Below are 57,671 nucleotides of genomic sequence, written 5' to 3'. Positions count from 1 at the left end.
TACGGTCTCCCAGCATGCTATCGCTGCCGACTCGAATAAAGTACGTGGCTTCAGGATGATAGATGCACAGATCATCCAGGCTCAATACCCGTTCAATATAGTTTTCGGCGGGCGAGGGGAAACCAGCCTGTACATAGTCCATCAAAAAGGGGATGGCATATTTGCGCTGGACCCGGACGCGAAACACATCATGAACAGCAATACGGTCTTCAGATACGATCATAGCGGTGTTGGAAATTAAGCAAGAAACCGCTATAATACAGTTTTGTTATATATAATACAAATAACGACTATTTCACATCCTATTGGCTACGCTCTTTTCGTTATAGAATTCTATGATAGAGAGAGAAATTGCCTTGAATGCCTATGCCGTTGGTCGGCTAGTTTTTGTAGATACGGTTACGTTTCCAATCAATATTCCGTTGGTCTTTGTGGAGTTGTCTCCCCGGCTGGTGTCCATTCTGCCGGCCGAATATCACGCCTTGCAAGTGATCCGGGAAAGCTTCAGCGTAGCGACTGTACTCGCCCGCTATGAACGCTATGTCGAGAAATTAAAGCGGCACGGGCATCCCGAAGCGATAGAGGTCGCTGAGGAAATGCTGCGAACGGCTAAAATACAGGCCACTAAACTTTAAGTGTTATTACAATGTGGTTGGCTATCCTCGTGTAGAATGACTAGCGGAACACTACGCGCCGAATTACTCTTGCACCCAAACCTCAGCGTTTCCATCAATTGAGATGTAGTTGCTTGAGGCCATGGAGCTGTTGATTTAACTCATCGAGTTGGTTGGCCTGCCGTTGAATCATTACCCAGTGCTCTTTGAGGAGTTGTTCCTGCTCTTGTTGCAATTGGATGTGAAATAATCGCTCTGCCTCCAGCCGCTCGAGTTGCTCGGTATATGCCTTCTTTTCGAGTTGTCGCTCCCGGCGAAGCACCGTATTTCTGGCGGCTAAATAGGCTACGATATTCACTAATAGGAAGGCCATCCACTTCTCAGGGGAAGGCATATGGCTCAGAAAGTAGGTCAAAAACTCGTGCATGGCTGATCCATCGTGAAAAGGTTGTCAAAACGTAGTTTGTAGGTTATCTATCAATTGCTATGACACCCAGTTATCAATTTTAAACGTACTTCTTGTTTGTTCTCAGACCTCCCGAAGATAGAGGGTTGTAATACCTTGTCGGAGTTGAATCGGAAAGGTTTTTAGCTCCCGGTCAATTAATTTGTGATCATGAGGCACCGCTTCATTGATGTACTCGGGATCAATGAAAATGATGTTGAGCCGTTCATGCACCTCGTGGCCAACTCGCTCGGTGTGCTTGAGTAAGTGTTCGCTACTAGTCGTAGTCTTCATGGTGGCCAGATCATCAAAATAGCGGTAGGTGCAATACCAATAGTAATATTTGTGGTGATAATTGGAAAAGCAGGCCTGGTAAGCATCGGGTTGCTCCCTCACGGTACGCAGCAATTCGTCGGTTTCTCTGAGTTCTTTCAACTGACTCACGCTGAGCTGCTCCATCAGAGATCGGTTTAGCAACTCATCGCGGTAATTTTTGATGTGCTGCACCACATCCCCATGAGTAACACTTCGTTCAATAGAGTACTTATGCTTGTAAAAAAAGGAAAGGGAAATGGCTGGCTTGTCATAATTGACGAGTTTCAGGTTTTTCAGAGGTTTACCAGGCCGGTTGTAGGCCTGATACTGCTTCATATATTGCATGGGAATAAAGTAGTACTCTAATTGGGGATCAGTCGGGGGCGGATTGCTAATTTGGTTGATTCCGGGAGATAGGGTAACAGCCTGGGTTTTCAGGACGGTGCGCAGGCCATCGAGTGGCGCTTCGTCATTGCGTTTGGCGGGTTTTCTAGGCATCAGTATAAGCTGGAAATGTGGATGCTTTATTTACTATAAAAGTAAATAAATGATTCGTATATACAAATAGCTAATCCGATTTCTTTTATTTTAGATTTTTCTACTTTCTTTTTATTTCCACAAAAACCGAACAATCCATTATTTATAGATAGTTATATTCTTTTTTTTTCTATCGAATGGATATGATAGACAATAGGAGGGGCCTAACCAGTTGATGATTAGCTTTTTATCACGCCTTATTCTTACAAATCCGCTACTTCACCTTACAAATCCACTGCTTTACCTTACAAATTCGCTAACAAATCTTACAAATCCACTGCATTTATCCTGACAAATCCGCTACTTTTCCCTGACAAATCCGCTCTATTTGAGCTGTTTATCCTTACAAATCTACTACTACCCTTACAAATCCGCTCCAAATGGTGAAGCTCAGAGATCAACTGGTCAGATGCCTATAGATTTACTTACTATTCGACTCATAATCAGCATTTTATTAGCAAAACTTTCAGTTCATTTGCTCCATTCCCTTACAAATTTGCTCTGTTCGGGATACCCAAGTTTGTTAGTAATTTCAGGGCCATAACTCATCACAACAGGCGACAATTTCAGCATTTATACCGGGCAAAAATTTGTATTTTATTTATTTAATAGCCATTAAACTAATTTTCAAATTAAACTAGTATATGCATGCCAGAATATCATTTGCTATCCTTACAAATCCGCTACTATTTATAGCCACCTATCCTTACAAATCCGCTACGAATTGATCAAGAATTACAGGCGAAAAATGCCTTTACGCACCCATACAGCTTCATTCTGGAAACTAGACCACGATGCCTTTAGCTATTGAGGGCTATCCTTTACGAAAGAGAATTAATTAAAATGAAGTTGTAAAATAAAATGAAAATGCATCGCTAAACTAAATTTCATTAAGCTTCTAAATGCTCAGCAAAAATGTTATCCTTACATGGCTTGCCTTCTTGTAATCTTACTTCGTTAGCTTACATTTGCTTATTAGTCAGTACGAAAGACCTTGTTTTTAACTGCTTCTAACCTTGTAGACTATGTCTGAGCCAACGCAACCTTCTAATCTCCCCGACCGACCCTCAAGAAATACGGCCCGGAAAGGACGGCATCAACAAGTGACTCAAGAGAATAATCAGCTAGCCATTGATTTCTACAGTGAGACCGTCAAAAAGTCAAACACGAAAAGTCTATCTTTTGGGTTGCATTCGGCTCATACCAATGAACTTATTGTCAAATCAATTGTACGTGAGCCTATGCGCCTGTTACATGCGCTTATGCATCTGACTGTCTTGGAACGTAGACTGTACTGGTTGGTATTGAATCAGATTCGAAACATTCAGTATCGAAACCCAGATCAGGTTAAGCCATATGGCGCGTTGACCTTTTATTTTCATTCGTCAGACATTATTGCCAATGACGTGAAATGGAGCGTGACCTACATCAAGGACATGATAAAATTGCTGGGTAAACGCGCCGTTGACTGGGAGACGGAGGAAGGCGTCTATACGCATTTAACTGTATTTCCTACCGCTCAATACATACGGGGCAAAGGCGTCATCATGTTGCAACTCCATCCACTGCTAATTCCAGGATTTCTTGAGCTAGGCAATAACTTTGCGCAATTTGAACTGTATGCAGCCCTAAAACTAACCAGCGAATACGCGCAGTTATTGTATTCGTATCTATCCCGGCATGCCTGGCGGGGAAAGTGGGTGATTGATCTGAATGCATTTAAAGAAATTATGGGTGCCACTAGTAAATCCTACGAAGAATTCTCTAACATCCGAATTCGAATTTTAGAGCCTGCAATGGAGCAAATCAGCAAATTCACGGATTTGGATGTATCATATGTCACATTGGGAGTCGGCCGAAAAGTCAGTTCACTCGAATTCACGATTGCCTTTAAAGAAGTCAATTCGCTCGAAGCCAGTCAGGAAATCGAAGAAACGGCCAAGCACAAGTTGAAGGAAGCCTTAGAGACGGTAAGTAATTATACCTCGGAAGAAAAGCAGATTTTTGCGCACGCCAGTCTGCGAGATTATTACAGCCAGTTTACGGCCGATGAAAAGCACCAAATCCTGAATACGCCAGAATACTTAAACCGTTTTTGTATTGCCGAATGCTACATAAGCTCGGGCCAGGTGAGCCGCGATAAGCATGATGCGTATATGCGTAAGAGTGTCTTCTTTCCGACAGGTGCGAACCAGTTACCAGCTCCGAATGGCACCAAAAAAGGTAAGAATTAATGACCTTGTTACTATGGTCAGCTGGCGATTGAGTCGATGTATTTTATGAAGTTTACCTAAATCATGGATATAATGAAAGTACATTCACCAGAACCAAGTTCAGAGTTGCAACCCGAAGAAATACTTGATGAGCCTTACGCACAAATCGTGTCGACTAAAGAATTTGTGGAAGCCGTAGAAAAGGAGAATACTGAGGATGCGGAAACAGAATAAGTAGGAACCGTTTGATTAGAATTTTTGGAGGCCACTTAGTCAAGATGTTAATTGGCTAACTTGTTCAAATGTATCTTATTAGCGCATCTGATGAAACCCTCTGAAGAAACCTTTCTATTTAAACAGCTCTGTCAATTTGTTGCCTTTACTTTAGGTAAATCTGAACGCTATTATGAATTTCCCGACGTAGCCAGGAAACGAATTGTTTCTTTTTTGGCCGCTTGTCTGATGGTTATCATCTTAGCCGGTGCCTGGGGAATGATGTATTTAGTAGCCAATGTGTTGCCAGACAACTTAGTAGGTACTACCCTATACACTAGCGCACTATATGCAATGGTTTGCGCTAATTTCTGGGTTGCCTGGCTGGTGCTTACCCGGTTATCAATAATGTTCAATTATCTGCCGAATAGCTACGGGCCTCTGCTGATCAGTGGTGTCATGCTGATGTGGCTGATGTTATCGGTCAGCGATCGTTCCAACGTCGACCTGAAGCAACATGAACGATACGTATTAATCCTCGCCTGGGCATTAACCTGTTTGCGTCCTGCCTTATTTGCCCGCCTACCTACGCAAAAATGAGGGTATATTGGGCTTAACCAAACAGGCGGCCGGCCGAAGCGGCAAATTTACGACCGGTTGTGATTTGATCCCAGAGTCTAACTCACTGAAAGATACAAGCGGACTGTCTTATTTAGAAAATACACCGACAATTAGTTGATCGGTATTCGAGTAGGAGAGGGGTATGCATGTTGCTAGAATAATACTATCGTAGCTGTCCATTGAGAAAATGTATACTTCAAATGTACAATTGTGTCTCCCCTAGCTCAACTGTATATCAACAGGTTGACGATACAGCAGAATGATCCTAACTTGAAAAAACTCTACTAAGTAAAACGGAGTTGAGGATCAAAATACAACCCGAAAAATGGATACCGAAAAAGCGCCCCTAAATCAGCCAATTAAACCAGCACCCACTGAACTCCCTAAGCCACCTCGAACAAAGCGACCACGGATAAAAAAAACGAATTAATAAAATGTATGCTTACATGGTACTCGAAGCTAGGCATTTCTGCTTTTAGAAAAAAGCGTCAGTCACTTACTAGCTTTACATAGGCCCTATAGTCATTAACTATGCCTGATCCTTATACACTCAAAGATCTTATTCCCATAGGCATTGACCTAGGTACCGATGGGACTATGGATAGTTACTACAAACTTCCAGCTCCTATCCTATGGGTCTTTCGGATTCCTCATCCAGATGATGAAGATACATTTACGCGTGTGGAGACGATTGTTACGAAAGTAGCTGTAAGCCTGATTCCAGCATCTGCCGAAAATAAGTCTACGGCCTTTGTGGCACCCCTAGACGAGGACGACGAACCAGATATTAACGGGGCTGTAGCCTTTGAAGGGGTCAGTTCGTATGAAGGCGTTTTAGCCAAATTGGGATTTACGCCTGCTTTGTCAGCTAACTAACCTATCAACTTATACATAGCTTAAACAAAGGGAGGTTTTCGTGGACGATTTTTAAATCGGTAGGTCTCGACGCAAGCTATTCATTGATAGTAGATTATGAGTTCAATAGATAGCTTAAGCTAGCCTTTAGTTGGACTAAAGCTTGTGTGGCCCGACCGAAAATAGAGTGATAGTGCGGGTACCATTGAACAACAAGGGCAAATTATCGATTAAAATAGGACGCTTTGATGATGCAGTAGAGAGGTATTTAGAAATGCCCAAGGCTATTGAAATGTAAAAAACCGTTTGGTTACTGGGCAGCAATTTTATATCTGCTACAGAAGCCATGTTCATTTTTAAAGTTGGAAGAGTACCCGTAGTCATACTTCTGTGAGTTTTGGGCTTATTGCATGATCTTGGGTAAGCAAGACCACTCTTTCACTAGAGCCGAATATATCAGTCCTTGATGATAGTGGCATTCGTATTTTTGAGCGCAAATTATTTGCTAGTAGTTCAGAGTAGATACAATCGAAGGGTATTTTTACCGTTTTTTGCCACCTCGCGCCCAAATGTAAAAGTCGCAGCAGGCCGTTTAGCCAACATGAGTATTCAACCTTAGGTACGGATAGTAATGTAACTTGATCAGCGTGAGAACAGTCAGCCGCAGTAATGAAAGTCCCCTACCCAGTGCAAAGGTACAGCTTGCCAGTACGGAAACGACCGTTCAGTCTATCTTATGATCTTTAATCCATACTTAAAATTAAAGGTTTATAGGAATTTCTATAGGACTGCCTTTAGACTTTGCATTTGTTGTTTTTAAAAACTGGCCACCAATGAGAATTACTTGAGCTTAATGCCTAAAATGATAAGAACAACACCGATAACTTGTAAACTGATTCCAAGTATTCTCAACCCCCCTTTTGAAAAAAAGATAAACAAAAAACCGGTTACCAAGAATAGCATGGCCGCATTTAAAAATTTTCTCTTAGCCGTAGGCTGCTGGAGTGAACCGTTTGATTGTTTCGGTTTTAACTGATCAAACAGAGCTTGTTGACTAACCCTGGTAAGAGGCTGTGGGGCACTCATATTTTGAGTTAATCCATCTGCTAAATTAGTCGTTGAAGGGGCTTTTAGTCTTTTATTTTTATTGATTGTTGAAGCAGTAAGGGGATAATTAGTGTGACTGCCCGTATCTGAAAGCGATCTGTCAACAAGCGTTGGTTCAGAAAATCTGGTTACGAAACTAGATGAATCAGTTGGTAATCTCGTTACTAGTGCCGCGCTTAGATTAGTACGATACGTATAATAAGCTGTATTAGAACGCTGAATAAGCGCAACAGGACGGCTACAGGATGAGCTGAAACTAGTAATGAACCACGACCAACTGAGTACTATTAACAATCGATTCATCTGTATATAGTACCGTAAAGTATTATTTTTTGGCGTTACCGGTATGTCCATCGATAGCTGTATAAAGGTGAAAAACCAGCACTTTCCCATTGTGAAGGTTTTCGAAATGATCTGAGAACTTGCTAAACAAGACATAAACTATTCTGATGTTTATGTCTTGTTCAGAGCCCTTTGTTAATAGTGATCAGCCCGATAAGTGTACTTCTCAAACATCAGGTTAACGGCCTGTTTGATTTTGTTATGATCACGGTCAAATCCATTGCTATTCGTCAGCCCGGATGCCAGCCCGCGCCAGACAACCTGGCCCGTTTTTTTGTCGACCAGATTAAGAATGATTGAGCCTGCTTTTACATCGAACGTTGTCTGGTCTTCGGGCCCCCGCACTTCGTTGCTGCCAAAGTAGGTTGTGCCATAGCCGGCATACCCCTTGATGGTCGTCGGTTTATCAAAAACGCGGAAGTTAACCAGCAGGTCGGGTGATTGCCGATTGAAGGTATACCCTCTGCCATCCAGCGCAAAGGCCACGGCATTACGAACTCGTTCCTTGAGTTGGAGGTCATTCAGGAAATAAAAGCCAGGATCAAGTTTATTGTCCACCTGTGAGGTCCAGGCGTAGGTTTTGTACTTACTGAAATCGGTATTCAGTTTTTTGTCCGCATCGATAGTTATGCTTTGACCCCAGGTCAGGCTGGCAGTGAGTAGCAAGGCTACTGAAATAAGGATCGTTTTCATATTAGTTGAGTTTATTTTGTTTGACACCACAAAAGAAAGAATCCTAGCTTAGTATTCGCTTAACATCTTCTTAGAAATCCCTTAGAGACAGAGCTTTATAATATACCGAATACATTTGCTATGCTAAAAAAACAGGTTCATCAAACAATGCGTTTGACTCGCCCTCATTAGTAACGTGTCAATTGACCATCGCGTCCACTACTTTTGCGACCGGTTCCGGTTGTGCGACGTCTGCCCGGTAATACCATCCTAACGTAGGGGGCGGTAGCTGGTAATTTCATTATTATTCTGCCAAAATAGATTAGCAATAAGTTTAGACATTGTTTGAGTAAAGCTTAGTCATCTACACCCTGTCGCAGACATTTAAAGAAGCTTATTATTTTTTGTCTATTCTGTCAAGAATTTGTTTCATCTGAGCGATCTCTCTTTCCTGGGCTTCAATAATGGAACGAGCTAATTCTTTAACTTCAGGGTCTTTTAAGTTGGCCTGTTTGCTCACCAGAATGGCAATCGAATGGTGCGGAATCATCGACTGCATAAACCGTTTGTCATCAATGAAAACTTGATGTCGAACGCAGAACAGCGCAGCAACAAATAAGGCTACGCTCCCCAGAATGATCATCAGATTCATTCGGGCGTCTTGATACATTGATCGCATAAACAACAGCATAACTACGGCCATCGTCGTAATCATAAGTGTAGTCATGTACAGGCGGTTCGTGCTCAGGTACAAGTGATCCGACTTCTCTGTGTTCAGATACATAGTCAGGTGCATGATCACAAAGGACACGCCTAGCATCATGAAGAACCTGGGGTAGTTTCCTTTTTCCATCTGCTTGTGGTTTAGTTGATTAGAGTCCATGAATTAAGTTAGTTGCCGTTGGCATTTTCTTTTTGAGAAACGGACTACACTTGTGATCATTTAGCATTCCTCACTTACACATTACGTTGGAGATGTCAGCGCATTTGACCAGCGGTACCGTAACGGCAGACTGTGCTGTAATTTCAACCCAGTCACAGTAAGAAAATTTTATTATAGATCAAGTAAGGGTTTTGGGGTTGTAGCTGGTGGATGCCAGACTGAATTACTTGATGTGGAGTTAGTACAATCTAATTCAAAATTGGCCTCCTAACTACTCGGCCTGTGTCACTTTATGCCGGGTGGGAATTTGGCCCACCTCGCGTTCCCGTTCGGTTTTCTCTATGTAGACCGCATCTTCAGCCGGTTTAATCTTGATGCCAAACTGATTGGCGTAAGCCTGAGTAAACTCGGCCCCAAAATATAAAATGGCGGCTGTATAATAGATCCACATTAGAACAACGATCAACGATCCAGCCGCTCCGTAGGTCGATTCCTTGCCAACAGTCTCAACATATAATCCAATTAGATACCGCCCCAGCATGAATAGCAAAGCCGTAAAGATAGCCCCCCACCGAACGTCTTTCCAGCTAATGTTGGCATCTGGCAGTACTTTAAAAATGACGCCGAACAGCACTGTCACGACAGCCGTGCTTAGGGAAAAGCTGAGCACCTTAATCAGGTAAATACCCAGGTCGGGGAAGAATCGTGTTAACTGATCGCTTAGGGCCAGCAAGATGCCATTAACGATCAGCGATACCAGCAGTAGAAAACCTAAGCTCACCACTAAGGAGGAGGACAAAAGCCGGTTTTTGATTAGCTTGAGCCAGCCTCGTTTGGGTTTAGCTTTGACTCGCCAGATCAGATTGACTGAATCCTGAATCTCCACGAAGATACTGGTGGCACCCAATAGTAAGGTAACGATGCTGATAATCAATGCTGTGTTGCTTTTGCCGGACAACCCGACACGCTTGATCATGTCCTGGATTTGATTAGCCGCCTGATCACCTAACAGGCCATTGATCTGGCCAAAAATTTGGCCCCGGATGGCACCTTCACCCAGAAAAATGCCTGCCAGAGCGATCACTAAAACCAATAAAGGGGCCAGCGAATAAATAGTGTAGTAAGCCAGCGCAGCACTAAGTTTCAGACAGCGATCGTCGAAGAAACTATTGCCTGCATTGTGCAGTACATCCCAGGCATTGGTCCAGAATCCCTTCGTAACCTGAGTGGGGACCGTATTCATGGGTATGGAGTCAGCAAAGAGATGTTTGTAAAAACGGATAAACAAATTACGCATACATATGGGCGTTAATTAATTGGCTAGTAAAGAGAAACGGTATTCCGACATGTGAAGAACGATTATTCCGGAATACTATAAGTCGACTTAGTTCAAAAGTAGTCCGGAGCCCGGCTGCGTTTTATTTTACAGCCTTGATTTGGTTAATCTGATCGTATTTAATCAGGGTAATGCAACGGCTAAAAATCAGTCTCATCCGGTGATATATCAGACTCGCGGTCTTCATTATCCCGCACTTTAACAATCTTTCGACTCAACCGATAGCTGAACCCAATGAAGCCAATACGGCTTTCCCGTTTGCCCACGGTGCTGGCCAGAAAATTTGGCCCAAAACTGTCGATTTGAAACTGAAGCGTGTTGAAAATGTCACTGACTCGAAAGTTGAGCGTTCCCCGTCCTTTCAGCACACCCTGTTTTATACCAATATCCACATTGAAAAAGCTGTGTATAGTTCCCTGGGCAACAATAAACGGGGAGCGGTAGTTGACGGCCAGTTGAATGGCCGTGCCGCGCCAGGGGCGGAGATCGGTTGTGACCCGGCTCGTCCAGCTTCGGTTGGTTCGGGTCAGGATGTCGGGAATGTTGGCCCCGCCCTGAATGGACCGTTGAAACAGGGTAAATGTGCCATTTACTTTCCACCAGTCAGTAATGTCCTGATTCGCCACCACTTCCAGGCCGTAGGTCTGCGACCTGTTCAGGTTGAGCGATGTTTGTTCAGTAATGCCGTCGTCGCGCAGAGTGCGGTAGCTGGTGATCTCATTATTGGTCTGCCGATAGAATAGCGATGAATTTATGGATGTCGTTTTGCCATTCCACAGGTAACTTAACTCCAGTGAGTTGATTAATTCAGGACTCAACAGGGGATTGCCAAAGCGGATGTTCAGTGGATCGGACAGGTCGACGAAGGGGTTGAGTGATCGTACCGATGGCCGGTTGATACGCCGGGAATAGTTGAGCTGTACTTTTTGCTCCTTAGTCAAGTTATAATTGAGGAATGCACTGGGAAACAGGTAGATATAATCTTGTTTGCTTTGCTGACTGGTTGTTCGCTGATCGGTTAAGATATGGGTGTATTCCGTTCGCAATCCGGCCTGATAACTGAACTTCTTGATCTCGTTCCCAAAATTGACATACGCAGCACTGGTGTGCTCATTATAAATGAAGTTATTACTGATGGTGGGATTGAGCGTCCAAGTGTCGCTGAGTAAGTTTTCGAAGACATAATCGGCACCTAATCGGCGGTAAGTGTACTTCAATCCCGTTTCCAGCCGTTGCTTGCCCTTAAACGGATTCACAAAGTCCGTCTGCAATACCCCTATGCGATTATTTTGATAGTTGCTGGCCCGTTGCTTTCCGATTAGGAAATTAGGGGTTAGTAAATTTTCCGGCAAGGTCGTGGTGTTGGAAAAGAGCTGATTTTCCGTTCCCCGATTTGTCGACAGTGTGGCGTCAACGGTCAGTTCACGCCCTTTCTTGGCAAACGTTCGGCGGTAGCCAGCCGTATAGTCAATGCCGGTTTGTGGTTCTTTTTCTTCGGTAGCCCGGCGAGTCAGGCCCAGCGATATCCGGTTTGCATCCTGCGTATTAAACATCTCGAATTCCGAATCGTAGCTGTATCGAGGCCGGTATAAGGCCGATACAGTGATGTTGTCCCGGGAGGTCAGCGCATAGTCGAAACCCAGACGCAGATTGTTGTTCACACTCCGGCGAACAGCATCGTTGCGCTGAGAAAGATAACTGGTTGAATCGGTGAAGAGGTTTTGCCGATCCGAAATACGATATTGAAACCGCCGAAAATCCCGGAAATTATAGCTACCGAACAGGTTGAGTTTTTTTAAGCGGGCGTTCAGGTTCACCGAAGCATTGTATTTATCGCGGGTGCCTACGTTTAGCTGAACTGTTCCGTTAAAACCTGACGCCTGCTCTTTTTTGAGGATGATATTGATAATTCCTGATGCGCCATCGGCATCATAGCGGGAAGAAGGATTCGTAATAATTTCGACGCGTTCGATATTACTGGCCGGAATCTGGTCAAGCACCGCCTGACGGTCGAGTCCGGCCAGACCGGAGGGTTTTCCATCCACCAGCACAATAACTTTGCTGCTGCCGCGCAAACTGAGGGTTCCATCTACATCGACCGTTACGGAGGGAACATTTTGCAGAATATCAATGGCCGATCCTCCCTGGGCAATGGGCAATTGATCTACGTTGACCACTTTCCGGTCGAGCGAATATTCATATGCCTGCCGCTGTCCCTGTACAACTACTTCTTTTAGCTGCTTCGTCGTTTCGGTCAGCACAACATTACCCAGATTGACAAATGTCTTACTCGCACTGATGGTAATGCTCGTTAGGCGTTTGGGCGCATAGCCCAGGCTCTGAATGAGCGCATAATAAACTCCGGGAACCAGATTGTTAATGGTGAAAACGCCTTTCTCATCGGTCAGCCCACCCGTAACGGAACTGGAATCGCTGGACCGAAAAAGCCCGATACTGGCAAATTCGACCGGCTTGCTTTTACCGTTTTGCGTCGCGGTCAAGCGTCCCGTCAATGTACCAATGGCGGCCGTAGAAGCTGGGTCTACGTCATTGCTGCCGGATGGCGTTTGGGTGATTGGGGAAGGTAGTTCGGGTGTTCCCCGACTTACTGAGTTGCGCTGGGTGGTGTCGAGCCGGGTTGGTGTTACTGGTTGCGTCGTATCCGGCTGCATTCCCAGCGCACGCAAAACATCGGGCTGGGCAGGAACTGGCTGTTGAGCCCTGACTTCGCTGAATAATACGTTGGTGGCAACAATTGCCGAAAATACGAGAATGTAATTCATGAGAAAGTATTTAGATTAGCAAAAAACCACGGCAAGCGGCTGATTATCAAAAGCGCGAATGGTAGGCGTATGGATCTTCCGTATGTAAATAAGCCGGGTACTGTTTGGTGGTGGAATCAGAATCCTATGACCAGGCTACAGCAATATAGATTTCTATTCGTGTATGTAATTGAGCACAAATGTCCTGGCATGGTTTTAAGGGCGGCTTAATAAAACCTTAGAATCCCCTTAGAATCAGGCTTATTAGCTGAATAGTTGAGTGCGTTATTCGGCTTTCAGCAGTCGGTCCTTTATATATAATTCCTGAATAATTACCAGCAGTACAGCCAGGAGCGGAGAGGCAAAAAGAACCCCTGCCAGCCCAACCAGAATGCACAGCAATACCTGCCCGAATAAGAGTAGGGCGGGCGGTACGGAAACGAATTTTTTATCGAGTAAGGGTGTCAGAACGTATCCTTCCAGGGATTGGACGCTCATGTAAAGGGCAAAGACATAGAGCACATAATTTGTCCCCTGCGGTAAGGCCACCAGCAAAGCCGGGGCCAGAGCAATGTAATGCCCCAGATTAGGAATGAAATTAAGTATGCCAGCTATAATGCCCAGGACAATAGGGAAAGGAATACCCAGCAGGGCCAGCCCCACACCCGTTACCACAGCCACACCCGTCATGGTAATCGACCGGCTGATGAACCAGTTCTTCAGTGGTCCTGCTACATTTGACTGGACATTAAGTTAAGGATGATCTAACTTAGTGAACCATGGAAATCCGTGCGGTACAGCCGGCAACGGAGGCATTCGTCGCTGGGATATCTTTCCCCTTTTGACTATTATAATGGGCAACGTCAACATGTTGCTTAAAAATTTGTCCAGTGTTTTGTTGCAAGTCCAGTAAAAGTAAGTTTCACTCTTTGAACAAACTATGACAGCGGTCAGCGGAGGATATGACCGTTTACCTGTACCAACTACTCAATCAGATTAGCTATCCTTATTTAACTAATCTTAGGGTTGCAGCTACCAATATGGATAAACGACTTTAGGCGTTTGTAATCGGAATGCCGAACAAGCTTGATGAATTACTTACTTCTACTGCTCGTTCGATAATCATCATAGTCATGCATGACTCCGATCATAGATGGGCTGGTAGGAATTGAATACGTTTGCGGATTGATCACGATAGCAGACGCCAATCGGGGGATTATGGCCAACCCATATTCCATAGTGCTCATGAAATTTACCTACCCATCAGTCGCGTTTGCACGCATTATCAGTACCATCAAACGTTGTTGCTATTATGCCCTCAGTTACCGGGATCTTGCCGAGAAGGAGTGTATCAACGAGTACGTAAATCAGGCGCTAAACGGACAGGACTTAATCTTCTGGAATCGCTTACGAGCCCAGGAAAGAGCAGCTTTTAGTGCTAATCCGGATTCCCTACCCGATGATACTGTATCCCTTCGTCGATTTAATCTTCTCCTGCAGCGATATAAACGAGAAGGAATCGCCTATTATCAATTATGGAAGCAGGCCCAGGCAACCATCCGCAAGGAACTAGGCGTCAAAACAAAACAAGTCTAATTACTGCCTAGGAATACTATCCGGACTTGTATACTACTCTATTCGGCCTAATTGGCCACGATCTGTACACGAGGGCGAGTAAAGACATTTGCCAGTTAACAAGCTAACCAACCCCACTAATCAGGGTTGTTTCAACGGTGCACATTCGGCTTGTTTGATTGGAAACAATTAGTAGTATGTCCACACCTATGAACCATCATAACCCACCGTGACGGTAGTCATAGATGTTGCCCATAGACAGGTCTACTTTTACGACGCTACACTATCAGCTCCGTATCAGTTGTACGTATTAACTGGTTGATGTATCCCACCCCCTGTCAATCGTATTTATCTACTTTTAGCCAATTGCCCACGGGATTTACGCCAATGAGTATACTGCCAGATCTCTCATCATCGCTACCGGATGATCGTTCAGCCTATCATGGACCTGTTACATCAGCTGTACGAGCGCCCCTGGTTACTGGTAGCAAAACCTACGCCGATGTTACTCAGGATGTCTGTAAACAGGTTGAAGGCAAACCAACCCGGGAGTGGTACATCGCTTTTGCGATAGCACTGACGGTGCTGTTATACGGAACAGCCTGCGTATTCTGGACTTGGTGGACGGGTCTGGGTGTCTGGGGACTGAACAAAACCGTGGGCTGGGCATGGGATATTACCAACTTCGTCTGGTGGGTAGGTATTGGACACGCGGGCACCCTGATTTCAGCCGTTTTATTGCTATTCCGCCAGAAATGGCGGACTTCCATCAACCGATCTGCCGAAGCAATGACCATCTTTGCCGTCATCTGTGCGGCTATGTTTATCTTTCTGCACATGGGTCGTCCCTGGCTGGCTTACTGGTCGCTGCCGTTGCCCAACACGCTGGGCTCCCTGTGGGTAAACTTTAAATCGCCCCTGGTCTGGGACGTGTTTGCCATCAGCACCTACTTCACTGTATCGTTGGTATTCTGGTATATTGGCCTGATCCCGGATATGGCCACCATCCGGGACCGGGCCCAAAGCAGGGTTTCCCGCTATATCTATGGGACACTGGCCCTAGGTTGGAATGGGTCGGCCAAGACCTGGGCTCGCTATGAATATGTCAGTTTGATTCTGGCGGGTATCGCAACGCCACTGGTTTTATCAGTCCATACGATTGTGAGTATGGACTTTGCTACAGCACTGGTACCAGGCTGGCACACCACCATCTTTCCCCCCTATTTTGTGGCAGGTGCTATCTTTTCAGGCTTTGCTATGGTTCAGAACCTGATCCTACTTATCCGGGTAGTATTCAGGCTGGAAGATTACATAACCGTGGAACACATCGAGTCTATGAACAAAATCATTATTCTGACCGGCTCGATTGTGGGGGTAGCCTATCTAACCGAGTTGTTTATGGCCTGGTATTCAGGCAATGAGTTTGAACAGTACGCCTTCCATAATCGGGCTATGGGCCCCTACTGGTGGGCGTATGCGACGATGATGACCTGCAACGTCATTACACCCCAGTTGTTCTGGTTTCGCAGCATTCGCCGGAGTATCGTCTGGTCCTTCGTACTGGCCATTGTCGTTAATATCGGGATGTGGTTTGAGCGGTTTGTGATCATCGTGAGCTCGCTGCACCGGGATTATCTACCCTCCAGTTGGGCCATGTTTCACCCGACGCTCTTCGACATCAGTGATTTTCTATTTACGTTCGGCCTGTTCTTCACCCTGTTTCTGTTGTTTGCCAAGTTTTTGCCCGTGGTCAATATTGCCGAAGTTAAAGCCATTCTGAAGTCATCTTCAACGAAACTACCCGTACCCGCTTCCGGTGTTGATAGAGAACGACCACTGTTGACTCGACCTGCCACCGAATAAACGCAACATCATTATAATGGGCTGGTCAATGATTATTCTTGCTTTAGTGACAAGCATAGTGTGGACTAAAAATTCCCCAACAACTTATTGAGACGATCAGAAAACAGATTTTTCTTACCATCTGGAAAAGAAGGGGTTAATTGACCATCATTTTTTCGGGTGAAGACAGAAACTACCTTCTTCCCTGGCTTCTGCACATTGTACATGACCTATCAAGACCATCTCCAAATAGCCAATTATGAATAAATCGATGAACTTGATTAAGCCGAAGCCTAGTCTCTGGTGGATACGGTATATGCATGATATAAGCTATGCCCTGATGGGGATGATTCTTTTGATTCACCCCACGAAAGCCTCTCCACTTACCACTGGTTTATTGGGCGGTTTACTGTTATTGGCCGGGTTGAGTACAAGCTGGCTAAGCATGCGTCGGCGACAGTTGAACCAGCCCAACGACTATAGGCTTCTGCTGTCCAGCGTTCGGGATACGCTGTTTGGCGTAATGCTTTTAGCGAATCTGGGTAAGGCTACCAACCGTCATCAATTTATTGGGAATGTGGGCCATTCTGTATGCCTTCCTGCAAGCCCTTGAAGCGATGTTCTACTTCCTGGGCACCCGCACCAAGGGGGAACTGATTTCGCGATTCAGCTAATTCACGTTTTATGCGTGTTGATTTCGGGTGGATTTGCCTTTGTTCTCCTCATGCAACCGGTAGGTATCGCATCTTCGCTACGATTTGTGGGACTATTTCTAATTGTCCTGGGTATCATTCAAGGCGTACTAACCCAGCGGTTGAAAGCAACTTCGGCCTGAGCTGTCTACACAACGATAAGGGTCGATTTCAAGCAAGGCGGCCCTATCCTACACTCTAAAAAGTAATGTGTACCTGACGGGGAGGGATATCTGACGGAAAGTTGCCTATCAGTTGGAACTGATTCATTGAGTGACACACTAATCCAGTTAACCAGACAACCTGACCTAGACGTATTGATCTGGTCAACTTATTTTCTGCAAAACGTCTTTAGGATCTGCCAGACAGGACGTAGCCAGCCGGGCAATCGAACAGTAGCCTTTTGCTCCAACTCGTTTAGGTCTCGGATTTCTTTTCCAATACCGGGGGTAATTGCCCCGGATTTGCTTATCGTTAAGACCTGTGATGTGTAAAGGCTACGATGCCCCGACATCAAAAAACTAATCACGCAGGAAACGGCTGCGTAGGGCGCTACGGTAGCACCAAAGAGTTCAATGGCCAGAATGCTCGTCGCAATGGGCGTATTGGTGGTTCCGGCCAATACACTCACAAAGCCAATGGCCGCAAAGGTAGACCGGTCTCCCCCTACCAGATCAGCATAGAAGCTTCCTGCCGTTGCCCCAATGAATAGAATAGGCGTAATAACACTGCCACTGCGGCTGATAGTAAGGGTGATAATGGTAAAAATAGCCTTCAGAATAAAGGCGTATCCAATGACGGGCAGACCCTTTATGCAGCCTTCCATCAGTTCCAGGCCTAGTCCCAGATAATCCCGGGAAAACAGCAGGGTAAGCCCAACTAACAGCAAACCACCCAGCAATCCTTTCCAGGGGCGCCAAATGGGAATAGTATTCGTAAAGGACGTACTACTCTGAATAGCCCGGATTAGGGTATAGGCACATAATCCAAAGAAAATACCGCCTGCCAGTAGCCGGACAAAAAAACCCTGCTCAAAGGCGGGAACAAAATGCAATGGATAATAGAAAAAGGAAATGCCCAGGGCCGATGATACCTGATAGGCTGTAATGGAAGCGATAAAGGCGGGTAGCAAGACATCATATAGAATGACACCTACTGCCAACACCTCAATACCAAAGAGCGCACCAGCCAACGGAGCCCCAAACACGCACGAGAAGCCTGCGCAGAAGCCGCAAAGAACCATCTTTCGACGATCAATGTCATCCACCCGAAATAGACTGGCGCACACACTACCAATACCCGCTCCTATCTGCGCACAGGGACTTTCTTTACCTGCCGAGCCGCCTGTTGCTAGAATGAGTACTACATTGACGACCTTGGTTGGAATGAAACTACCTTCAATCCTACCGTAATTTTTATTGATGGCCGCAATCAGAGCGTCGGTTCCCAGGTGTTTTTTCAGCACGAACTGACTGAGCAGATTAGCGATAAAAAAACTCAGGGGCAGGAAATAAAAAACGTGCTGGTAATGATTGCTCAGGTCAATGACGTAGTGAATGAAGAGAATAAAGCCCGAAGCGACACAGCCTACCAGAACACCGATCAGGCTGGATATCAGTAACCATTTAAGAACCGTGAAAAATAAAATTACCTCTTCATTTACGCGCATGATTTGTTTATCTACTAGCTAGCTTCCTGTTAGCAAGCTCAGATGCGAAGCGTGTCTGGTACTCGTTCACAAATGTAGTACGAGACTGGTCCCGACGTTTCGGTTTATTCAGCCATACGGAAATTGAGAAGAAATGAGTAGCTGTTTTTTAGAAATTAGTTCTTCGCCGTGAATAGTCATACCTTATCGGAAAGTTAATGCTGCGGGTTATGTCCATTCTTCAGAAAGTTCTCTACTATTTTTTACTGCTTTGTGGTACACTGTTAATTGTAGTCACGCTAGGTTCACTGATTTACAATAGCTCCCTCTGGTTTCTACAAGTACTTAATTTCCCGAGGGTAGAGATTTTGATTGCGTTAAGTGTATGCCTGGCTATTTTTCTGCTTTTACCCAAAAAGCGGGCTGTGACCGCAAAGATTTTTGTAGCAGGCTTAATCGTTTCCATTGGTATTCAGGTCTACATCCTTTTTCCGTATACACCCCTCGCCAAAAAAGCGGTTGAATCGGCTTCGGAAACATCCCTGAACGGGCAAACCGTCCTCAGCATTGTTGTAGCGAATGTCTGGATAAAGAATCGCCAGGCCGAAGAATTGCTGACTATTATCGCGGATAAAGACCCGACGTTCGTCCTGACGATGGAGGTGAACGACTGGTGGGTACAGCAGCTAAGCGTACTGAAAAAAAACTATCCCTATTGCCTTACGTTTCCGACGGATAACGCCTATGGAATGGCCCTGTATTCAAAACTTCCCTTCAAAAACCATCAAATTCTGTTTCTCAACCATGATAAGGTGCCTTCGTTCAGAACGAACGTTTCGTTGCCGGACAGCACTACGTTTCAACTGGTTGCCCTTCATCCGGTAGCACCGGCTCCCAGCAGCAAATACCCAACGAACATTGGTGGCAAAGAAGTGGCTTTGCTGAAAGCGGGTCACATGATCGCCCGGAACGCCCTGCCAACCGTAGTAGCCGGAGATTTTAACGACGTTGGCTGGTCGCACAATACGACTCAATTTGCGGCTATTAGTGGTCTGCATGATGTCCGGTACGGACGAGGTATGTTCAATACGTTCGATGCTCAGTCCTTATTTATGCGCTGGCCGCTGGATTACGTCTTTGTTTCCCACCAATTTAAAGTGCTTTCGGTTGAGCAGTTACCAAAATTCGGTTCGGATCATTTCCCGTATTACGTACAGTTAACGTTAGAACCATAAGGTATAGAAGATTCCAATTGGTGGAGAAAACAAACCCGTTACATCAGATTTGTTTTCTCCACCGATTGGGCCTGGGCAACTCTAGTTCGACAGAAGGCCGTTAAAACCGGAACAAGGCCGCCATATCGACTGGCTCCTGATTTTCCAGCAGGTTAACCTCATCCATGACGTATACCTGGCCACCATTACGGAGGGTGAGCAGCGCTACTTTTTCGCTCAGCGATTCGTCGCCGTCCTGCTTTTCTTCGTGGATAGTCGCCTTCATCGTGTTCTCGTCGAAATGCCCCCATAGGCTGGCATCCGTTTTCAGAAAGAGCGTGTCGATGCGTCCGGTTACGGCCGCTTTCAGGAGTTCCCGGTCATTGCTCGATACCAGGTCGCTGCCGCTGCTGTTCTGATACTGGTTAATACATCGCTGTTTGTCCTGTTCAATGGAATCACCGAGCAGTTCATGCGCCATCTGGTGCAGTTCCTGTGGCTGCGTATGGTCGAAATTTCCCGTCAGGCCCTCTTTATGGAGGTGCGGATACGTGTTTATGTCGTGATAGATCGGCTGAAAATACGCTACCGATGCCAGCACAAGCGGCAGATTCTGCGTGCCCATCATGGCAACGACAGCCGTATCGATTAACCGGAAATAGTCGGCCAGTAAGTGGTCTTTTTCTTTGCTTTCGGTATTCTCGTTGCTGGTGTACATGGCCATCGACCCACTACGGCCTTTGGTACGTCCCTGTAACTCCTCTTCAAAATCGTAGTATTTTGTTACGTCCTCCAGCCCCGATGGCATCGAATCGGTCAGCTCCAGTGGCGTAATGGAGTAGGTATCGGCTTTAAAAAGTTTAATGCCGTTTTTGCCAATCTGCAACAGGCAATATACGGGCGAGCGCTGCGCAAAAGGCAGTAAAGGCTGCACATAGAAGCTGGTATCAAGTCTGCAGCTGTTTTCCAGCGGAATAGGACTTTGAAAAACAGCGAAATAATCCGGGTTGCGGAATACAGCCAGTCCCTGCTGCTGATGCCGCCAGAACTGCGTATCATCCAGCAGGTTTTCCAATGGCTGCATTAACTCGTTAACCTCATTGCTGCGTAGCGACTGCGCTTCGAGCGCCAGCTGGACACGCTGAACATGGTTTTTGAAGGCTATTACGTCCTGCCTTTCGTTGACTTCTTTACCGCGCTGATGCGTTGGTATGAAAATCGAGATGGATTGCGCATGGGCCTGGTTGGCCAGGTCGAGCAGGGTGTCTTTATCAAGATTTTCCAGATTTGTATCGTTGAGTGGTTGATCAGTCATTGCGTTGAGTTTAAAGGTAAGTGGTTCAGTTTTATTGGATTTGCGCAGCAATTCCGGTACAAACAGGTCAACGGAACAGATCAGTCAGTATAAACTGTACCTTATTTATTAACCATCGAAAACAGGGAAAGTTTTAAAATCGGCTAATTCTAATGCTTCTCTAATAAGTATGAATACAAGTTTGGGGTTGTAAACCAGTCTTAGCCAATCACTACGAACACTTAATGACTTAATAACATTGCGCCGATCCTTAATTAAAGGTTAGATTCTGGACCCGAACCGCGTTCAGAATCGCCAGCATAGCCACGCCCATATCTGTAAAACGGCTAACCAAACGGCAGCTTATCCTGAGCAGGAAAGCCACCGTTTTGATTTTTACTACGCCAAAATACTACAGGCGGTCCGTTTAATTGTAGGCCGGTTTGTCGATATCTGGCTTATCGTTTGGGTTCCGGTTGGGATTCATCATCCGAACGTTTTCGCCCGGCTCGTCGGGTCCATCGGTGTATTCCTCATTCAGATCGTCGTTCGGCAGCTCTTCATCTGGTAAATCGCTGACGGGTTGTTCACTGCCTACGCCACTGTGTCCTTCGGCCGACTGGTTTTCCAGTCCGTTCGGTGAAATGGCCTGTTTGGCCCGGATGATGTCTTCTCTGTCTTTGCTTTCCATAGGGTTATAAAAATTAAAAAATGTAACGTAGTCACTCTATTACTTTTCGGTTGTCAGGATCGTTTGACCCGCTGGATACAGAATCTCAGCGTTATCTTCAGCGGTGATGAATACCTCCTGAGGTTTGTCAACCGCCGTTGCGTTTAAAGCTGCGGTGAGGGCTTTGCCGGAAGGGTTTAATTGTCCCAGTTTCTTCACCGACCGGTCATTCTGCTTCATCCAAACCACATAACTGCCTTTCGATGGTGTCAGGTTTTTAGACTCCGCCAGATTATGCACGTTCACTTTCAGGGTGTAGTTCTCGTTTTTATCTTTTTTTACATGGATGGTTCCGCTCGCTGCGGGAACCACGGACGAGGTTGTAAAAGCCATTTTAGGAGTGCAGGCATTGAGGACAATGGCGATACCCAGACTTAGGCTGATGTGTTTAATCGTTTTCATCTTGTTGAGCTTTTTATTAGACATTGGTTTAACTAAAAATGAGCTAGGTTTTCTGTTCCAGCCGGTCTTTGACGTACAATTCCTCCACGATAATCATCAGAACGGCAATCAGCGGGGACGCAAACAGCACCCCGACCAGACCCACCAGAATGCCCATCAATACCTGCCCGAACAACAGCAGGGCGGGGGGCAGCGATACGAATTTTTTATCCAGCAAGGGCGTCAGTACATACCCTTCAAGCGACTGCACCCCCATGTAGAGGGCAAAAACGTATAGCAGGTACTCAGTACCCTGGGGCAGGGCCACCAGCAGGGCCGGAGCCAGCGCCAGGTAAGGCCCCAGGTTGGGAATGAAGTTCAACATCCCGGCAATGATACCCAGGACAATAGCGAACGGAACACCCAGCAACGCCAGTCCGATTCCGGTCACTACGCCCACCACCGTCATGGTGATGGTTCGACTGATAAACCAGTTTTTCAGTGTCGAGTAACATTTGTCCATTACGTCGAGCAGCCGATTCCGATACGACGGGTTGAACAACCGCACGAACCCCTTCCGATAAGTGCCGGGATTAAACGCTAAATAAATCCCGGTGATAATCACAATCAGTACGTTGACCAGACCGCCCAGCGTACCCGAAAAGATACCCGTTAGCTCCGAAAGAACCCCTTTGCCTGGTCCACCTGATGAAAGCAGATCGCTTGGGTTTTCTGGAATGCCAGCCAGCAATTTCCTGCCCCACTTAGTTTCCTGTAACGTCATTTTTAATTGATCGACCGATTTGGGCAGCGATTCGGTCAGGTCATTGGCCTGCTGGCTGACGGTTGGGGCCAACCCCCAGATGGTACCCCCGATCAGGCCGACCAGCAGGAGCAGCACAACTGCCACCGACACCCCATAGGACAACGGTGTTTTGTGCTGGATAAAATGAGCCATGGCGCTGATAATTACCGAGAAAGTAATACCGCCAAATACCAGAAAGAAAAAGCTGGCCGCGTAGCCAATCAGCCAGAACAGGGCCGCTATCAGCAACGTAATGAAGGCCGCCATAGCCACCCGGCGCGAAAAAGAAGATCTATGTTCCATTAATAAAAGTCTATGTATCACACCTGATTTTTATCCGTAGGGAGGGGCTGGACATTCTGGAGACTGGTTGCCGAAGTGTCGATTTTGTTCTGAATAACGGTAAACGAGCCATCCGTTTCCAGTACAACCGCCGTTACGTCGTCGAGATGAGCAACGCCTGAACCGCGTATGGCCGCCAGGACTTCACCTTCGGCCACGCGCTCCCGGCGCAGCGCCTGCCAGAGGTAACATCCCTGGTGAAACAGCAGGGTAAGTTCGCTTTTAATCATGCGCTGAAACCAGGGCCATCGAATGGAAAGCCAGGCAACACTATACTGCAGCGTAACCAACAGAACCAACGCGGTGAGGCCATCGGCCAAGCCCGTTTGCCGGGATATAATAATGGTTGAAAAGGTGGAACCAAGCGCCACCGTTATTACCAGGTCAAAGGCGTTCATCTTCGAGAGAGTACGTTTTCCCGAAATGCGCAGAAAAAAAAGTAGACCGATGTAGGCCAGTATCCCCACGAACACGACGCGCCCGATGCTTTCCCAACCCTTGAAAACCCAATCGTGTATAGTTGCTGCTACGTCGCTCATGCGTTCTGACCATTTAACGAGGGAGCGGCTTTTGCTTTAGCCGCCGGAAGCGATAAGATAGCCGGCCCATCGGCATCGGGTTGCTTTTCCAGCAAGACCACCGTATGGGGAAAGGGCATGTCGATACTGGCTTTGTCGAGGGCCAGTTTGATACCCGTCACCACCTGATCGCTTACTTTCAGGGCGTTGGCCTGCTGGGATTCGACCCAGAAGAAAACCGTCAGGTTTACCGACGAGCTCGCCAGTTCGGTTACATATACCCAGGGAACCGGGTCTTTCAGAACGCCCTCGATACCATTCAGTACGTGGTGAATAACGCTCCTGGCCTCTTCGATAGAATCGGGGTAGCCGATGCCCACCACAAATTTGATCCGGCGTTTTGGATAAGCCGTCCGAACCAGAATCGAACTCGTATAGAGGTCACCGTTGGGCAGAATGGCCCGCTCGCCATCGTAGGTTTTCAGCCGCGTCGAGCGCATGTTGATTTCCTCAACGGTTCCTTCAAAATTATTGACCCGAATCTGATCGCCGACTTTGAACGGCCGACGCCACAGAATGAGGATACCGGCAAAGAAGTTCTGGAGAATGTCTTTGAAGGCAAAGCCGATGGCCACCGAGGTAACGCCCAGGCCCGCAATAATGTCACCGGGTTTGAACGACGGAAAGACAACCACGCAGGCGGCCAGGAAACCGATAATGCTAATAAATGCACTGGCGATGCGGCTCACCAGGCTGGCCAGCGTATCGTTAATGGAGTGGCTCTGAACAGCTACTTTGTTAATCAGTTTCTTGATGCCTTTTCCCAGCAGCCAGAACAGCATAAATACCACCGCGCCAACGATGAGGTAGGGTAGCCGTTCGACGGTCCCTTTCATAAAATCGCGAACGGTGTGCCAGAATAAGATTAGCGCATCATTGACGGTAAAAGGTGGTTCGTTGACCCGTGGCGGCTGGAGAAAAGTCCATAGTAACAGCATAACATTAAGTGTAAAAGTTTACTGATGGCCGATATCGGATCAGGCACAACAAAGGCAGCCGTATAATTCCAACTCCTGCTTATTTTCTTCCTAAAAAAACCAGAAACTGTCCCGCAACTGAACCGTTACTGATCCCAGATAGGCATCGTTTGTATAGACGGACGCCCGATAGGTACCCGGCTCAAGCGCTACCGTTGGATGAAACCTGAAATTTATCTGCTGTTTCGTTCCGGTGAACTTAACCGTTTGAATCTCATCAACGGGTATCATCAGGTTGCCGGATGGCAGGGTGATGGTGGCCAGTGGCAGCGGCCTCGCCGGTGATCGGCCCGCCTCATGGACCAGGCTTAAATAAACGTCCTTCGTACCCTCCAGATGTCGTTCAGCCGGTACCGTAAACGAGAGACTCAGCGCGTCTACTTTTTTGGCTTTCGCTGTTACTTTCTGATTTGATTTCAAGAGACTTACCTGGAAGGCATCCCCCGTAACGGCTGAGGTAGATACCATCGTTTTTAGTTTAGCGTCCCGTTGGTTGATCGCTTGCTGCAATTCCCGATTCTGTTGATTGACTTCGCTTAGCCGATCTTCTTTTCCACGCATGAGGGCCAGTTGATTCGATAAACTGTCGCGAAGTTGCCCGGAGTCAACACCATTGGTTTCCGGTACGGCTGGAAACATTCGATTAATGCGGGCTCCTTCTAAAACGCCTAGCCGGTCGTAAGCCTTTTCTAATAAGTCATTCAATCCATTGAGTTGATCATTTAACGAAGCGTTTTCCTGCTTGGCGTCCGCCAGTTGGCTACGAAGTGCGTCTAATTGCTCGTTTAACTGCGTTTTATCCGCTTGCGACGAGTCCGCCTGTGGTTTAGCCTGAGCGCTGGTAGCATCGGGCTGGAGCGACTGACTCCAGTAATAAACGCCACCAAGGGCGAGCAGAAGCAGACCAAGTAGCAGGAGGACTTTATTCGTTTTGGATGAATGCGCTTCTGTTTCCATAAGGATGGTCAATTAGAACTAGGTTAGGAGAGCCGTTTACAAGTCAGACGGGCAGCTTAGCGCTTAGTCGTTGAGTCCGTAAGGATTGGCGTGGGTTTGTAAAACATGACCAGTGTTCCCAAACGCTTGTTGGGGCCGGTAACAGGCGCCGACAGTTCATATGGGGTTTTATCGTTAAAATAAACGTCTTGCTGCTGAAGTAAATACGTTGGAAAGCGGCTGGCGAAACCAATTCCCTGATTTTTCTTATTGGTCGAAATCGTCACTTTCCCGGCAGGGTCAACCAGCAAAACTTCCAGAACGCCTTTATCTTTCACCAGCGTGTTGAAATACTCGTTAATCTCACCCGGCTTGTTCTGCAACAGGGCATTACGTACCGCCCAGACGAATGTTTTCATACCGAACATAAGCTGCTGGCGGTCAACAGCGCGTTGATTTGTCTGGACGGAACTGCGCAGGGCTTCGCGCTCCTGAGTGTAGTCTTTGGTCAATTGGGTATTCTTGTACAGTAAATAGCCCAAGCCAAGTACCAATAAAATGAGTACGCCATAAAGGACAAGCATCCATCTGGAACTGGGCTTTGTTAGGCTGGTTTCCTGTTTTTTGTGTTGTTCGGTAGTCATGATTGTCATCGGTATGGTAACAATGCGATCCAAAGTAATTCAAGCGCGAATTGTTACGTATCGTTAATAGTCGTTAGAAACAGATAAACAGACTGTTACAGCCTGATTAATACTTAAATAACACCGGGCGACTTAGACAGGACTTAATAAAACCTTAGAATTCAGTTAGAATGAGGTTGCGGGCTAAACACTCCGGAAAGCAAACGTAACAGCATTTATGCGCCAACGCAGCTGCCCGATACCCAACGCGGAGAACTTCCGGATACTGTGTATTTTTGCTAAAACAGAAGGAGTATGACAACGCTGGAGAAAAACAGAAGCTGGTTAAAAAGATGCAGATGGTTCCTGAAAATTATTATGATGATCTGAATCAGTTGCTGGATACCATTCTTGCCTCGGAAAAACAACGTAACGAGAAATTTGACGAACTACTGGCTAAAACCTCAATTAAATATAAGGCGGTGTGGGAAGCCTTTGCTTAAGATGATTTATTTGACGAAAGCTGAGGTTATTGCCATTAATCATAATCAGGTACATCTATTTGGCGGCAACCTTCTGTATGAAGAAAATCTGGATTATTTACTGGAAGCTGTACAAGCCGAAATGTTTGGTGAACCACTTTATCCAGAAATTTATCAGAAAGCAGGCGTGTATTTATTCAACATAATCAGCAATCATATTTTTCAGGATGGCAACAAGCATACTGGTTTACAGGCAGCGACTATCTTTATGCTACTAAATAGATTTGATTTCAACGCTTCCGTCACGGACTAAATCTTAATCAATTTCACACTCGCCGTAGCCTAAGCTGAGTACACGCTGGAAACCGAGCAGAACTGGTTCAGGGATCATATTCAGGCTGTAGTTTAGTTTGGTATGGGCTTTTCCCGCTGGGTGTCACCCCGCTTCTCCGCGTTACGTAGTTCGCGCTCCAGAAAATAGTTGATCGCCGTTCGCAGTACGGCAATAGCCACCAGCAGGCCAATGTCATTACAGGTTGGGGCAACAGCCGTTTTCAGAATATCGGCGCCCAACTCCAACTATAAGGCCAGGGCCAGCGAACGACCCAGCGATAACCGGATTTCTTCTTTGGGAACCATCAGGCTTCGGTCGGTAACGATCGCGTATAAAAAGTTTCCCAACGACCGCAGGGAGGCAATGACAATAGCCGCACCCGCTTCAATCCAGCGGGCCAGCAGGAGCGTAGCGGCTTTGATGAATTCTTCCATTGGATGAACAGCCGGTCAGGACCAGGTTTTCATGAGTTTTTTATAGAGATCACGCACCTGCTGCTTTCGTAATCGGTGTCCAGCGTCTGGTTGGTATAATCCATGAGCAATTCCGCTTGCTGCCGCAGAATGGGTTTGCGTTCGTCGGAACAAGTTGCCACATAAACCAGTGACAGTGCCCGAAGCAATCGTCGAAACACGGCGTGATTGCCTTTTGCATTAATGCGAGGCAGGTCAAATGCCAGCCGGATGTAACCCTCGAAATCGGTACTCCGTACCAGTACGCGCAGGTGTTTCCCGTCGGAGCGCAACCGGGCTGGAAACTCACGGCGAGCCAGCCGTTCGCCAACCGCGCCGAGGTAATGTCCACTAACTGCTGAATACCGAATGCGACGTCCTGCTCTACATTGCGATGTCGCCCGATGCTGACATAGTCCATCAGGTCATTGGGCCAATCGGCTTCCTCGGGCTCAGGCCGCTCCATGCCACTGCGAACACTAAAGAGCACAGAGCCTTCCCCGATAAAGGCACCCATCTCTTTCTCAATTCGTAATACTACTCGGTGCCGGGTCGCCCAGCTTAGCAAACCGTCCGTATTGATTTGCTGGAGATAGCCTGTCTGCCTGGCGATAACGGGTCGCCAGCCCGCCTGTTCGTCGGCGTAGTCAAGGGCGTCTTTCGCCTTTTGTGGATCATCAATGGGTTCGCCAAACTGGTCGGGAAACAACTCATCGATGGCTTTGTTGGTTTCGTGAAAAATATGTTGGACAATCGTTCCCGTCTGTAGCGATTCGGCAATATGATGAATAAAGAAAATCAGGGCTGCTACGCCCCCTAGAGCCAGCAACAGACCCGCCAAAACCGCCGTAGATGGTACAAACTTCACCTCATCGGTGCCCCGGATGGTACCCAGCACAATCAGGCAGTACGAAAATACCCCGACAAAATAACCCATAACGACCTGATTGACCCGGTCGCGCATGAAGTTACGCAGCACTCGGGGCGAATACTGGCTGCTTACCTGTGAAATGGTAGCGAGGGTAAGCGAAAAGGCTAGTGCTGCTACGGTCAGCATGGAGCCTGCAATGGCCGACAGCATACCTCTGGCCCCATCAGCCCCCGACGCGAAGAGGAGCGGGAATTGTTTTTCGCCATGCCAACTGGTGTGGGCATCAAACCCTACAAGGCCATAGGCTAGTCCAAACGAAGCCAGAACCAGTAGACCCGGTACAAACCTGAGGGATTCCTGTAATTGTTGCCAATACTGGCGAAGGCGGATAGGCATAAAGGCGTGCGATGCGACTAAGTCGAACTGGGCAATAGTTATCGAACAATGGGGCCTTTAGGCGAATCGCGCTGGAGTACTTTGTTGATCGAATACACCACCCCATTGGTGGCTCTAACGTCGGCCTGAATTACATCAGCGACAGTGCCCCGTCCGTCTTTAACCGTAATGTAATTCTCCTGTTTATGAATGGTTAAAATCTGACCTGTCAGGTTGGTTAGCGTCTGACCATCTTTCAACTGGTCTGAGGTTATCCGACCTTTTACAACGTGGTAAGCGAGTAGGTTAATGAGCCGATTTTTGCTTGATGGTAGCAATAGTTCGGACAACGAAGGCTTTGACAGCGCCGAAAACGCACCGTTATTGGGGGCAAATACGGTATAGGGACCCTGGCCTGATGCTTGCTCGAGTAAGCCCGACGCTTTTAGTAACTGGAGCAGGGTCGTGTGGTCGGGCGACTGGGCCGCGCTGAGTGCCAGATTGCTCCCCGTCTTCACGCCACTAGCCTTTAACGTGGCACCGGGCATTGTGGACGACGTTTGGGCCAGAAGAGGAGGAGCCAGGAATAGTAGTAGGCCTCCGATGAGGCAAAAAATCAGCGAATAAGTTAGTTTCATGATCAACCGTTTTTGGTAGGTTACAAATTGGCAAACCGAACGGTCGGCTATCAGATTAACCTTGAGACAAGATGATTGTTTTTTGAACGTGTTGGGTACTCGATACGGTGGACGTAGTCATGGGTCCGGCTACCGATGGGGGCTACTATTTACTGGGGATGAATCGGCCTCGCCCGTTTTTATTTCAGGAGATGCCCTGGAGTCTGCCGGAGCTTGCCAGCGCACCGAACTGGCTATTTTACAACATGACCTGACCTACGTCCGACTCGATGAGCTAACCGATATTGACGAATGGGCAGACTATGAATGGTATCTGTGATCCGTTGCGTAGGACAACAGCTGGCAGATGTGAAAGGCGACTTATCAGGAACGCGGCAAAACGCTATTGCTTTTCCTGGCGAGTCATTATGAATTTCCGATGAAGCAGTTTGATGCCTTTGTAGATGGTTACGTTAATGACCTGCGGCCTGGACATTTGTACCTCAGCGTTTAAGGAAATCCCGGTCTTTGGGTGAATTAAGCGTCCCCCAGCCCAAACCTCTCCATCGAAACGAAGGTCGCGGATGAGAAGACTATCTTTCATTAAGCCGAAGTTTTGCTCGCCTGCCTGGTCAACCTCGGCTACTCGGGCAAAGTAAAGACCTCCTTTTCGGTAAATATCAACGCTAGATCCCTTGGAAGGAAATTGCCACCGGCCTATGATTCGGTCTGCGGGTTGGTCCGCTTTTGCGCTAAGCAGGAAGAAAAGCAGTAACATAAACCATTGGGGACGCTGATGGATGAATAGGGTTTTGGATTCATTAGGCTTATTCACAATAATCTAGATTTATTGACACCAGGTAAAATTATAGTTTTGTTCGAGCGTATTCTACCACTACTCCCAGCCTCCACCCAGCGCCCGATACAGATCCGTTATTGCCAGAAATTGGGCCTGCTTGGTGTTAATAAGGGCCAGTTCGGCTTCCAGGACGCTCCGTTGAGCCGTGATGACTTCCAGATACGACGCATATCCACCCCGAAACAAATCGTTCGAGGTCGAGACGGCCTGTTCCAAAACGGCTACTTCCTGCGCCTGCAACTCGGCCACCGAACGGTAATTCTCGACGCCCCGCAGTTGAGTCGATACCTCGCTGAAACCCGTCAGAATAGCCTGCTGATACCGATACAACGATTCCCGGCTCTGCGCCACCGTCTGCTGGTAGTTGGCTTTCACCGAACGCCGGTTCAGGATGGGGGCCGACAAACCACCCAGTAAACCCGCAGCAATGGACGCCGGGTTGAACAGCACCCCCGTTCGGAAGGCGTTCAGGCCCAGGTAAGCCGTCAGGTTCAGACTGGGCAGAAATTCAGCGCGGGCGACGTCGATATCAAAATTTGCCGCCTGAAGATCAAGTTCAGCCTGCCGAATATCGGGTCGGCGAACCAGCATCTGCGCCGGGATGCCCGTCCGTACCTGGCCGGGAAGCTTGCGATCCTGGAGGGATTTTCCCCGGGCAATGGGTTGGGGATACCGACCCAGTAGTCGATTCATCTGATTCTCGTTCTCCACAATTTGTTGCTGAACCTGCCCTTGCCTGCTTCGGGTATTTAGCAATTGAGCACTGAATTGCTGAACGGCCAGCTCGGTTACCCGACCTGCTTCTTTTTGAATTCGGACAAGCTCCAGCGCATTCTGTTGATAATCAATGTTTTTCTGGAGAATTTCCAGTTCGCCATCTAAGGCCAGTAGCGCGTAATAGTGCCGGGCAATTTCAGCCACCAGGGCGGTTATTACGGCATGACGGCCCTTCTCCGACGCGAGCAGGCGCAGGTAGGCCGCTTTTTTTCGGTTGTGAAGTTTCCCCCAGATATCGATTTCCCAGCTACTGCGGGCACCCAGGAAATAGTCGGGCGTGGGATTGGGTGTCAGTTGATTGCCCCGAATATTATCCGATAAGTTGGTATCAAAATTCCCAACCCCGTTCATGGTGTACTGCCCGTATCGGTCTACTCCCGCCGACGCCACGGCATTGACCTGGGGGGCCAGCGCCCCCTGACTGTACGTGAAGGAGGCTCGCGCCATTTCAATTCGTTGCGTGGCAATGCGCAGATCCAGATTACTGGTCAGGGCGGTGTCGATCAGTTGCGTCAGTTGGGGATCAGCAAAGAACGTTCGCCAGTTCTGACGGGTAATTCCCGTCGAATCCGATTGACCCGCAAAGGAAACAGGCAGGGGCCGGTTGGTCGACTGGAGTACGGTATTGGGTAATTGACAACTGCTCAGCAAGAGTAAGTAGATAACACTACACGGGGCTACCATCCGGTGCAAAGGCCTGATAAAAGATTTTGCCCACCAGGTTTTAGCCCGATTTGGTGTTGATTTATTTAATGATGGTTCCATTGACGTGCGTTTGGGTGGATAGTTCAATAATGCCGATTTCAGTCTCCTGGGTGTAGTGGTCCTGCGGTTCGTCATCGACTGGCGGCTTGGATTGAAAGCGTTCAGCAAGTTTGGCGAAGAACACATACAGACCGGGTACAATGACCAGCCCAAACAGCGTACCGGTGAGCATACCCCCAGCCGCTGCCGTTCCGATGGATCGGTTGCCTAGGGCGCCAGCGCCCGTTGCCAGGCAGAGCGGAATCAGGCCCGCGATAAAGGCGAAGGAGGTCATCAGGATCGGGCGCAGCCGGGAAACCGCACCCTCCACGGCTGCTTTTAGAATGGGTAAACCTTCCTTCTGCCGCTGGCTGGCAAACTCAACGATCAGAATGGCGTTTTTACCCAGCAGGCCAATGAGCATCACCAGCGCTACCTGCGCGTAGATGTTGTTCTGAAGGCCCAGCAGATAGAGAAAGAAAAAGGACCCGAATATGCCCGTAGGCAGCGACAGCAGAACGGAAAGCGGCAAAAACACACTTTCGTACTGCGCCATCAGCAGGATATACACGAACACTAAACAGATCGCGAAAATATAAATCGCCTGATTCCCTGACTCTACCTCCTCCCGCGACATGCCCGACCACTCGTAGGCGTAGCCTTTGGGAAGGGTCTGAGCGGCCACTTCCTGAACGGCCCGGATCGCGTCACCGCTGCTGTAGCCCGGGGCGGCATCGCCATTGATCATGGCCGAGGTGTACATGTTGTAGCGAGTCAGCTGCTCGGGGCCGTAAACGCGTTCCAGGGTAACGAAGTTGGCATAGGGCACCATTTCGCCCTGATCGTTCTTGACCCGCATGTTCAGTACATCTTCGGGTTTGGTTCGGTAACGAGGGGCCGCTTGCACCATCACTTTGTACATCTGCCCGAAGCGGATGAAGTTGGAGGCATAATAACTGCCCATCATCGTTTGCAGCGTACTCATGGCATTGTCGATGGAAACGCCTTTCTGGGACGCTTTCTCCTGATCGACATGCAGCAGATACTGGGGGAAATTTGGGTCGAAGCTGGTAAAGGCATCGCTAATTTCGGGCCGTTTTTTCAGGGCCGCAATGAAATCCTGCGCGGCCTTAGCCGTTTGGTTCAGATCACCACTGCGGCCCCGATCCAGCATGCGTAGTTCAAAACCACTCGAATTCCCAAAGCCGGGTACGGTGGGAGGGGGGAAAAACTGAATCGTCGCATCGGTGATGCCTTTGGTTTTTTCTTCCAGCGTTGCAATCAGTTCCTGCATCGACTGGTGGCGCTCCTCCCAGGGCTTGAGGTTAATCATGCCCATGCCATAGGACGCCCCCGCCCCGTCGGTCAGCAGGCTATAGCCCGCCAGCGTCGATACGTTCTCGACCGATTCCTGCTCAGCCGCTACGGCTTCAATGGCATCCATGACTTTCTCGGTTCGGTCGACAGTGGCCCCGGCGGGAGTGGTCACGTTGACGTAAATCATGCCCTGATCTTCGGTCGGAATAAACCCGCCCGGCAGAACGGTGCTGATGCCCCAGGTGGCCACGATAAACAGCAATAACAGCCCCCAGGTAATGACGCCCCGGTTGGCCATCCGACTCAGTAATCCCTGATACCTGCCCGCCAGCGATTCGTAGCCCCGGTTGAATTTAGCGAAGAAGCGGCCCAGCACCCCTTTCTGCCCGCCGTGTACGGGGCGGAGCAGAATCGCACACAGGGCGGGCGTCAAGGTCAGCGCATTGACGCCGGAGATGACAATAGCAATGGCCAGCGTGAGCGAGAATTGTCGGTAGAAAATGCCCACCGGCCCCGACATAAAGGCGACCGGAATAAATACCGCCGACATCACCAGGGTAATGGCCACGATGGCCCCGGCAATATCGCTCATGGCCGAAAAGGTAGCGGCTCGGGGCGTCAGGTGGGACTCCTCCATTTTAGCGTGAACAGCCTCCACGACCACAATGGCGTTATCGACCACAATCCCGATGGCCAGCACCAACGCAAACAGGGTGAGCAGGTTGATGGAGAAACCAATCAGGCTCATAAAAGCGAACGTACCGATCAGGGCCACCGGCACGGCCAACGCGCAGATCAGCGTGGAGCGCCAGTCCTGCAAAAACAGGAACACAATAATGAACACCAGCACAAAGGCTTCGATCAACGTGCGAACCACTTCGTGAATAGAGGCATCCAGAAACCGCGAGACGTCGTAGGCGTAATTGTAGGTCATGCCCGTTGGAAACGAGCTTTCTTTGAGTTCCGCCATTCGTGTTTTGACGTTGGCAATCACGTCGCTGGCGTTGGAGCCGGGCCGCTGTTTGAGCATGATGGCCGCCGATGGCCGTCCGTCGTTTTTGGAGAGTACGCCATAATCCAGCGAGCCAAATTCCACATCGGCCACATCTTTCAGCCGCAGGGGAGAGCCGTCGGCGTTGGTGCGCAGGATAAGGTTTTCGTACTGAGCCGGTTCAAAAAACTTACCCGTGTAGCGCAGTACATATTGAAGCGTTTGAGGGTCCTGGTCGGCACTTTCACCTGCTTTACCGGGAGCGGCTTCGACATTCTGCTTGCGAATACCGGCAATCACTTCGTCGGGCGATACGTCATAGGCCGTCATGCGGTCGGGTTTGAGCCAAACCCGCATGGAGTAATCCCGGCTGCCCATAATGGCGGCAAAACCCACCCCATCGATCCGTTTCAGTTCGGCCAGTACGTTGATGTCGGCGAAATTGTAGATGAATTTTTCATCCACTTTTGGATCGTCGCTGACAATATTGAGGTACAGCAGCATACTGTTTACCTCTTTTTCGGTAACGACCCCGGCCTTGATGACTTCTTCGGGCAGCTCGTCCATGACGGTCGTCACCCGGTTTTGTACGTTAACAGCCGCCAGATCGGGGTCCGTACCGACTTTAAAGAAAACGGTAATCAGGGTGGTGCCATCATTGCCCGAAATGGAGGTCATATAAGACATATTGGGCACCCCGTTGATGGCCCGTTCAAGTGGGGTAGCGACGGCTTTAACGCAGACATCGGCACTGGCTCCGGTGTATCTGGTGGTTACGGTGACCGATGGGGGCACAATGTCGGGGAACTGCGTAACGGGCAGACCCGTTAGGGCCAGCACACCCATTAGCACAATCAGGACCGAAATGGCGGTGGAGAGTAAAGGCCTTTTTATGAATATAGTAAACATAGGGATGGGGGAGTCGTTACAAATCGTTCATTAGCGGGCCGACGCATACAGGGCCTGTAAACTTTTGGCAGGAAGTGATTTTGGGATAATGTGCATCCCATCTTTGAGGCTCTGAATTCCCTCATAGACAATGCGATCGCCAGGCTTCAGGCCCGATTGAACGATGTAGAACTGATCGACCCGGCTGCTGGGAACAAAATTTCGGGATCGGACTTTATTGGTAGCGTCAACGACATACACGAAGTTTTTGTCCTGCACCTCAAAGACGGCTCGCTGGGGAACGAGGACGGCATCATCTACGTCGGTGGTCAGGCGAATTTTGCCCGTAGCCCCGTGCCGGAGCAGGCGTTTGGGATTAGGGAAGGTAGCCCGGAAGGCAATGGTACCAGAATTACCTTCGAAGACCGTTTCGGTGGTTTCAATTTTGCCTTTGTAGGGGTAGGGCGAATCATCGGCCAGCAGCAATTCGACTTCCCGAACAGTCGTTTTTTCGGGGTCAAGCCGTTTTTTGATGAAAGACAGGTACTCTTTCTCCGATACGTTAAAATACGCGTACATCTGCTGAAGATCGGAAATGGAAGTGAGGAGAGCCCCTTCTTCGATCAGACTACCCCGTTTAAAGGGTATTCGATTAATAACCCCATCGAAGGGTGCCCGAATGCTGGTCAGTGAGACATGAAACCGGGCCTTGTTGAGGGCGGATCGGGCTCCATTGATACCTGCCCGGGCAGTTTCCAGTTTCGATCTGGCCAGCTTAAGTTCGGAGGGTGAAATCACGTTTTTATCCACCAGCAGTTTCACCCGGCCCATTTCCACTTCAGCCGATTCGGCCTGGGCAGTAGCACTTTCCAGACTGGACTGTGCCCGATCCACTTCCACCTGATATTCGGTTGGGTTGAGCTGAAACAGCAGCTGTCCTTTGTGGACGGGCTTTCCTTCGTCGACCAGAATCTTATCCAGATAGCCTGCTACTCTGGCGCGAACTTCCACATTCTGCACGGCTTCCAGGTTGCTGGCGTAGTCGTGGTCGAGGGTGGCATCCTGGGGAGTCAACTGAATGACCGGAAGCGTTGGCGCCGACTCCTGCTTTTTCTCGCTGTGAGCCGAGCAGGAGGCCAGTATAATCGTACTAAGTAGGGCAAGTATGCCTAAATAAGATTGCATAAGGAAGTAGGGTCTGAAAACAGGATGATTAGTTCGCTAAGTCGCTATCTGAATAACAGCTAGTTGACTTTACCACCCTGGCAAATACGGTTGACCATGTAAAGGCCAGCTTAGAAAATTATTAGAATTTGCTTAGAGTCACTCTAATCGGCAGGATTCAACCTGTAAAAACACAATATCCTCTATGGCATGAACCTAGTGAAATGACCACTTGAAACGCAGAATGAGAAAGCCTGACCTTAGTCATATCACGACCTGATTCTTTGTTAAGTTATAGGTTCTATTTTGTGAGTGCCATTTGAAATCCCGACCTTTGGGAGATCAATGTCTTGATTCGTGAAGTCGCTACCAGCCATCGGATTTTTAGTACTGTTGCTTTATCATCTGATCGGGCTGCCCCTGGCTGTACTTACGTTTGAGGAGTCATACGAATCGGCAACTCAGGTTTCGGCCAAAGACGAATGGAAAGTTGTTAAACTACCTATTTCATTACCCTATACATCGGCCTGGCAAAATCCAGACGGCCAGGAAGGTTTGGTACAGGATGGCGATGAGTTCTACAACATCGTTCATCAGGAGTATGCCAATGATACACTGTATACCCTGCTCAAGACCAACCAAAATGCCAAGGAGCACTTTGTTGAACTGGCCGGGCAGTGGCAGCCGAACAGCGATGAGCAAACGCCCACTAAATCGCCCCTAAGCAAGCTGCTTAAACTGCTCAAAGCGCGACTGAAAACGTACCTGTCTCCTACGGCTTATCGACTGGAACTGCCAAGCCTACTGCCTGGGCTGGCTTGTGCTGATTACGCCGATGTGCAAGCGTCAACCTATGGCGCTGACCTTTCTCATACGACGCCCCCGCCCGAACAATAGCCGCTTTCTTTTTCTGTTTTGATGAGCTTTTCCTAACTGGTGCAATACCCGGTCGGGTCTGGATTGTCTTGTTAGTTCACATTGGGCGTATCCAGCAATACGTCCAAAATCCACATTGGCTATTTTTCCATGAAACATCTATCAATTCGTAATGTCCTGTGGCTGACTCTCGCCTTAAGCAGTTGCCAGCCAAATGCTACCCCTGAGCAATACAATGCTCAGGCCGCCAATCCTCAACTGTTGTATGACTGTTCCAAAACGTTGACGGATATTATCATCCATGATATTTTCAAGCCACCCGTCGCCAGCCGGATTTATGGCTATACCTATCTGGCAACCTACGAAGCTCTCCGACCTGGTTATACGGGTTATCCCTCACTGTTGGGTAAGCTCAATGGGTCAACTCCCGGCCCAACTCCCAAGCCGGGAGAGGCCTATTGTTTCCCTTTAGCAGGCCTGAAAGCCTTTCTAACCGTTGCCCGTGCCTTAACGTTTTCGGCAGATTTGTGGGATACGTTCGATAAAGAATTCACGCCCAAATTAGAAGCACTGCCTGTGCCGGGCGATGTATATGATCGCTCGATGCAATACGGGGAAGAAGTGGCTAAACACATATTAGCCTATGCCGGAAAAGACCACTATAAGGAAACACGTGGGTTTCGCTATAGTGTTACCAATAAACCCGGTACCTGGGTGCCCACGCCACCGGCTTATGCCGATGCCTGCGAACCCCAATGGAATACGGTTCGGTTGTTTACACTGGATTCGGCCCGGCAGTTTCGCTGCCCACCACCAGCTAAATACGACTTGAATCCGAAAAGTCCCTTCTGGAAATTAACGCAGGAAGTATATGCCATCGGCAAACGACAGGATAAAAACGAGCAGGCCATTGCCTATTTCTGGGACGATAATGGCTTTGTGACCAACGTAGCGGGGCATGTGATGTTTGCCAGTAAAAAAATGACGCCCCCCGGCCATTGGCTGGCCATTGCCACTTCGCTGGCCAAACAGCAGAAATTCAGCATGATTCAGGCGGCCCAATTGTATTCGCTGGCATCCATTGCCATGTATGATGCCTTTATTGCCTGTTGGGATGAGAAGTATACCAGCGTCAGGATTCGGCCCGAAACCGTCATCAATGCTAATATCGATCCCAACTGGCGACCTTTTCTGGAGACACCTGCTTTTCCTGAGTATGTGAGTGGGCACAGCGATATTTCGGCAGCTGCGGGTCGAGTTATTGCCAAATTGGTAGGCCCCACTGTTGCGTTTACAGATTCAACGGAGCATCCATATGGACATGGGGTTCGGTCTTTTCCCTCTGTTGAAGCGGCCTACCAGGAGGCTTCTGTCAGTCGTGTGTATGGGGGTATTCATTACCGGGATGGGGTTGAAGAAGGCACTAGACAGGGTGAGCACGTTGGCGACTGGGTGTTAACTAGGTTACTGGATAATCCGATGGCTACGAGGTGATGAGTACCAATTCACAGAGGTGCAAGAAATTGATTCTAAGCAATTTCTAAGGATTGCTTAATCTTTCCTTAACACTATTGAGTATCTTTCGTTTGATCGTCTTTCTGACCGGAAAGATGTTGCCCCTTACTGTATGGAAGCCCTTGACAGCATACTTGTTCCCATAGATTTTACGGAGTGCTCACTTAATGCCTTATCGGTTGCTATAACCCTAAGTCATAGGCAACAAACCCAGCTGCATCTTCTTTATGTACTTAATAAAGATATAGCTCGGACGGATGCTTCTGATGAACAGGGAACAAACCTGCCGAGTGAACATCTTATTCGGGAAGGAACTGATATGATCCAGATGCTGGCCACCGTAACGGCTCAAGAGCAGCAGATTAATTGTACCGGTAGTTGCCGAGTCGGGGTAATTCCGGCTGAGATCGTTGCGATTGCCAGCCAAGTCCAGGCGAGCTTAATTGTCATGGGCACGCAAAGTGGAGCTGATGCAGAGGCCTTTCGGCTAAATTCAGAAGCTTACCAGGTTATCCAGGAAGCCGTCTGTCCCGTACTTACTGTTCCCGGTCACCAAAAATGGGCTAATTTTAAGCGTATCCTATTTCCGGTACGCCCTGTGCCAGGGGCTTTGGATAAATACGAATTTGCCCGTCAGTTAATTCAAAAAAACACGGCTGAACTAACGGTCTTAGCGCTTTCGGCACCTGAGGAGGTAATTAGTATTCGCCAGTTGCAGGAGGAAATCATTGTGCTGAATACAAAGCTGGCTCAGGATGGAGTAGGTAGCCAAACGGTTTTTAGTCAAACAGACTTTATGGCGGAAACCGTTCTGGACAAAGCCAATGAATTAAACGCTGATTTGTTGATCATTACAGCTGGATTAGTCACCACCACGGCTAATTTTTTCATTGGCTCATTCACCCAGCAAATTATTCATAATGCCTATTTACCAGTGCTGTCTATTCGGCCAGATACCGATATAGCGCAACGAGCAGGCCAGGTATTCTGGCAGTACGGTCGAGACGATCCGGGCCTTAGCGCTATTGGCTTATAAGGCTACGCTTATTAGTTCACCAAATTAATTAGTCCATTATGAACGAAAAACAAACCTATATCCAGCGAGCTGCAGACTGGGCCAACGCACGGGGTTTCAGCGATATACGCGCTAATATTGAGGGGTATGAGAAGCCAATCAGCTATGGTCGCCAACAGGACGGAGAATCATTCATACCTGATGTAACCGGCAAACAATTCGAGCAGAAATCGTACTTTGAAGTAATGATTAAAACAGACCAGGTAACCTCCATCGTATCGAAACTAAAATTGCTGAGTCAGATGGCGACAGTACGGGGAGGCCAACTTTATTTGATGGTGCCAAAAGGGAGCCTGCCATTTACGAAAGCGATGGTAGCCGAAAGTCGAGTCACTGCTGAAGTCATTAATTTACTTTAATTAAATTGATTGGCTGAACACAAAACCGCTACCAGAGATCTAGGCTCCAGTAGCGGTTCGAATCGGGCATGTTCAACAATGAAAAAGTAATACGTTTACTGACTGTCGGTTTCAGGAGCCGCAATCTTGGCTAAGTCCTTGTTTTGTGGAAAGAGCGCCAATCCTTTCTTCAGCCATTCATTTCGGGCAGTATCGTCTTTCGTAACCAGCTCATTGTAGGAAATCATATACTTGAAGGCCAGCAACAGGTCTTTTTTGTAGCGATTCTGTTCATCTTCCTTATCTGAAACCATACTAATAAACTGCTCGAAGTAGGGCTTCGCTTTTCCATTACGAACGGCCACTTCGGGCGTATAGGCGTAATAATTGGCCTTGGCCCGATATAATACCGTTGGGGCGTAGTCGGGTGAGGCTTTTTGGGCTAATGCCAGGGCTGAATCTGCCAGGGCGAAGCGTACCGTGTCTCGTACTAATTTTCCTAGACTATCCCGTTGAAAGCCAAGTGTGTAATTGCTCATGCCATAGCGGAATAAATCCTGTACATCGGCTTTGAAGTTGTGTTTCGCGGCCGAATCCAGGGCGGCTACTGCTTCGGGGTGTTTCTTGGCCCGGTAATAATACTTGGCCATGTCGCTATATAGATTCTCGGTTGTATCGAAGGGGGCAGCTTTAGCCAGATAAGTCACGCCAATGGAGTCATTGATTGCTTTCAGGGAATCGTTGCCGGGGTTTTCAATGCCCATATAGGCCATACCGAGGTATTTATAATCGTCAGGCATGGCTTTTTCCGGTGCTTTTTCCAGAAACGTACTAATATTTTGAATGGCTTTTTGCGGTTCTTTCAAGGACGAATACGCCCAGCCTTCAATTCGGTACACAATAGGATTCTGGGCTAATGCGGTGTGATTACTATCGATCAGATTGACCGCACGCTGATAATCTTTAGCCAGAAAATGAAACTGCGCCTGCCGTAACAGCGTCTCCTGACGCTTATCGTTCGATACGTTCACGTACTGGTCGATGTAGTTGGCGGCTTCTTTGTAGCGGTTGACCAGGAAATACAGTTCGGCTAACTGGTTATACGCAGGGGCGTAGTTGGCACTGGCTTCAATGGCTTTCTTATAGTTCTCCACGGCCAGATTCAGGTTGCGGCCCTGCCAGTAAATATCGCCGATCCGTTGGTACACCCGCGATGGATTCATGCCCAGTTCAAGCGCACTTTCGTAGCGGGTGACGGCCGTACCCGCATCTTTGTTCAGATAATATGCATCACCGAGGGCCAACTGGATGGCTGGGTTTTTCTTGTCCCGATCGGCGGCCCGGTTCAGGTAGTCAATGGCTTTTGCGGCATTGACCGCTTTTGGATAGCGGGGCTTAATGGAGCCGTCGCCGGGGGTTAGATAGCCTGTGTAGGCTTCCCCAATTCGAAACAGAATGTCGGCGTTTTTGCCTTTACTCCGGCTGATGACTTCCTCTAGTTTAGGATCGGCATTGGCATTATCGTTTTGTACGAGGTAGGTCAGAGCCGAGCCTGTTTGGTTTAATGGAATCCGTTTTTCATCCATCGAAATGCCTTTATAAAACCAGGCACGGGCCGAATCAGGTTTGCCTGCCCGGAGATAGCCATAGCCAGCGTCAAAAATAGTTTGATCCGATGGGCTTTGCTGAGCCGTTCGACTCAGGACTTGGGCAGCTTCGTCGAAGCGCCCCAGGCTCATTAATGTATTGGCATCGGGTGTTGGCGTCTGGGCAGTAACGCTGCATGCCAGTCCCGAGAGAAGTAATATTGATAGGTGCGTTTTCATGTTGCTTAGGATTTGTCCTTCAACCAGATGATCGATTAGTGCATCTCTGAAGTCAGGGACAAATTACCACCCAGACCTAAGAGGGGGCTTAAAGACTGCTTAGAAAAGGCTTAGAGAGGGGAGAATACGGAACGGAAATGCAGGGCAACAGGCAGGTGTAAATACAAAGGTCAACCGCTCTGACTTATCTGAGTGAGTAAAATAAACGTACTTTGTCGGGTCGGAAACAGGCATTTTATAGTCGATAAAATGGCCCGCCAAGAATGGGTACTTTAGGTATGAAAATATTACTCGTTGAAGATGAAGTGAGCCTGGCGTCGTTCATTCGCAAAGGTGTGGAGAGCGAAGGCTACGAAATCGATTTGGCGTACGACGGTCAGGTGGGACAGCGTCTGGCGGATAATAATTCGTACGAGTAGGTTTTTGGCGACTTAAAACCAGGAGATATTACTCTGAAAACGGCCACTGAGGACCTCGACGACCGAGCAGTCGTGAAAACCCAACTCGTAAATCAGTAGGGGCAGAATGGTAAACCAGTCTCAATAGGCCAACTAATTCACGGCTTATCTGACGATAGTTTCTGCCCAATAGCCTGCCTGCTCAACCGCTTTTTGTACAAGGTCAGCGATTCGATTATCCGTAGTTTGTACAGTCAGCAGGTTATCTGGCGAGTCGGTGTCAACATTCCAGCCGTCAAGCTGTTCGATATTGTTGAGGGGAAGCGTTACGGCAGTAATGGCCTTTTTGTCAGTCAGGTTGGTTTTGAAGTTTAGCGTTTCCATCGAGTTGAGTTAGTGATGTTGTATAGATAACTAAAAGAACCAGAAACTGTCCCGAAGTCGGAAGTCAACGGAGCCTAAATAGGCGTTTTTGGTGTAAACCGATGCCCGGTATATACCCGGCTTCAGGGGTTTATCAGGCGTCAAACGGATCGAGATTCGTGTTGGTTTTCCAGTAAAAATCACCCGTTGAATGGCATGAACCGGTACAACTTCATTGACTGTTTCCAGAACAACCGTTTCGGTACGTAAGGGTGGCATTACAGGATTGTGCTGAGGGTCGGTCAGGCTCACGAATACTTCCTGAATGGAATCTAGTTGTAATTCCGGCGGTACATTGAGCGAAATAGTTACTGTATTGACCTTTTTTGCTTTCGCGGTTTCTTTATGATTTCCCTTGGTGGATTCAACCATAAACTCATCGCCTGTAATGGCCGAGCGAGGAACCTTTGTTTGTAAGGTCGTATTCAGATCATTTATTTTTTGTTGTAGCTCTTTTGCCTCTTTGAATAGTAGCCCATTCGAATCAGTTAGCCAACTGATTTTATCATTCATGGCAGCTAGCTGGTTTTCTAAACTATCACGAATGGTTGTCATTGAATCCAGATTATGATGAAGGCCATAAATGGTGCCTGTACGCAACCTGTTTTGCTGACGAAGTTGTCTCTCCAGGGCATCCCGTTTGTACAATTGGCCATGTAAGGCACTGATGCGTTTACCTAGCGATTCGTTCTCACTAGTGGCCGTTTCCAGTTGACTCGTCAGGCTGCGAACATCGCCTTCGAGCTGAAATTTGACCGACAGGAGCGAATCGGCCCGCCGTTCTTCCTGATCAAAGCGGTCAACCAGGGTTCGGGTTTTATCCAAATACAGGCCACCAACCACACCAAGGGTGAGTAGCATGGCCAGAATAGCGGTCAGCGGTGTCGACGTTTGTGAAGTTGTTTCCATACGGATAATAATTTGTTGGCGTATTGGCGAATGAGACAAAGGTGATCCCCGCTGGTTATAAAGGAATTAGAGACTTCTTAGAATTTGCTTAGACTTTGCGCTTCGCCTAATCATCTGCGAATAACAGGCGTTATCAGTACAACTCAACCCCACTTTTTACGGCATGGCGAATAGACCTTCCCGATACGCACAGGTACTGGCCTGGCTTGATCAGCACATTATCAAGCGGATATACACCGAGCGTGTGCGCCGAGTTATTCTTCAAAGCCTGCCGTTTTGGGTAGCTTCTCTGCTGACTGGTCTTGTTGCTGTTGGTTACGAAGAACTGTTTGTCTGGGCGGAAAAAACCAGTTTTACCTGGATTCAAACGCACCCGATGCTTGTGTTTGTAACCACCCCGTTGGCCTTCCTGCTTGCGTGGCTGGTGGTGGCAAAACTGGCTCCGGCGGCACGGGGTAGCGGTATTCCGCAGGTGATGGCAGATATTGAACTGTCAAATCCCAGGACCCATCACCACACGGCTTATCTGCTCAGTATGCGGGTAGCCATTGTGAAAGTTCTTAGTAGTGTCGTACTGCTGATTGGGGGTGGCGTGATTGGACGGGAAGGGCCGACTATTCAGATTTCGGCCGCCATTTTTCGGGCCATCAATCGACTGCAACCGGCGGGTTGGCCGCAACTGTCCCGACAAATTGCACTCGTTACGGGCGGAGCCGCTGGGCTGGCCGCTGCCTTTAATACGCCACTGGGTGGAATCGTCTTCGTGGTGGAAGAATTAACCCAAACGCACATCACTCGTTTTCGCACCGCTGTTTTTACGGCGGTGATTATTGCTGGTATGACCGCACAGGCGATTCTGGGACCTTATTTATACCTGGGTTTTCCGAAAGTGACGGTTTCGACCGGCTGGTTTTTGTGCGTAGTAGTGCTAGTGGCCATGATTTCTGGTTTAGCGGGTGCCGTGTTTGCCAAAGCGTTATTATGGATCAATGCCTACCGTCGCCGGTTTCGTACCAGTCGGGAGCAGGCTGTGTGGGTAGCAGCCTGCGGGATGGTACTAGCTGGATTGGCCTATCTGGTCGGCACCGATGCTGTTGGTACGGGGAAGCCTATTATTAACCGGCTCCTGTTTCAGAACGATCACCTGACGCCCTGGTATCTGTTTCCAGTACGGTTCGCGGGTATGGCGCTCAGTTACAGCAGCGGGGCAGCAGGTGGCGTTTTTGCCACCTCATTAAGCGCCGGAGCCATTATGGGTAATGGGCTGGCCCGACTGATCCGGGTAACGCCCAGTGATACGAATCTGGTCATTCTGGTGAGTATGGTAAGCTTTCTGACGGGGGTCGTTCGCTCCCCGTTTACAGCGGCTATTCTGGTACTGGAAATGACCGATCGGCATTCGGCTATTTTTCAATTACTGTTGGGTGGACTGATGGCGCAGGGGGCCGCGTCGCTGGTTGATCCGGTATCGTTCTATGAGCACCTGAAAGCCGGGTTTATGCGCGAAACGATGGCGCAACCTACCACGGGGCCAAAAGAGATTGGCAAAGCAATTGAAGTCGACTAGAATGCCAACGACTTCAGAATCTACTTTGATTTTTCAGGTGGATATAGTCGCCGAATGAGCCGCTCCATGGTTAACCCCTGACCAATGACGGAAAATAGAACCACGGCGTAGGTAATGGTTACCAGCAGGTCTTTATGTGGCAAGGCATTGGGAATCGAAAGCGCCATGGCTATGGAAAGCCCTCCCCGCAAACCGCCCCAGGTTAGCATAAGTGGGGCGTTGTCGTCGAGGCCAAGCCAGTGTCTGGCCAGCCGAAATGGGAGCCAGATGGAGATAAATCGCGCCAGCACAACCACCAGAATCATGACGCCACAGATGAGCCAGTAGCCTGTCTGGAAATCAATCAGCAATAATTCGAGGCCAATCAATACAAAGAGCAGGGCGTTCAAAATGCTGTCGAGCAATTCCCAAAACTTGTCAATGTACTCTTCGGTCTTGTGACTCATGGCTTCCTCTCTGGCCTGATCACCGACAAACAAACCGGCCACCACCATGGCCAGCGGCCCGGAAATATGCAGCTTCTGAGCCAGCAGGTAGCCCCCCATGACGCCTGCTAAGGTGATAATTACTTCCGTTTGGTAGTGATTAATAGAGCGAAGGAGCCAGAACATAGCATAGCCGAGTGCCAGGCCAAACAAGATCCCTCCACCCGCTTCTTCTAAAAATAAGAGCCCAATATCACCTCCACTGATACTATCGGCCCCATTCACAACGATGCGGTAAATGGAGGCAAACACGACCACGCCAACCCCATCATTGAATAGCGATTCACCTACAATATTCAGTTTTACCGATTCGGGCAACTTGAATTTGGCCAGTATTCCCAGTACGGCAATGGGATCAGTGGGTGAAATGAGCGCCCCAAATAGTAAGCAAAGTGGATAAGACAAGGTAAATCCGAACCAACCGGCTATAAAATAAAGTCCTGATCCAACCAAGGCAGTGCTGAGGAGTACGCCGACCAGTGCAAATAGCATTACAGACCGCTTTTCGATTCGTAATTGGGCCGCGTCGGTATGAAAGGCTCCGGCAAAGAGCAGAAAACTAAGCATGACATCGAATAATACACGCCCAAAATCAATATCTGCCACCGTTTGTCGAATCAACGTTAACCAGGCGGGATGAATGGCGTTCAAGCCCAGCAGCAAAACCGAAAAGCCCAGCGAGAGCACCATAATGCCAATGGCATCGGGCAATTTGAGCCATCGCGTATTAAGATAAGCAAAGAGGGCAGAGATGACAATGAGGAGGGTAATGAGGGTAAATAAGTCCATTGGAGAGAAGAATTACACAAGATTGCACTAAATTTCATTTGAAAAAACGTATCGCCAGAGATACAACCGTAATTTCCTGACCTGTTATGATTGTAAACGACCCTAATTTACCTCGAACCAAACGTCCTGATATGCTGGCTCGCTTCGGTGGGTTTATTCGGGAACGATTTAGCCTGGAAGAAGATAAAGAGGACGAAGCGGCCATTATTCAATCCATTAGTCGGGGTATTGAGTTCCGGGGTATTAATCTGTGGACGCTGATTTTTGCCATTTTAATTGCTTCTATCGGGCTGAATGTTAATTCTACAGCTGTCATCATCGGGGCTATGCTGATCTCACCGCTGATGGGCCCAATTATGGGAATCGGCCTGGGCATTGGTATTAATGATCTAACCATGATTCAGCAGGCGCTGAAGAATTTAAGTATTGCCGTTTTTATCAGTCTGCTCACCTCTACGGTTTACTTTTTAATCAGCCCGCTCCACATTGCTCAATCGGAACTCCTGGCCCGAACATCGCCCACCGTCTGGGATGCGTTCATTGCCTTTTTTGGCGGTCTGGCAGGCATTGTGGCCGGTTCTCGTCGAGATAAAATTACCAATGTGGTTCCAGGCGTGGCCATTGCAACGGCGCTGATGCCCCCTATTTGCACGGCGGGTTATGGACTGGCGTCGGGTAATCTGTATTACTTTGCGGGTGCGTTTTACCTGTTTCTCATCAATAGCGTTTGCATTAGTTTAGCCACGTTTCTAATTGTCCGGTTTCTGGGTTACCACCAGAAAGAATATCCTGCGCCTGACATAGAACGTCGGGTACGGAACACGATCTGGGTCGCGGTACTGATTGTCGTGGTACCGAGCAGCTACCTTGGGTATCAGATTGTTCGTAAAACCATTTTCGAGCAGAACGCCAAACGATTTGTTACCAACGAATGTAATTTTGAGTATCGGCAACTGGTCAGTTATACTGCCCGCTACAATCGGCATCAAAGTACACTGGAACTCACGCTAGTTGGGGAGCCATTTCCGAAAGATTCCATCAATCTGCTTCGGGCCAAAATGCCCCCATATGGCCTGGCCGATGCGCAACTCATTGTCAAACAGGGCAGTTTCAAGGATGCTGAAATCGATGTCGATGCGCTTAAAAACACGGTCACCGATCAGGTTATTAAATACAGTCAGTCGTCTATTGCCCGCAAAGATCACATCATTGATTCATTACGGCGGTATATCGACCTCACCCAATCTACCCGTCTGTCGGTAGCTGATCTGCGAAATGAACTTAAAACGCTCATGCCTGATGTACAAACCTTTACGGCTGCCCAGTCATTGGTCATGAGTCGGAATAGTAACCGACCCGATACGGTCATGCTGGTGTACGCCAAGTTCTCCCGCAGGCATACGGCTTCAGAACGTCAGCGCATAGAAAAGTGGCTCCAGAGTCGAACGAAAAGTAAGCGCATTAAGCTGCTGGTTGAGTAGCCGTTGGATCATCAAGACTGTTCCCGCCACTTATCATAGGATGCTGGGAATGTCTACCAGCCAGGCAATAAGTATAGTGAGTAAGAATAAGATACTTACCCAGATGAGTAACCAATCCGGTTGGCGAGGTGGTTTCTCACCGAGGGGATTTGTTGTTTTTTTTCGGACGGCATCTGGGCTCACAGGGCCGGGGGGGAAAAAAGGCGTATAGGGGTGAATTATGGTTTTATCAGTCATCGTACAGGTATGTTTACACACAATTGGGTGGGATTCTAAACAACCAAAGGTGACTTTCGCGACTTAAGATTCACTGATAAACTCCTTAGAATCTGCTTAGAAAAGACGTACTTACCGGGGCAACTTGATCGTAAATATCGTCGGCTGGCCAGGCATAGAGCTAACGCTAATCTGCCCTTGATGCAGGCGAATGATCCGCTCAACGAGCGATAAGCCGACACCGTAGCCGCGCACATCGGCCGTTTGCCGGCTTCGATAGAAGGGTTCAAAAATATAGGGCAGGTCGGCGGTTGGAATAGACTGGCCGGTATTCTGAATACTAATGTTCAGACTGGCGGGGTCAAAATTTACGTGGATCCGCGCCTGGCCGTTGTCAGAAAATTTGCAGGCATTTTCCGTCAGGTTTTTTAGCGCCGTGGCCAGTAAGGTTTTATTGCCCTGAACAGCAAGCTGGTCTGGATCATCGGGCAACGCACCCAGTTCTATATTTACCTTATAACGGGGATTGATGGCCGCCACCTGGTCGCGGATATCCCATACGATTTCGTCCATCCGCACCGTATCGGTGAGTAGGCCAATGGCATCTTCCTGGTTGACCTGGGAGAGTTGCAGTAATTCGTGGGTGAGAGCCGCCAGGTCGCCTACGTCATCTAGGACGGACCGAATCGTTTGCCGGTAAGCGTCTGGTTCCCGCTGATTTAACAAACTGACTTCCAGTTGCGAGCTGATTTGCGTGAGTGGGTTTTTTAGTTCGTGGGATACGTTGGCCACAAACATCCGCTGCAACCGAAAGGACTCCGCTACCCGGTCCAGCAATCGGTTAATCGTGGCCGACAATCGACTGATTTCATCCTCGTCTTTAGTAACGACCAGACGTTCATCCCGATTCCGCGGAAATATATCACTGACAATCTGGTCAATCTGCTGCATGGGTTGCAAGGCATCGCCCGCAAAAAACCAGCCTGAGAAGGCCGTCATACCGGCAATCAGGACAAATAAACCCGTCAAAGCCCACAGAAGACGCCGTAAAAATTCATCCCCGTAGGTGTTTTCGGCGCTGGCAATGACCACATACTGCCCCGAAGCCGTCATGAATCGGGTGCCCGACAGATAGTACCCATCCTGTTGAAAGTCCTTTTGTTTCGTCTGCCGAATATCAGCCAAAATGGATGTCGGTATCGTTACGTGTAGACTTTCATTGGTAAGGAAAATGAGCGAATCCCGGCCATCGAATACCATGATTTTCTGGTTCGGTAACTGATCTTTTCGGATTCGACCTAATTGCTGAATGAGTTTAGCGTCCAGCCGGTGGCGGATGAGCATATCACCTGTTGTATTGGCTTTTCGGTCGAGTCGCCGGTAAAAGTCGGAGGAAATGAAATACCAGCAGAAGGCATAGATACTCACAAACGCCAGCAGCAATATGCTGGATACCAGGCTTGTAAAGCGTAAAGTGAGCCGTTTGCGAATTGTCATTCTTCTTTAAACATATACCCCATCCCGAAATGGGTATGGATCAGCTTGGTCGGGAAGTTTCGATCAATCTTTTTACGGAGGTAATTAATGTAGACTTCCACGACGTTGGTGCCTGTATCGAAATTCAAATCCCAGACATGTTCGGCAATAGCCGGTTTCGACAACACGCGGCCCTGATTGCGCATCAGAAATTCCAGCAAGGCAAATTCGCGGGCGGTTAGCTCAATCGGTTGCTCGTCGCGCGTGACGGTTTTGGCATCCAGATTCATTTCAATCCCGCCATACCGCAGGGTTTGGGCGGTCAGCGACACCTGCGTACCCCGCTTGGTAAGGGCGCGTACTCGGGCCAGCAGTTCGGCAAACTGAAAGGGTTTGGTCAGGTATTGATCGGCTCCGGCATCGAAGCCCGAAATTTTATCGTCGGTTTCGCCTAAGGCGGTCAGCATCAGAATGGGGGTGGTTAACCCCTCGGCCCGTAACTGTCGGCAGAGTTCATACCCATTCAAACCGGGTAAAATCAAATCAGTAATAATGGCGGCATAGTTATTTTTCAGCGCCAGCCGTTTGGCAATCAGCCCGTCGTAGGCGATGTCGACTTCGAACTGGCTTTCTTCCAGTCCCTGCTGGATTGCCTGCAACGTTTTGGGTTCGTCTTCAACGACCAGTAGTTTCATGCGTAGTAAAGCTAAAGGTATTTTGCTTGGTTATAAGTCGGCTTATTTCAATGAAAAGTGAACCATGTTCATAGGTAAGTAAGCACATAACCAGCCTATTGTTTACGGTTCTAATCAAATTCTAAGGTTTCGTTAAGTTCCTCCTTATCACTCGACTATAGGTTGCCAGAATTAAGCGTGCTTAGGCGCTTTTTCATGCCATTGGCCCCAACGCCCACGTTCTCACTGATTAGGGCGGGTCAATGGTCATGAAAACGTAAGCCCGCGCGCTCCACCATAAACCCGAACCAGGATGATGACGTTTTTTATTATTGTCAGTATAATTCTTGTACTAGGCGTGCTAAGTTATTTGACCAGTGCCTGGTATGGCGTTAAATCGTCCAATACGGATAAATTACCGCCTTATTACGAACATTTACTCCGACAGTTAAAGGAAAAAGAAAATCAAGCTGAAAGAGCCGAAGACACTGTTAAAAAAGAGGAAGTCTCCAGTAACAGATAAACTAGTTAACTGGTCATCCACAAGGAGTCAGGCAACATACCGATCAGTCAACGTAAAAGCCAGTCTAACGAAACACTGGCTTTTTTTGATGTACGGTAGGTAAGGAATCAGGCTTCAATCAAGACATCATTCATTCGTTGTAACAGCGCTTCTACGTCCTGTTGCCGGGCTAGTCGATACCGGGCAAACGATACGCCCGAACCCACTTTCAGGGTATAGGCCCAGTTGGGCAACTGCCTAAACATGTCTTCGTCGGTCGTATCGTCGCCAATGCTGATAATAAAGTCATAGGGCTTTTGCTCGGCAATCGTTTGGGCTACCGTCCCTTTGCTGTGTTGAGCGGGTTTCACTTCCACCACTTTGTTGCCCTGAATAACGGTTAGGGGGATGGAGGATGCCACTCGCCGGAGCTGGGTAGCCAGGTCAATAGCCTGCCCTTCTACCTCCTCGCTCTCGGCCATTCGATAATGCCAGGCAATGGCCGTTTCTTTACCCTCGACAAATGAACCCGGAAAACGATCAACAAATTGGTGCATGGTTACCCGAACCGGATCAACCCAGTCATCCGTCGATAAGTCGAGACGCTGCCAGGGCTGATCCGGTTTTTTTAGAAAAGCCCCGTGCTCGGCTACCAGATGAACGGGAATACGGGTAAAGGTCGTTTCCAGAAACGACCGATTACGACCACTAATGACCACTACGTCACTGCTTTCGGCTAACTGGATAAGTATTCTTTGTAAGGATTCGGAAGGCCGGGCATCGGCGGGGTCATTCACAATAGGGGCCAGAGTTCCGTCGAAATCAACTAAGAGTAGTCGCTTACTTGCGCCGCTAAAGGCGGTCATGAAGGGCTGAATGGGCAAATCGGTTTCTAAATCGGTTGGGGTGGTTATCATATCGTTAATGGCAGTAAGAAAGTCATGGCTCCACCGGAAAACATTGTGATTTTGCAGGTGCTTTCGCATGTGCCCTAAACGTTTTTCCTGTTCGGCCGCTGGCATGAGCAATGCCTGTTTAATCGCATCGGCCACTTCCTGCGTGTCGGTTGGATTGATGATGATGGCATCACGTAGTTCCCGAGCTGCCCCGGCTAATTCACTTAAAATCAACACGCCTTTGAGGTCGTGTCGACTCGCAACAAATTCCTTGCAAACCAGATTCATGCCATCGCGAATGGGCGTAATCAGGGCAATATCGCAGGCGGTGTACAAGGCCAGTAGCTCTGTAAAGGTCAGCGACCGGTAGGAATATACGATTGGTCGCCAGCCGATGGTGCCAAACAGGCCGTTGATGCGCCCAACTGTCTCTTCAATCTCTCGTTTAAGCTCCTGGTACTGGCCAATCTTATCCCGCGATGGCACGACCGTCATCACGAAGGTCACCTGATCATGCCAATCCGGGTTCTGGATCAAAAATCGTTCGTACCCCTGTAATCGGGATGTAATGCCTTTGGTATAATCGAGCCGGTCAACCGAAAAGATGATCTTGTTGTGCCGGAGCAGATTCATGTAATGCTGCTGGATCGCGAAAACCTCGGCATCCTGGCCGCTTGAATTGAATTTATTAAAATCAATGCTGATGGGAAAATCTCTGACACGAATCGAGCGGTCGGGTAAAACGACGCGCTGCCCAATAATGGGTAAGTCCAGTACTTCCGCTACACTCTGCAAAAAATGCTGAGCATAATCGGTGGTGTGAAACCCAACGACATCGGCCCCCAGGACACCCTGAATGAGTGCTTGCCGCCATGTCCGGGGTAACAGTTTTATGATCTCGTAAGTGGGGAAAGGAATATGAAAGAAGTAGCCAATCGACGTATCCGGCATAGCCTGCCGGAGTAGATCGGGCAGTAACATCAACTGAAAATCGTGAATCCAGACTAAGTCGCCGGGTTCGATCAGGGTCGTTAGTTCCTCCAGAAAACGCGTATTGGCCTGCCTATAACAATCAAAATCGTGTTCTTTAAAGGAGGCATAGGAGGGGAAATAATGAAATAAAGGCCAGATCAAATCATTGCTAAATCCTTCATAAAAGCCTTTATGCACAGCCTCATCCATAAAAACCGGATGCGCCACAAACGTATCATTTTCCAGGGCAGAGGAGTCGAGTTGTTGAAGGGACGAATCGCCGTGCCCAACCCAGTGGATTTTGGTGGGTGATTTTTGCTGATTCTGACCCATTTGTTCAGCCATTGATAGCACAGCCGAAACGAGTCCCCCTGAATTTTGCTCGAGTTTGGACCCTTCATCCGTTTGTTGTATCGAAAAGGGTAGGCGATAAGAAACAATAAGTAATCGATTAAACGAGGAATTAAACGTTTTCATGGTGTTGATGCGCTACTGAACGCTCAGTGTAGACTAACAAATGACGAATCAACGACTTAGAGGGGGCTTAAGCAATTCTTAGAAACTCCTTAGAAGGGTAGAAGTGGACTGACTGATCCGAGTGTTTTGTTCTAATTCAAATCGTATGCATCCAATTGGGCGGTTAACCGCAATTCGAGAGGGGTTCTAATGGTTGGCCATATGCATGTAAAACGCTCTACTATAGCTGGGTGTTGCTTTCAATTACCTGAACTGCATTTAACAAGCCGTTCTCGGATTGCAAGAGCGACGCCATATCCTGGCAATTAGTATACAGCTTTTGAGTTGTTAAAAGCGCTTCTGTTTGGTACAAAAATTCAACTTCTGTCAAATTTTTAAGCGGTAACGGTTTCAGCGCACAGCCTTTCTGATAGGCTGCCTGCGCCCAAAAATGCTGATCGCCCAGGGGATATAATACTGGACAAGCCCAAAATGGTTTTCCGGCTCGCAAACATTCCGCCGATGTACCGATTCCCCCGTGGTGGATAACTGCTTTTACCAGTGGCATCAACTTTTCATAGGGAGCGGACTCGATAACTTTGATGGCTCCCTGCCCCTTCAGATCGGCCGTATTTTCAAAACCCCAACCCTTTACAATTAGAAACCGAATCCCCAGCTGCTGGGTAGCGGCCAGCACTGCCTGTTGAACGTTTAGAGCGGTCTTTATTGGCATGCTTCCAAACGTCAAAAGCAAAGGAGGCTTTCCCTTACGGATAAATTCCTTTACTTCCACCGACAAGTCTCCCGGCGAATTTCCGTACCAAAACCCCGTGAACTGGCTTTTCTGTGGATAATCCACTGGTTGAGCGAGTAGGTGTCGGCTAATTCCGTAGATCGATGGTAAGCCGGGATAGTTTTTTGCATCGGATGATAGCCCATTGGCTTGCCGAAATTCTCGAATGGGTTTATCCATCATTTTATAACTCCACTCGGTCAGCTTATAACTGAGTCGGTTAAGCATCTTCGGTAGGTGCAGGCCACTAAATACTGGATTGACAAACGAACCAGTAGCCTCAAAGGCGGGTACCACATTAGCCTGTATCATCTTCTTCGGAAACTGATCGGCGAAATACCCCGCTAACGTTTTTCCATGAAATAGAACCTTATCATTTGCTTTTGACACCTGATAAAATGTAGTCAGGGCATCTCGGATCATAGAGTGAATCACCGGTGCAACGTTTCGCTGAGCCAACAACGGATTTTTCATCAACTTTTTGCCTTCTTCGGAATCAAGTAATGCTTGAAAGTCAGCTTCCACCGGCGCAAAGTCCAGCTTGTAAGACTTCACTAGTGATTCAAAATTTTTAGGGGCAGACAGGGTTACCTGGTGACCTCGTTCTTGGAGAGCTTGCCCCAGTACGGCGTAGGGTTGCACATCACCACGGGTACCTAGAGTTAGAATTGCGATCTTCATAGTATTCGTTGATCATGTTGGGATGATATCGAAAAAGAAAATGTTTAATTTGGTTCTTTTAGTTCGAAACTAAAAGAACCAAATGGCCAAATTTTAAGTCGTTTGATTGTCAAGCGTGGTTAAACGTTTCCACCGCTCAAAAATGATCGGAAACTCAACTATCATCATTTTATAAAAACTTGATACGTTTAATAGCTCATTGGCAAACTCATCATCGCGACTACGGCTTTTACGGACATCGTCTAACATGGTCGAATAGATTTGAAAGCGGGCAGTCATTTCTTGTTGATCCAACATTTTCTCGAAATTCACCCTAAAATAGCGTTTACGCTGACCCCCAACGGTTTTTGAGTCTACCATATTCACCGATGAAAGCATTTTTAACGCTACAGATACGGCGCTTTTACTGACTGAGAAGTAGCTGATAAGTGCTTCAAATGTCGCTTGTTCAAGCTGGCTAAATAATAAATAAACAAAAATACGAGCTGCCACTGGTGTTAAGCCCATACTTTCCATAACAACTCCATACTGTTCTATTTTTTGGCGGTACGCTTCCACATCAATCAACTTAGGATTTCACAAAGGTAGAAATCTACAACTGGTTCACAATATTTAGAACCAAATTTTCGTTTGTTACGGCACTATTCAGCCAGGATCTACTACATACTAAGTAGGAAACTTAGCCCACAAAGGAAGTTCTAGACTGGGTTTAAAAATTATGTGCTTTTTTTGCCAATTTGGCTAGAAACCAAACAGTTACGAAAGTAACCTGAAAAGCCCTTTTTATGTAACTAGTTTCTGCCCCTGATTGGGTATTTCTATAGGCCTATTACCGAATCACGACATTATTCCATCAATTGACCATAAGTGAAATATTGCGATTAACAAATAAACGCTTTTGTAATTTTACAAAGTGCAACTAGACTTTAGTTAAGTTCTTGAATAGCGCTCTTGTACATTGCCACTACCTGGTGTCAGTTGTAGTACTTCCAACGATCAATCACAATTTATTTGAAGTTGAAGTTTAACTACGCCTTTTTACGCCAACAGCATACAATAACATTTCCATAATATAGGACAATCATACCGTTTCAGCATACTGGATTTTCATCAACTCCATTTTTAAATAGTAGCTCTTTTCCACTCAAAGGATATTTATGGGAGTATTCACGTTTTATCTAGGTGGAAATTAGGGATGTCGAGGGGGTAAGAACCGTTTTTATCCAATACTCGCAGATTACCTTAAACAACCGATCTAATTGGGCAAACGTACTGGGCTTACTAATAAAGGAGTTAGCCCCTAATTGATAGCTGGCAAAAACTGTCTTTTCGTCCTCACTACCGCTTAAAACAAGAACCGGAATAGAATGAAAAGTGGGAGTTGTTCGAAGAAGTTGGAGTACTTCATATCCATTGATTCGGGGCATATCCAGATCCAACATGATCAGGGTTGGTAAATTCTCTTCTGGGCTAGCAAAAAGCTTAGCTAATAATTTTTTACCGTCTTCAAAGAAGGTCACCTCACAATCTGAATACGCTTTTAACGCTTCTTCGATTAGAATTCTGTCATCTTTATCATCATCTAATGCGTAAATACAGAACGTTCTATTATTCACATTTTTAACATAATCTGAAGGTTAACCCAAATATCCCATTTTAATACGACTGGCTCTAGCTTTTTGTTTTTATATGGTTAAATGAAGCTATTGATATTCATTCCTTTTCATATGCTGGCACATAATTATTCATCTAAATTAGACCTGATTGGCTACTCATATTACAATGGTAAAGGCGATTTGTGTGAAATAAATCCTCTCTCGAATTCGTACTTTATCACTATCCGCTTTTACTCAGGGTATCGCGACAGCGATCTTTGACCTTGGGGGCCGTAACTAAATTCCCCCTTTTCAACTAAGAATTGATTGGGTTTTCTACAGGATAACAGCAAGACTTTATTTCAGATTAAAAGCCTGTACTATATACCTCTAAGCATTTTCTAAGCAGATTGTAAGCCCATTCTTAGGCTGACGTGTCAACTTGCAGCCAGTCATTTCAAGTCAGTGGTTCAGCCGGAAACGCTGGTTCATGCTACGCAAATGCAGCAGCCAACTACTATACCTTACTCGTATTTCACTATGTCAAAAAATAATCTGGACCTATCCGATAACCTCTTTTGGTATAAAGACGCCATCATTTACGAATTACACATCAAAGCGTTCCGCGACGGTAACGGTGACGGAATCGGTGATTTTCAGGGTCTGCTTGAAAAGTTAGACTACTTGCAGGAGTTAGGCATAACGGCCATCTGGCTGCTGCCGTTCTATCCGTCACCCCTGCGCGACGATGGCTATGATATTGCGGATTATTACACCATAAATAAGTCATATGGGGATATCGAACAGTTTAAAACCCTGCTCGAAGAAGCCCACCAGCGTAACCTGAAAATCATTACGGAGCTAGTTATTAACCACTCTTCCGATCAGCACCCCTGGTTTCAACGTGCCCGAAGAGCACCCAAAGGATCACCCGAACGGGATTATTATGTCTGGACCGACGACCCAACCCAATACAAAGATGTTCGGATTATTTTTCAGGATTTCGAGAAATCTAACTGGACCTGGGATCATGAGGCTCAGCAGTATTACTGGCACCGCTTTTTCCATCACCAGCCTGATCTGAATTACGACAACCCACTGGTCCAGGAAGAAGTAGTCAGGATGATCGACTACTGGTGCGAGCTTGGTGTGGATGGGTTTCGGCTTGACGCCGTTCCATATCTGTTTGAACGCGAGGGTACCAATGGCGAAAATCTGCCCGAAACCCATGCCTTTCTGAAAACGCTTCGAAAACATGTAGACGATCATTTTCCCGGCGTGGTCTTTCTGGCCGAAGCCAATATG

Annotated in this window: 55 protein-coding genes and 2 pseudogenes (1 of these 57 running past the window's edge); 20 read left to right on the top strand and 37 right to left on the bottom strand. The window is 47.8% G+C overall.

Features of this window, described 5'->3' with window-relative positions:
• Positions 1–223, bottom strand: the 5' portion of a protein-coding gene (locus ACYVGO_RS32705; RefSeq protein WP_460972942.1) for a LexA family protein. Its footprint begins 239 nt before the window's first position; the window shows 223 of its 462 coding nt (coding positions 1–223); the start codon lies at positions 221–223; the stop codon falls past the left edge of the window.
• A gap of 112 nt (positions 224–335) precedes the next feature.
• On the opposite strand from ACYVGO_RS32705, the gene ACYVGO_RS32700 reads away from it, so the two are divergent.
• Positions 336–635, top strand: coding sequence for a hypothetical protein (locus tag ACYVGO_RS32700; RefSeq protein WP_460972941.1), 300 nt, complete (start codon positions 336–338; stop codon positions 633–635).
• 94 nt (positions 636–729) lie between these two features.
• Here the strand turns inward: ACYVGO_RS32700 and ACYVGO_RS32695 are convergent, their stop codons facing one another.
• Together ACYVGO_RS32695 and ACYVGO_RS32690 are read right to left on the bottom strand one after the other, a co-directional pair.
• The gene (locus tag ACYVGO_RS32695) at positions 730–1,041 is read right to left on the bottom strand and encodes a hypothetical protein (RefSeq protein ID WP_460972940.1); all 312 of its coding nucleotides are present in this window, start codon (positions 1,039–1,041) and stop codon (positions 730–732) included.
• A gap of 102 nt (positions 1,042–1,143) precedes the next feature.
• Complete coding sequence (locus tag ACYVGO_RS32690) at positions 1,144–1,872, bottom strand: hypothetical protein (protein WP_460972939.1); 729 nt, start codon at positions 1,870–1,872, stop codon at positions 1,144–1,146.
• A gap of 1,064 nt (positions 1,873–2,936) precedes the next feature.
• Here ACYVGO_RS32690 and ACYVGO_RS32685 point away from each other — a divergent pair.
• From ACYVGO_RS32685 to ACYVGO_RS32670, 4 genes are all read left to right on the top strand, one after another.
• On the top strand, positions 2,937–4,145 hold the full coding sequence (locus tag ACYVGO_RS32685; protein WP_460972938.1) for a replication initiation protein: 1,209 nt from the start codon (positions 2,937–2,939) through the stop codon (positions 4,143–4,145).
• 72 nt (positions 4,146–4,217) lie between these two features.
• Positions 4,218–4,358, top strand: a complete 141-nt coding sequence (locus ACYVGO_RS32680; RefSeq protein ID WP_460972937.1) for a hypothetical protein — start codon at positions 4,218–4,220, stop codon at positions 4,356–4,358.
• A gap of 90 nt (positions 4,359–4,448) precedes the next feature.
• Positions 4,449–4,937 (top strand): hypothetical protein, encoded by a 489-nt coding sequence (locus tag ACYVGO_RS32675; protein WP_460972936.1) that lies wholly within the window; start codon positions 4,449–4,451, stop codon positions 4,935–4,937.
• Positions 4,938–5,489: 552 nt separating this feature from the next.
• Positions 5,490–5,834, top strand: a complete 345-nt coding sequence (locus ACYVGO_RS32670; RefSeq protein WP_460972935.1) for a hypothetical protein — start codon at positions 5,490–5,492, stop codon at positions 5,832–5,834.
• A gap of 819 nt (positions 5,835–6,653) precedes the next feature.
• Here the strand turns inward: ACYVGO_RS32670 and ACYVGO_RS32665 are convergent.
• From ACYVGO_RS32665 to ACYVGO_RS32640, 6 genes and pseudogenes are all read right to left on the bottom strand, one after another.
• The gene (locus ACYVGO_RS32665; protein WP_460972934.1) at positions 6,654–7,223 is read right to left on the bottom strand and encodes a hypothetical protein; all 570 of its coding nucleotides are present in this window, start codon (positions 7,221–7,223) and stop codon (positions 6,654–6,656) included.
• A 174-nt stretch (positions 7,224–7,397) separates the two neighbouring features.
• The gene (locus tag ACYVGO_RS32660) at positions 7,398–7,955 is read right to left on the bottom strand and encodes a DUF4136 domain-containing protein (protein ID WP_460972933.1); all 558 of its coding nucleotides are present in this window, start codon (positions 7,953–7,955) and stop codon (positions 7,398–7,400) included.
• A 376-nt stretch (positions 7,956–8,331) separates the two neighbouring features.
• Positions 8,332–8,817: a DUF305 domain-containing protein gene (locus tag ACYVGO_RS32655; RefSeq protein ID WP_460972932.1), complete on the bottom strand. Its 486-nt coding sequence runs from the start codon at positions 8,815–8,817 to the stop codon at positions 8,332–8,334.
• Positions 8,818–9,088: 271 nt separating this feature from the next.
• A complete protein-coding gene (locus tag ACYVGO_RS32650; RefSeq protein WP_460972963.1) occupies positions 9,089–10,060 on the bottom strand; it encodes a YihY/virulence factor BrkB family protein in 972 nt (323 codons plus the stop codon).
• Positions 10,061–10,293: 233 nt separating this feature from the next.
• Complete coding sequence (locus tag ACYVGO_RS32645; RefSeq protein WP_460972931.1) at positions 10,294–12,936, bottom strand: TonB-dependent receptor; 2,643 nt, start codon at positions 12,934–12,936, stop codon at positions 10,294–10,296.
• A 264-nt stretch (positions 12,937–13,200) separates the two neighbouring features.
• Positions 13,201–13,641, bottom strand: a pseudogene (locus ACYVGO_RS32640) (AI-2E family transporter); the annotation flags it as partial.
• A 411-nt stretch (positions 13,642–14,052) separates the two neighbouring features.
• Between ACYVGO_RS32640 and ACYVGO_RS32635 the strand changes: the two are divergent.
• From ACYVGO_RS32635 to ACYVGO_RS32625, 3 genes are all read left to right on the top strand, one after another.
• A complete protein-coding gene (locus ACYVGO_RS32635) occupies positions 14,053–14,511 on the top strand; it encodes a hypothetical protein (RefSeq protein WP_460972930.1) in 459 nt (152 codons plus the stop codon).
• 366 nt (positions 14,512–14,877) lie between these two features.
• On the top strand, positions 14,878–16,353 hold the full coding sequence (gene nrfD / locus ACYVGO_RS32630; RefSeq protein ID WP_460972929.1) for an NrfD/PsrC family molybdoenzyme membrane anchor subunit: 1,476 nt from the start codon (positions 14,878–14,880) through the stop codon (positions 16,351–16,353).
• 250 nt (positions 16,354–16,603) lie between these two features.
• Positions 16,604–16,945, top strand: a complete 342-nt coding sequence (locus tag ACYVGO_RS32625) for a DUF308 domain-containing protein (RefSeq protein ID WP_460972928.1) — start codon at positions 16,604–16,606, stop codon at positions 16,943–16,945.
• 410 nt (positions 16,946–17,355) lie between these two features.
• Here ACYVGO_RS32625 and ACYVGO_RS32620 read toward each other — a convergent pair whose 3' ends face one another.
• The gene (locus ACYVGO_RS32620; protein WP_460972927.1) at positions 17,356–18,693 is read right to left on the bottom strand and encodes a chloride channel protein; all 1,338 of its coding nucleotides are present in this window, start codon (positions 18,691–18,693) and stop codon (positions 17,356–17,358) included.
• A 209-nt stretch (positions 18,694–18,902) separates the two neighbouring features.
• On the opposite strand from ACYVGO_RS32620, the gene ACYVGO_RS32615 reads away from it, so the two are divergent.
• Positions 18,903–19,907, top strand: coding sequence for an endonuclease/exonuclease/phosphatase family protein (locus tag ACYVGO_RS32615; protein WP_460972926.1), 1,005 nt, complete (start codon positions 18,903–18,905; stop codon positions 19,905–19,907).
• Between the two features lie 100 nt (positions 19,908–20,007).
• Here ACYVGO_RS32615 and ACYVGO_RS32610 read toward each other — a convergent pair whose 3' ends face one another.
• The 8 genes from ACYVGO_RS32610 to ACYVGO_RS32575 form a co-directional block, all read right to left on the bottom strand.
• Entirely contained in the window at positions 20,008–21,201 is a 1,194-nt protein-coding gene (locus tag ACYVGO_RS32610) for a baeRF7 domain-containing protein (protein ID WP_460972925.1), read from the bottom strand.
• A gap of 406 nt (positions 21,202–21,607) precedes the next feature.
• Entirely contained in the window at positions 21,608–21,871 is a 264-nt protein-coding gene (locus ACYVGO_RS32605) for a hypothetical protein (protein ID WP_460972924.1), read from the bottom strand.
• A gap of 39 nt (positions 21,872–21,910) precedes the next feature.
• Positions 21,911–22,336 (bottom strand): hypothetical protein, encoded by a 426-nt coding sequence (locus tag ACYVGO_RS32600; RefSeq protein ID WP_460972923.1) that lies wholly within the window; start codon positions 22,334–22,336, stop codon positions 21,911–21,913.
• Between the two features lie 19 nt (positions 22,337–22,355).
• Positions 22,356–23,399, bottom strand: coding sequence for an AI-2E family transporter (locus ACYVGO_RS32595; protein WP_460972922.1), 1,044 nt, complete (start codon positions 23,397–23,399; stop codon positions 22,356–22,358).
• Positions 23,400–23,416: 17 nt separating this feature from the next.
• A complete protein-coding gene (locus ACYVGO_RS32590) occupies positions 23,417–23,977 on the bottom strand; it encodes a DUF421 domain-containing protein (RefSeq protein ID WP_460972921.1) in 561 nt (186 codons plus the stop codon).
• Positions 23,974–24,954, bottom strand: coding sequence for a mechanosensitive ion channel family protein (locus ACYVGO_RS32585; protein WP_460972920.1), 981 nt, complete (start codon positions 24,952–24,954; stop codon positions 23,974–23,976). Before ACYVGO_RS32585 ends, ACYVGO_RS32590 begins: the two co-directional genes overlap by 4 nt.
• 90 nt (positions 24,955–25,044) lie before the next feature.
• Positions 25,045–25,950 carry a hypothetical protein gene (locus tag ACYVGO_RS32580; RefSeq protein ID WP_460972919.1) on the bottom strand — a complete coding sequence of 302 codons (906 nt, stop codon included), beginning with the start codon at positions 25,948–25,950 and terminating at the stop codon, positions 25,045–25,047.
• A 56-nt stretch (positions 25,951–26,006) separates the two neighbouring features.
• The gene (locus ACYVGO_RS32575; protein ID WP_460972918.1) at positions 26,007–26,573 is read right to left on the bottom strand and encodes a hypothetical protein; all 567 of its coding nucleotides are present in this window, start codon (positions 26,571–26,573) and stop codon (positions 26,007–26,009) included.
• A gap of 275 nt (positions 26,574–26,848) precedes the next feature.
• Between ACYVGO_RS32575 and ACYVGO_RS32570 the strand changes: the two genes are divergently transcribed.
• Positions 26,849–27,055, top strand: coding sequence for a hypothetical protein (locus tag ACYVGO_RS32570; RefSeq protein WP_460972917.1), 207 nt, complete (start codon positions 26,849–26,851; stop codon positions 27,053–27,055).
• Position 27,056: 1 nt separating this feature from the next.
• Complete coding sequence (locus ACYVGO_RS32565) at positions 27,057–27,347, top strand: type II toxin-antitoxin system death-on-curing family toxin (RefSeq protein WP_460972916.1); 291 nt, start codon at positions 27,057–27,059, stop codon at positions 27,345–27,347.
• Positions 27,348–27,439: 92 nt separating this feature from the next.
• On the opposite strand, the gene ACYVGO_RS32560 is transcribed toward ACYVGO_RS32565, so the two are convergent.
• From ACYVGO_RS32560 to ACYVGO_RS32545, 4 genes and pseudogenes are all read right to left on the bottom strand, one after another.
• On the bottom strand, positions 27,440–27,613 hold the full coding sequence (locus ACYVGO_RS32560; protein WP_460972915.1) for a DUF1622 domain-containing protein: 174 nt from the start codon (positions 27,611–27,613) through the stop codon (positions 27,440–27,442).
• A complete protein-coding gene (locus tag ACYVGO_RS32555) occupies positions 27,614–27,802 on the bottom strand; it encodes a hypothetical protein (RefSeq protein WP_460972914.1) in 189 nt (62 codons plus the stop codon).
• 29 nt (positions 27,803–27,831) lie between these two features.
• Positions 27,832–29,087 (bottom strand): annotated as a pseudogene (locus ACYVGO_RS32550) (DUF2254 domain-containing protein).
• Between the two features lie 38 nt (positions 29,088–29,125).
• Positions 29,126–29,704 (bottom strand): fasciclin domain-containing protein, encoded by a 579-nt coding sequence (locus tag ACYVGO_RS32545; protein ID WP_460972913.1) that lies wholly within the window; start codon positions 29,702–29,704, stop codon positions 29,126–29,128.
• 61 nt (positions 29,705–29,765) lie between these two features.
• On the opposite strand from ACYVGO_RS32545, the gene ACYVGO_RS32540 reads away from it, so the two are divergent.
• Positions 29,766–30,023 (top strand): hypothetical protein, encoded by a 258-nt coding sequence (locus tag ACYVGO_RS32540; protein WP_460972912.1) that lies wholly within the window; start codon positions 29,766–29,768, stop codon positions 30,021–30,023.
• Between the two features lie 63 nt (positions 30,024–30,086).
• Here the strand turns inward: ACYVGO_RS32540 and ACYVGO_RS32535 are convergent, their stop codons facing one another.
• From ACYVGO_RS32535 to ACYVGO_RS32520, 4 genes are all read right to left on the bottom strand, one after another.
• On the bottom strand, positions 30,087–30,518 hold the full coding sequence (locus tag ACYVGO_RS32535; protein WP_460972911.1) for a DUF2147 domain-containing protein: 432 nt from the start codon (positions 30,516–30,518) through the stop codon (positions 30,087–30,089).
• 60 nt (positions 30,519–30,578) lie between these two features.
• Positions 30,579–32,003, bottom strand: a complete 1,425-nt coding sequence (locus ACYVGO_RS32530; RefSeq protein WP_460972962.1) for a TolC family protein — start codon at positions 32,001–32,003, stop codon at positions 30,579–30,581.
• Positions 32,004–32,064: 61 nt separating this feature from the next.
• On the bottom strand, positions 32,065–35,280 hold the full coding sequence (locus ACYVGO_RS32525) for an efflux RND transporter permease subunit (protein WP_460972910.1): 3,216 nt from the start codon (positions 35,278–35,280) through the stop codon (positions 32,065–32,067).
• Between the two features lie 30 nt (positions 35,281–35,310).
• Complete coding sequence (locus ACYVGO_RS32520) at positions 35,311–36,444, bottom strand: efflux RND transporter periplasmic adaptor subunit (RefSeq protein ID WP_460972909.1); 1,134 nt, start codon at positions 36,442–36,444, stop codon at positions 35,311–35,313.
• Between the two features lie 336 nt (positions 36,445–36,780).
• Here ACYVGO_RS32520 and ACYVGO_RS32515 point away from each other — a divergent pair, with 336 nt between their 5' ends.
• From ACYVGO_RS32515 to ACYVGO_RS32500, 4 genes are all read left to right on the top strand, one after another.
• On the top strand, positions 36,781–37,320 hold the full coding sequence (locus ACYVGO_RS32515) for a hypothetical protein (protein WP_460972908.1): 540 nt from the start codon (positions 36,781–36,783) through the stop codon (positions 37,318–37,320).
• A gap of 129 nt (positions 37,321–37,449) precedes the next feature.
• Positions 37,450–38,793: a vanadium-dependent haloperoxidase gene (locus ACYVGO_RS32510; protein WP_460972907.1), complete on the top strand. Its 1,344-nt coding sequence runs from the start codon at positions 37,450–37,452 to the stop codon at positions 38,791–38,793.
• Between the two features lie 133 nt (positions 38,794–38,926).
• Positions 38,927–39,850 carry a universal stress protein gene (locus tag ACYVGO_RS32505; RefSeq protein ID WP_460972906.1) on the top strand — a complete coding sequence of 308 codons (924 nt, stop codon included), beginning with the start codon at positions 38,927–38,929 and terminating at the stop codon, positions 39,848–39,850.
• A gap of 38 nt (positions 39,851–39,888) precedes the next feature.
• Entirely contained in the window at positions 39,889–40,248 is a 360-nt protein-coding gene (locus tag ACYVGO_RS32500) for a hypothetical protein (RefSeq protein ID WP_460972905.1), read from the top strand.
• Positions 40,249–40,343: 95 nt separating this feature from the next.
• On the opposite strand, the gene ACYVGO_RS32495 is transcribed toward ACYVGO_RS32500, so the two are convergent.
• The gene (locus tag ACYVGO_RS32495) at positions 40,344–42,053 is read right to left on the bottom strand and encodes a tetratricopeptide repeat protein (protein ID WP_460972904.1); all 1,710 of its coding nucleotides are present in this window, start codon (positions 42,051–42,053) and stop codon (positions 40,344–40,346) included.
• A gap of 278 nt (positions 42,054–42,331) precedes the next feature.
• Here ACYVGO_RS32495 and ACYVGO_RS32490 point away from each other — a divergent pair, with 278 nt between their 5' ends.
• Positions 42,332–42,472, top strand: a complete 141-nt coding sequence (locus ACYVGO_RS32490; protein ID WP_460972903.1) for a response regulator — start codon at positions 42,332–42,334, stop codon at positions 42,470–42,472.
• 144 nt (positions 42,473–42,616) lie between these two features.
• Here ACYVGO_RS32490 and ACYVGO_RS32485 read toward each other — a convergent pair whose 3' ends face one another.
• Both ACYVGO_RS32485 and ACYVGO_RS32480 read right to left on the bottom strand, forming a co-directional pair.
• Complete coding sequence (locus ACYVGO_RS32485) at positions 42,617–42,835, bottom strand: copper chaperone (RefSeq protein WP_460972902.1); 219 nt, start codon at positions 42,833–42,835, stop codon at positions 42,617–42,619.
• Positions 42,836–42,865: 30 nt separating this feature from the next.
• Complete coding sequence (locus tag ACYVGO_RS32480) at positions 42,866–43,783, bottom strand: hypothetical protein (protein ID WP_460972901.1); 918 nt, start codon at positions 43,781–43,783, stop codon at positions 42,866–42,868.
• Between the two features lie 163 nt (positions 43,784–43,946).
• Here ACYVGO_RS32480 and ACYVGO_RS32475 point away from each other — a divergent pair, with 163 nt between their 5' ends.
• Positions 43,947–45,350, top strand: a complete 1,404-nt coding sequence (locus ACYVGO_RS32475) for a chloride channel protein (RefSeq protein WP_460972900.1) — start codon at positions 43,947–43,949, stop codon at positions 45,348–45,350.
• 20 nt (positions 45,351–45,370) lie between these two features.
• Here the strand turns inward: ACYVGO_RS32475 and ACYVGO_RS32470 are convergent, their stop codons facing one another.
• On the bottom strand, positions 45,371–46,624 hold the full coding sequence (locus ACYVGO_RS32470; protein WP_460972899.1) for a cation:proton antiporter: 1,254 nt from the start codon (positions 46,622–46,624) through the stop codon (positions 45,371–45,373).
• Between the two features lie 86 nt (positions 46,625–46,710).
• On the opposite strand from ACYVGO_RS32470, the gene ACYVGO_RS32465 reads away from it, so the two are divergent.
• The gene (locus tag ACYVGO_RS32465; protein ID WP_460972898.1) at positions 46,711–48,105 is read left to right on the top strand and encodes a DUF389 domain-containing protein; all 1,395 of its coding nucleotides are present in this window, start codon (positions 46,711–46,713) and stop codon (positions 48,103–48,105) included.
• Between the two features lie 33 nt (positions 48,106–48,138).
• Here the strand turns inward: ACYVGO_RS32465 and ACYVGO_RS32460 are convergent, their stop codons facing one another.
• The 7 genes from ACYVGO_RS32460 to ACYVGO_RS32430 form a co-directional block, all read right to left on the bottom strand.
• The gene (locus tag ACYVGO_RS32460; protein WP_460972897.1) at positions 48,139–48,342 is read right to left on the bottom strand and encodes a hypothetical protein; all 204 of its coding nucleotides are present in this window, start codon (positions 48,340–48,342) and stop codon (positions 48,139–48,141) included.
• A gap of 111 nt (positions 48,343–48,453) precedes the next feature.
• Complete coding sequence (locus ACYVGO_RS32455) at positions 48,454–49,818, bottom strand: sensor histidine kinase (RefSeq protein WP_460972896.1); 1,365 nt, start codon at positions 49,816–49,818, stop codon at positions 48,454–48,456.
• Positions 49,815–50,492: a response regulator transcription factor gene (locus ACYVGO_RS32450; RefSeq protein ID WP_460972895.1), complete on the bottom strand. Its 678-nt coding sequence runs from the start codon at positions 50,490–50,492 to the stop codon at positions 49,815–49,817. The genes ACYVGO_RS32455 and ACYVGO_RS32450 overlap by 4 nt, the downstream gene beginning before the upstream one ends.
• A gap of 609 nt (positions 50,493–51,101) precedes the next feature.
• Positions 51,102–53,318, bottom strand: coding sequence for a bifunctional alpha,alpha-trehalose-phosphate synthase (UDP-forming)/trehalose-phosphatase (locus ACYVGO_RS32445; protein WP_460972893.1), 2,217 nt, complete (start codon positions 53,316–53,318; stop codon positions 51,102–51,104).
• Positions 53,319–53,538: 220 nt separating this feature from the next.
• Entirely contained in the window at positions 53,539–54,771 is a 1,233-nt protein-coding gene (locus ACYVGO_RS32440; RefSeq protein WP_460972892.1) for a glycosyltransferase, read from the bottom strand.
• A 93-nt stretch (positions 54,772–54,864) separates the two neighbouring features.
• On the bottom strand, positions 54,865–55,329 hold the full coding sequence (locus tag ACYVGO_RS32435; protein WP_460972891.1) for a GbsR/MarR family transcriptional regulator: 465 nt from the start codon (positions 55,327–55,329) through the stop codon (positions 54,865–54,867).
• Between the two features lie 620 nt (positions 55,330–55,949).
• The gene (locus ACYVGO_RS32430) at positions 55,950–56,387 is read right to left on the bottom strand and encodes a response regulator (protein WP_460972890.1); all 438 of its coding nucleotides are present in this window, start codon (positions 56,385–56,387) and stop codon (positions 55,950–55,952) included.
• 519 nt (positions 56,388–56,906) lie between these two features.
• Between ACYVGO_RS32430 and ACYVGO_RS32425 the strand changes: the two genes are divergently transcribed.
• Positions 56,907–57,671: alpha-amylase family glycosyl hydrolase (locus ACYVGO_RS32425; RefSeq protein ID WP_460972889.1), on the top strand; the 765-nt coding region annotated here is incomplete at its 3' end.

The organism is Spirosoma migulaei (assembly GCF_054776855.1).
This window is presented reverse-complemented; position numbering and strand designations above follow the sequence as displayed.

Coding starts and splice junctions, on each gene's coding strand:
- ACYVGO_RS32700 (WP_460972941.1), top strand. CDS start 336: ATGATAGAGAGAGAAATTGCCTTGAATGCCTATGCCGTTGGTCGGCTA.
- ACYVGO_RS32695 (WP_460972940.1), bottom strand. CDS start 1,041: ATGCACGAGTTTTTGACCTACTTTCTGAGCCATATGCCTTCCCCTGAG.
- ACYVGO_RS32690 (WP_460972939.1), bottom strand. CDS start 1,872: ATGCCTAGAAAACCCGCCAAACGCAATGACGAAGCGCCACTCGATGGC.
- ACYVGO_RS32685 (WP_460972938.1), top strand. CDS start 2,937: ATGTCTGAGCCAACGCAACCTTCTAATCTCCCCGACCGACCCTCAAGA.
- ACYVGO_RS32680 (WP_460972937.1), top strand. CDS start 4,218: ATGAAAGTACATTCACCAGAACCAAGTTCAGAGTTGCAACCCGAAGAA.
- ACYVGO_RS32675 (WP_460972936.1), top strand. CDS start 4,449: ATGAAACCCTCTGAAGAAACCTTTCTATTTAAACAGCTCTGTCAATTT.
- ACYVGO_RS32670 (WP_460972935.1), top strand. CDS start 5,490: ATGCCTGATCCTTATACACTCAAAGATCTTATTCCCATAGGCATTGAC.
- ACYVGO_RS32665 (WP_460972934.1), bottom strand. CDS start 7,223: ATGAATCGATTGTTAATAGTACTCAGTTGGTCGTGGTTCATTACTAGT.
- ACYVGO_RS32660 (WP_460972933.1), bottom strand. CDS start 7,955: ATGAAAACGATCCTTATTTCAGTAGCCTTGCTACTCACTGCCAGCCTG.
- ACYVGO_RS32655 (WP_460972932.1), bottom strand. CDS start 8,817: ATGGACTCTAATCAACTAAACCACAAGCAGATGGAAAAAGGAAACTAC.
- ACYVGO_RS32650 (WP_460972963.1), bottom strand. CDS start 10,060: ATGAATACGGTCCCCACTCAGGTTACGAAGGGATTCTGGACCAATGCC.
- ACYVGO_RS32645 (WP_460972931.1), bottom strand. CDS start 12,936: ATGAATTACATTCTCGTATTTTCGGCAATTGTTGCCACCAACGTATTA.
- ACYVGO_RS32635 (WP_460972930.1), top strand. CDS start 14,053: ATGACTCCGATCATAGATGGGCTGGTAGGAATTGAATACGTTTGCGGA.
- nrfD (WP_460972929.1), top strand. CDS start 14,878: ATGAGTATACTGCCAGATCTCTCATCATCGCTACCGGATGATCGTTCA.
- ACYVGO_RS32625 (WP_460972928.1), top strand. CDS start 16,604: ATGAACTTGATTAAGCCGAAGCCTAGTCTCTGGTGGATACGGTATATG.
- ACYVGO_RS32620 (WP_460972927.1), bottom strand. CDS start 18,693: ATGCGCGTAAATGAAGAGGTAATTTTATTTTTCACGGTTCTTAAATGG.
- ACYVGO_RS32615 (WP_460972926.1), top strand. CDS start 18,903: ATGTCCATTCTTCAGAAAGTTCTCTACTATTTTTTACTGCTTTGTGGT.
- ACYVGO_RS32610 (WP_460972925.1), bottom strand. CDS start 21,201: ATGACTGATCAACCACTCAACGATACAAATCTGGAAAATCTTGATAAA.
- ACYVGO_RS32605 (WP_460972924.1), bottom strand. CDS start 21,871: ATGGAAAGCAAAGACAGAGAAGACATCATCCGGGCCAAACAGGCCATT.
- ACYVGO_RS32600 (WP_460972923.1), bottom strand. CDS start 22,336: ATGTCTAATAAAAAGCTCAACAAGATGAAAACGATTAAACACATCAGC.
- ACYVGO_RS32595 (WP_460972922.1), bottom strand. CDS start 23,399: ATGGAACATAGATCTTCTTTTTCGCGCCGGGTGGCTATGGCGGCCTTC.
- ACYVGO_RS32590 (WP_460972921.1), bottom strand. CDS start 23,977: ATGAGCGACGTAGCAGCAACTATACACGATTGGGTTTTCAAGGGTTGG.
- ACYVGO_RS32585 (WP_460972920.1), bottom strand. CDS start 24,954: ATGCTGTTACTATGGACTTTTCTCCAGCCGCCACGGGTCAACGAACCA.
- ACYVGO_RS32580 (WP_460972919.1), bottom strand. CDS start 25,950: ATGGAAACAGAAGCGCATTCATCCAAAACGAATAAAGTCCTCCTGCTA.
- ACYVGO_RS32575 (WP_460972918.1), bottom strand. CDS start 26,573: ATGACTACCGAACAACACAAAAAACAGGAAACCAGCCTAACAAAGCCC.
- ACYVGO_RS32565 (WP_460972916.1), top strand. CDS start 27,057: ATGATTTATTTGACGAAAGCTGAGGTTATTGCCATTAATCATAATCAG.
- ACYVGO_RS32555 (WP_460972914.1), bottom strand. CDS start 27,802: ATGGAAGAATTCATCAAAGCCGCTACGCTCCTGCTGGCCCGCTGGATT.
- ACYVGO_RS32545 (WP_460972913.1), bottom strand. CDS start 29,704: ATGAAACTAACTTATTCGCTGATTTTTTGCCTCATCGGAGGCCTACTA.
- ACYVGO_RS32530 (WP_460972962.1), bottom strand. CDS start 32,003: ATGGTAGCCCCGTGTAGTGTTATCTACTTACTCTTGCTGAGCAGTTGT.
- ACYVGO_RS32525 (WP_460972910.1), bottom strand. CDS start 35,280: ATGTTTACTATATTCATAAAAAGGCCTTTACTCTCCACCGCCATTTCG.
- ACYVGO_RS32520 (WP_460972909.1), bottom strand. CDS start 36,444: ATGCAATCTTATTTAGGCATACTTGCCCTACTTAGTACGATTATACTG.
- ACYVGO_RS32510 (WP_460972907.1), top strand. CDS start 37,450: ATGAAACATCTATCAATTCGTAATGTCCTGTGGCTGACTCTCGCCTTA.
- ACYVGO_RS32505 (WP_460972906.1), top strand. CDS start 38,927: ATGGAAGCCCTTGACAGCATACTTGTTCCCATAGATTTTACGGAGTGC.
- ACYVGO_RS32500 (WP_460972905.1), top strand. CDS start 39,889: ATGAACGAAAAACAAACCTATATCCAGCGAGCTGCAGACTGGGCCAAC.
- ACYVGO_RS32495 (WP_460972904.1), bottom strand. CDS start 42,053: ATGAAAACGCACCTATCAATATTACTTCTCTCGGGACTGGCATGCAGC.
- ACYVGO_RS32490 (WP_460972903.1), top strand. CDS start 42,332: ATGAAAATATTACTCGTTGAAGATGAAGTGAGCCTGGCGTCGTTCATT.
- ACYVGO_RS32485 (WP_460972902.1), bottom strand. CDS start 42,835: ATGGAAACGCTAAACTTCAAAACCAACCTGACTGACAAAAAGGCCATT.
- ACYVGO_RS32480 (WP_460972901.1), bottom strand. CDS start 43,783: ATGGAAACAACTTCACAAACGTCGACACCGCTGACCGCTATTCTGGCC.
- ACYVGO_RS32475 (WP_460972900.1), top strand. CDS start 43,947: ATGGCGAATAGACCTTCCCGATACGCACAGGTACTGGCCTGGCTTGAT.
- ACYVGO_RS32470 (WP_460972899.1), bottom strand. CDS start 46,624: ATGGACTTATTTACCCTCATTACCCTCCTCATTGTCATCTCTGCCCTC.
- ACYVGO_RS32465 (WP_460972898.1), top strand. CDS start 46,711: ATGATTGTAAACGACCCTAATTTACCTCGAACCAAACGTCCTGATATG.
- ACYVGO_RS32460 (WP_460972897.1), bottom strand. CDS start 48,342: ATGACTGATAAAACCATAATTCACCCCTATACGCCTTTTTTCCCCCCC.
- ACYVGO_RS32455 (WP_460972896.1), bottom strand. CDS start 49,818: ATGACAATTCGCAAACGGCTCACTTTACGCTTTACAAGCCTGGTATCC.
- ACYVGO_RS32450 (WP_460972895.1), bottom strand. CDS start 50,492: ATGAAACTACTGGTCGTTGAAGACGAACCCAAAACGTTGCAGGCAATC.
- ACYVGO_RS32445 (WP_460972893.1), bottom strand. CDS start 53,318: ATGAAAACGTTTAATTCCTCGTTTAATCGATTACTTATTGTTTCTTAT.
- ACYVGO_RS32440 (WP_460972892.1), bottom strand. CDS start 54,771: ATGAAGATCGCAATTCTAACTCTAGGTACCCGTGGTGATGTGCAACCC.